The sequence below is a fragment of the Zoogloea sp. genome (assembly GCF_028689785.1).
Classification (GTDB): domain Bacteria; phylum Pseudomonadota; class Gammaproteobacteria; order Burkholderiales; family Rhodocyclaceae; genus Zoogloea.
Genome location: NZ_JAQVCN010000045.1, coordinates 1 through 41,329 on the forward strand (window position 1 = coordinate 1; position 41,329 = coordinate 41,329).

At 63.5% G+C, this 41,329-nt stretch carries 30 protein-coding genes; 4 read left to right on the plus strand and 26 right to left on the minus strand.

Features of this window, described 5'->3' with window-relative positions:
- The first annotated feature begins 368 nt into the window (after positions 1-368).
- Complete coding sequence (gene sugE, locus PHI64_RS16780) at positions 369-683, plus strand: quaternary ammonium compound efflux SMR transporter SugE (protein WP_299885097.1); 315 nt, start codon at positions 369-371, stop codon at positions 681-683.
- Positions 684-721: 38 nt separating this feature from the next.
- Here sugE and PHI64_RS16785 read toward each other — a convergent pair whose 3' ends face one another.
- From PHI64_RS16785 to PHI64_RS16855, 15 genes are all read right to left on the minus strand, one after another.
- Positions 722-1,009 carry a putative quinol monooxygenase gene (locus PHI64_RS16785; RefSeq protein ID WP_299885100.1) on the minus strand — a complete coding sequence of 96 codons (288 nt, stop codon included), beginning with the start codon at positions 1,007-1,009 and terminating at the stop codon, positions 722-724.
- A 39-nt stretch (positions 1,010-1,048) separates the two neighbouring features.
- Entirely contained in the window at positions 1,049-2,407 is a 1,359-nt protein-coding gene (locus tag PHI64_RS16790) for a hypothetical protein (RefSeq protein WP_299885104.1), read from the minus strand.
- 123 nt (positions 2,408-2,530) lie between these two features.
- Positions 2,531-4,489, minus strand: a complete 1,959-nt coding sequence (locus PHI64_RS16795) for an ATP-dependent DNA helicase (RefSeq protein ID WP_299885107.1) — start codon at positions 4,487-4,489, stop codon at positions 2,531-2,533.
- Between the two features lie 22 nt (positions 4,490-4,511).
- Entirely contained in the window at positions 4,512-5,300 is a 789-nt protein-coding gene (locus PHI64_RS16800; protein WP_299885110.1) for a hypothetical protein, read from the minus strand.
- 7 nt (positions 5,301-5,307) lie between these two features.
- A complete protein-coding gene (gene zapE / locus PHI64_RS16805) occupies positions 5,308-6,420 on the minus strand; it encodes a cell division protein ZapE (protein ID WP_299885113.1) in 1,113 nt (370 codons plus the stop codon).
- 109 nt (positions 6,421-6,529) lie between these two features.
- Positions 6,530-7,951 carry a dihydrolipoyl dehydrogenase gene (gene lpdA, locus PHI64_RS16810; RefSeq protein ID WP_299885116.1) on the minus strand — a complete coding sequence of 474 codons (1,422 nt, stop codon included), beginning with the start codon at positions 7,949-7,951 and terminating at the stop codon, positions 6,530-6,532.
- 81 nt (positions 7,952-8,032) lie between these two features.
- A complete protein-coding gene (odhB, locus tag PHI64_RS16815) occupies positions 8,033-9,214 on the minus strand; it encodes a 2-oxoglutarate dehydrogenase complex dihydrolipoyllysine-residue succinyltransferase (RefSeq protein ID WP_299885119.1) in 1,182 nt (393 codons plus the stop codon).
- A gap of 39 nt (positions 9,215-9,253) precedes the next feature.
- Entirely contained in the window at positions 9,254-12,079 is a 2,826-nt protein-coding gene (locus tag PHI64_RS16820) for a 2-oxoglutarate dehydrogenase E1 component (protein WP_299885120.1), read from the minus strand.
- A 160-nt stretch (positions 12,080-12,239) separates the two neighbouring features.
- The gene (gltA, locus tag PHI64_RS16825) at positions 12,240-13,535 is read right to left on the minus strand and encodes a citrate synthase (protein ID WP_299885123.1); all 1,296 of its coding nucleotides are present in this window, start codon (positions 13,533-13,535) and stop codon (positions 12,240-12,242) included.
- Positions 13,536-13,591: 56 nt separating this feature from the next.
- Positions 13,592-13,828: a succinate dehydrogenase assembly factor 2 gene (locus tag PHI64_RS16830; RefSeq protein ID WP_299885125.1), complete on the minus strand. Its 237-nt coding sequence runs from the start codon at positions 13,826-13,828 to the stop codon at positions 13,592-13,594.
- Complete coding sequence (locus tag PHI64_RS16835) at positions 13,825-14,538, minus strand: succinate dehydrogenase iron-sulfur subunit (RefSeq protein WP_299885128.1); 714 nt, start codon at positions 14,536-14,538, stop codon at positions 13,825-13,827. Before PHI64_RS16835 ends, PHI64_RS16830 begins: the two co-directional genes overlap by 4 nt.
- Positions 14,539-14,557: 19 nt before the next feature.
- Positions 14,558-16,351, minus strand: coding sequence for a succinate dehydrogenase flavoprotein subunit (gene sdhA, locus PHI64_RS16840; protein WP_299885131.1), 1,794 nt, complete (start codon positions 16,349-16,351; stop codon positions 14,558-14,560).
- Positions 16,352-16,699 carry a succinate dehydrogenase, hydrophobic membrane anchor protein gene (gene sdhD, locus PHI64_RS16845; protein WP_299885134.1) on the minus strand — a complete coding sequence of 116 codons (348 nt, stop codon included), beginning with the start codon at positions 16,697-16,699 and terminating at the stop codon, positions 16,352-16,354.
- The gene (gene sdhC, locus PHI64_RS16850; protein ID WP_299885136.1) at positions 16,693-17,082 is read right to left on the minus strand and encodes a succinate dehydrogenase, cytochrome b556 subunit; all 390 of its coding nucleotides are present in this window, start codon (positions 17,080-17,082) and stop codon (positions 16,693-16,695) included. Before sdhC ends, sdhD begins: the two co-directional genes overlap by 7 nt.
- 119 nt (positions 17,083-17,201) lie before the next feature.
- A complete protein-coding gene (locus PHI64_RS16855; RefSeq protein WP_299885140.1) occupies positions 17,202-17,930 on the minus strand; it encodes a GntR family transcriptional regulator in 729 nt (242 codons plus the stop codon).
- 230 nt (positions 17,931-18,160) lie between these two features.
- Here PHI64_RS16855 and PHI64_RS16860 point away from each other — a divergent pair, with 230 nt between their 5' ends.
- Both PHI64_RS16860 and PHI64_RS16865 read left to right on the plus strand, forming a co-directional pair.
- Positions 18,161-19,153 (plus strand): malate dehydrogenase, encoded by a 993-nt coding sequence (locus tag PHI64_RS16860; RefSeq protein ID WP_299885143.1) that lies wholly within the window; start codon positions 18,161-18,163, stop codon positions 19,151-19,153.
- A 116-nt stretch (positions 19,154-19,269) separates the two neighbouring features.
- Positions 19,270-20,259: an aldolase/citrate lyase family protein gene (locus PHI64_RS16865; RefSeq protein ID WP_299885146.1), complete on the plus strand. Its 990-nt coding sequence runs from the start codon at positions 19,270-19,272 to the stop codon at positions 20,257-20,259.
- Between the two features lie 76 nt (positions 20,260-20,335).
- Here PHI64_RS16865 and PHI64_RS16870 read toward each other — a convergent pair whose 3' ends face one another.
- The gene (locus PHI64_RS16870) at positions 20,336-21,580 is read right to left on the minus strand and encodes a nitronate monooxygenase (protein ID WP_299885149.1); all 1,245 of its coding nucleotides are present in this window, start codon (positions 21,578-21,580) and stop codon (positions 20,336-20,338) included.
- Between the two features lie 267 nt (positions 21,581-21,847).
- On the opposite strand from PHI64_RS16870, the gene PHI64_RS16875 reads away from it, so the two are divergent.
- Complete coding sequence (locus PHI64_RS16875; RefSeq protein WP_299885152.1) at positions 21,848-22,741, plus strand: adenylate/guanylate cyclase domain-containing protein; 894 nt, start codon at positions 21,848-21,850, stop codon at positions 22,739-22,741.
- A 27-nt stretch (positions 22,742-22,768) separates the two neighbouring features.
- Here the strand turns inward: PHI64_RS16875 and PHI64_RS16880 are convergent, their stop codons facing one another.
- From PHI64_RS16880 to PHI64_RS16925, 10 genes are all read right to left on the minus strand, one after another.
- Positions 22,769-23,722 (minus strand): alpha/beta hydrolase, encoded by a 954-nt coding sequence (locus tag PHI64_RS16880; RefSeq protein WP_299885154.1) that lies wholly within the window; start codon positions 23,720-23,722, stop codon positions 22,769-22,771.
- Between the two features lie 316 nt (positions 23,723-24,038).
- Positions 24,039-27,767 (minus strand): LPD38 domain-containing protein, encoded by a 3,729-nt coding sequence (locus PHI64_RS16885; RefSeq protein ID WP_299885157.1) that lies wholly within the window; start codon positions 27,765-27,767, stop codon positions 24,039-24,041.
- A gap of 134 nt (positions 27,768-27,901) precedes the next feature.
- Positions 27,902-28,390 (minus strand): ferritin-like domain-containing protein, encoded by a 489-nt coding sequence (locus PHI64_RS16890; RefSeq protein WP_299885160.1) that lies wholly within the window; start codon positions 28,388-28,390, stop codon positions 27,902-27,904.
- Between the two features lie 10 nt (positions 28,391-28,400).
- Positions 28,401-32,591, minus strand: a complete 4,191-nt coding sequence (locus PHI64_RS16895) for a hypothetical protein (protein WP_299885163.1) — start codon at positions 32,589-32,591, stop codon at positions 28,401-28,403.
- Positions 32,591-33,766 carry a hypothetical protein gene (locus PHI64_RS16900; RefSeq protein ID WP_299885165.1) on the minus strand — a complete coding sequence of 392 codons (1,176 nt, stop codon included), beginning with the start codon at positions 33,764-33,766 and terminating at the stop codon, positions 32,591-32,593. Before PHI64_RS16900 ends, PHI64_RS16895 begins: the two co-directional genes overlap by 1 nt.
- 56 nt (positions 33,767-33,822) lie before the next feature.
- A complete protein-coding gene (locus PHI64_RS16905) occupies positions 33,823-34,557 on the minus strand; it encodes a BRO family protein (protein ID WP_299885168.1) in 735 nt (244 codons plus the stop codon).
- A gap of 679 nt (positions 34,558-35,236) precedes the next feature.
- The gene (locus PHI64_RS16910) at positions 35,237-37,138 is read right to left on the minus strand and encodes a hypothetical protein (protein WP_299885171.1); all 1,902 of its coding nucleotides are present in this window, start codon (positions 37,136-37,138) and stop codon (positions 35,237-35,239) included.
- 1 nt (position 37,139) lies between these two features.
- A complete protein-coding gene (locus tag PHI64_RS16915) occupies positions 37,140-39,035 on the minus strand; it encodes a hypothetical protein (protein ID WP_299885174.1) in 1,896 nt (631 codons plus the stop codon).
- The gene (locus tag PHI64_RS16920; RefSeq protein ID WP_299885177.1) at positions 39,032-39,370 is read right to left on the minus strand and encodes a hypothetical protein; all 339 of its coding nucleotides are present in this window, start codon (positions 39,368-39,370) and stop codon (positions 39,032-39,034) included. Before PHI64_RS16920 ends, PHI64_RS16915 begins: the two co-directional genes overlap by 4 nt.
- Positions 39,367-41,329: hypothetical protein (locus PHI64_RS16925; RefSeq protein WP_299885179.1), on the minus strand; the 1,963-nt coding region annotated here is incomplete at its 5' end. The genes PHI64_RS16925 and PHI64_RS16920, both read right to left, overlap by 4 nt.

Sequence of the window (41,329 nt, forward strand, 5' to 3'; positions counted from 1 at the left end):
AACAAGCCACCGGGCCATGTCGGCCTTGCGGGCGATCAGCTTGTCGGCAAGTGCCGGGCCTGCCCGGGTTTGCGCTCGATGAGCCGGGAGACCTTCGTCTTGTCCGAGCTCACCCGTTGAGTAGCAATCTGCAGGGGATGGACGTAGCCGGCACGGGCGCCACTCATGGGTTCTCAACTTGAAGTCCTGCTGGACGGCAATGCGCAGATTCTGCCAGATCCCTCCCGTGAGGCGGCCAAGCATGGCCACGACCGAGCTTGCCGCTCACGACAAGCATGGATAGAATCAATGCAGCCATCGCGTGGGGACGACCTCACGTCAGACACATTCTGGTTGGGACGACCCTACCCCCAATGCAGAGGTGCGTCATGGCATGGTTCACTCTTCTTCTCGCTGGCCTGCTCGAAATCGGCTGGGCCATCGGATTCAAATACACGGACGGATTCACAAGGTTCTGGCCCTCGGTGGCAACCTTGTCGTCGATGCTCGTCAGTCTCCTTCTGCTCGCCAGTGCGCTCCGCAGCTTGCCCCTTGGCACGGCCTACGCCATCTGGACGGGCATTGGCGCGGTCGGCACCGTGACCCTCGGAATCATTCTGTTCGGTGAGCCCGCCAGCCTCGGCCGGCTGATCTGCGTGGGCATGATTGTGGCCGGCATCGCCGGGCTCAAGCTGCTGACCTGAAGCAGCGGCCCGGCACACAAGCTCTCGCGGGGCGCAGTTCAGGCGGCCGGGTCCAGGCGCACGATGTCCACGCCCGTCACCTTTCCGTCGATGGCAGCCACCAGCGCAGCGAAGTGCGGAGTGGCCATGTGGCGTTCGAGGGCGGCGTCGTCCTGCCAGCGTTCGATCATCACAAAACTGTCGGGCTTGTCCCGGGTGATGTGCAGTTCGTAGTGCAGGCAGGCGGCCTCGGCACGGCTGGGCGGGATGACCTGATCGAGGGCCCGGCGAACGTCGGCGCGAAACTCGGGTTTGGCAGTGATGGTGGCAACTACGCTGAGGGACATGAAAAAGCTCCAGTGATGGGAATGGAGGAAACGGGTGGCCTAATCGCCCCGCGGCGTGCCACAAGGTACGGCCAACACCGGCGCAAAGCCGCCGCCGGGAGTGCGAAAGTTGGTGGTCTGGCCCTGGTAGAGGCGCGCGGTGACCAGCTGGACCTGACCTCGATAGGCATAGTTGCGCAGATCCATCTTCAGGTCCACCGGCGCGCCCTCCACTTCCAGGCGTCGCTCCGAGGGCGGCACCAGGGCCTGGGCGATGTAATCGCCGACGAGGATCTCTGCAAACACCCGGCGGGTGAGCTTGTCGCCCCGATAAGTGCCCCGGCTGCCAAAGCCCGAGGCCGGCTTGAAGAAGAGCTGGCGCCGCCGGGCCCACAACGCGTCGCTGCGGGCGGCATCCACCGCTTCGGTATGGGGCACCCCCTGCTGCAGGATCGCGATGGTGGCCTCGTCAGCCCCCAGGCGGCGCAGGGCATCCGCGTCTGAGAGCAGGATCAGGTTGCGCTTGTCGGCATACAGGGCATGAGCCCGGGGGTGGGGAGTGATCACGGCGGTGCCGGCCATCCAGGCCTGACGCAGGGCGGCACTGGCCGGCCCGTCCAGGGCGAAGTCGGTGAGGCGGTTATACACAAGATCCACCGGCTCGCCATGCAAGCTCAGACCGGCATCGCCGTGGACCAGCTCGGCCGGATCACAGATGCGGGCGGCGATGCCATGACGCTCGAACAGGCGCTGAAAGAGCAGGAATTCAGGCAGCAAATACTGGCCCTGGGGAGCTTCATCCACGATGGCAATGCTGCGCAGGGGCTGCTCGCCCCGCTCAAGCCGCCATTCGCTACGGAACATCTCCACAAAGGCGCTCTCCAGGTCGGCGTGCGGCTCCGGCACGGCGGCCATGACCCCCGCCACTTCAGGGCAGCACGCCCGCTGGGCGCGCCCCAGGATGGCGTTGAGCAGACCGCCGCCGGCGTTGGTGTTGATCTCGATGAGGCGCGGTCCGCCCTCCCCCAGGTGGAAGTCGTAGCCCAGGAACACACCCGCGGCCCGGGCCGGCTGCCGGGCCGTGGCAGGCGCCCAGGCCAGCACGGCGTCCTGCCAGCCCGGCAGGGCCACGACGCGCTCGATGGCCGCGACGATGCGGGCCATGGCGTCCACGTGTGCAGCGGCCACAAAGGCCATGGAGTCGGCAAACAGATGGGGGCGGGATTCGGCCAGCAAGGCCTGCAGCGCCCCATCGCGGGGGTCGCGGGCCAGCGTATCCAGCAGCACCTGACGGTCGAGGGACACGCACTGGCAGCCCGCGTTGAGCGCCTCGGCCGTATCGGTGCACGTGCCGGAGGACAGGACGCTGGCGAGCCGGGCAAGGGCATCGCTGGAAAGGGAGGGAGTCTGGACAGGCACGGAAGGATCCCCTGAAACGGTGGCAGTGGATTCTAGCAAGCCGGCACCCCATGGCCCTGAACATGGGTCAAGGTCGTGGGGCACCTGCCCCTCAAGGCTTGCCCCAGCCCCGTGGGGTCGAATTCACTCGACCTTCCCGGCCGGCGGAGGCAGCTGCTCAAGAAAGGCCACCACTTCGGCTTCGACCTTGCTCCTGCGCATGGGGGGCAAGCTTTGCCAGACGCGCTTACCGTAGGGCTTGGTGAGCATACGCGGGTCGCAGATGGCGAGCACGCCCTTGTCGCGTTCGGTGCGGATCAGACGACCGGCGCCCTGTTTGACGTTGATGACAGCGCGGGGCAGCTGATACTCCATGAACGGGCTGCGGCCGGATTTCTGCATGTGCTCAATGCGCGCAGCCAGTACCGGATCGTCGGGCGGGGCAAAAGGCAGCTTGTCGATGACCACCACCGACAGGGCATCGCCCGGCACATCCACACCCTCCCAGAAACTCTGGCTGGCCACCAGGATAGCGTTGCCGAGCCGGCGGAAGCGGTCGAGCAGCTCGGTACGGGAACCCTCACCCTGGATCAGCAGGGGCAGTTTGAGCTTTTCCCGCTCAAGCTTGTCGGCGATCACCTCGTGGATGCGGCGCATGGCCCGGAGCGAGGTGCACAGCACAAAGGTGCGCCCGTGGGCAGCACGGATCAGCGGAAAGGCCACCTCGGCCACGGCGTCCGGATACTCCGGGCTGTTGGGCTCGGGCATGTTCTGGGGCGCGTACAGCACCGCCTGCTCGGGATAGTTGAAAGGGCTGCCCCATACGGCGGTGTCGATGGGCGGCTCGACCCAGTGCAGGCCCAGCTCCCGGCAGTAATGGCCAAAATCCCGGCCTACCGCCAGGGTGGCGGAGGTGAAGATCCAGGCCCGGGGGTGGCCATCCATCTGCCGCTTGAAGATGCTTGCGATGGACAGGGGTGTGGCGTGGAGAGCCAGGGACTGGCTGAAGACCTCGACCCAGCGCACCCAGTCGGTGCCTTCCGGGTTCTGCCAGCGGGCCAGGATCTGCTGCAGCTCCTGGGTGCGGCGCAAGCAGTTGGCGAGGCCTTCGGAGCGTTCGGCCTGGGTCTCGACGATGGCGCAGAAGCTGGTCAGTTCGGCATCCAGGGCCTCCACAGCTTCGTGGAAGGGCTTGTTGTCGTCGAGCTGGGCGAAGCCGAAGCGGGCGTTCTCTGCATTAACGCTAAGGCGCAGGTCGCGGGCAGCCTTCTCCAGCTTGCGGGTGGCCTCGATCAGGTCAAGACAATCCCGCGCGGCAGCCACGGTTTCGGAGCGGGTGTCCCGGGCCAGCTCAAGCAACTGGGAGGTGGATACGCTCTCACCGAAGAACAGGCTGGCAGTTTCAGGCAACTGATGGGCTTCGTCGAAGATAACCGCATTGCACGAGGGCAGCAGCTCGCCCATACCCTCATCGCGCAGCATCACGTCGGCAAAGAAGAGGTGGTGATTGACCACCACCACGTCAGCATCCATGGCGGCACGGCGGGCGGCGGCCACGAAGCATTCCTTGATGTTGGGGCACTCCTGGCCCAGGCAGTTGTCCCGGGATGAAGTAGCGAACATCCAGGCGGCGGCATCCTCGGGTACTTCGGGACACTCGGCCTTGTCGCCGCTCTGGGAGATTTCCATGAAGCGCCCGATGGCCCGCAGGTGGGCCGCGTCTTCCGGCGTCGTGAAGCGCCCGTCAATCAGGTTGCGGGCCAGGTGGTAGTGGCACACGTAGTTGGACCGCCCCTTGAGCAGCGCAACCCCCACCGGCACCTTGAGGGCGCCGCGGATGGTGGGTAGATCCCGGTTGAAAAGCTGGTCCTGGAGGGTCTTGGTGCCGGTGGATATGATCACCTTGCCGCCATTGAGCAAGGCCGGCACCAGGTAGGCGTAAGTCTTGCCCGTGCCGGTGCCGGCCTCGGCCACCAGCACACCGCTCTCCTTGAGGGTGGCGGCGATGTGCTCGGCCATCTCGATCTGCTGGGGGCGCGGGTTGAAACCGGGAATGGCGGCGGCCAGGGGTCCGTCAGCGGCGAAGGCTTTTTCTACGTTCATGGATATTCCGGCAATCGGGCGCTCATTCGACGACGTCGACCCGCAACCAGACACCGGCCTGGCTGCTGCGGCTGTCCCGGCCGACACCGACCGTGCCCTGGCTGCCACGGCTGGCGTCAGCCTGAGTGCCACCCAGCGGAATCCACTCACCCAGGCGCCCGCTGACCATCGTTGCCAGGCGGCTGGTTTCGATGACGCCGCTGGCCCCGACACGCTCCATGTCGGGAGCGATCTCGATGCTCACGCGCTCACCAATGAGTTGGGGCGAGGCCAGAAAGCCGCTGCCCACGTCGGTGTAGCGAACGCTCTCGACAGGCTGCCAGCCCCCCGGGCCGGGGCGCCACTCGCGCATGGCCACAGGCAGCGACTGGCCCACGCGGATCAGCGCCCGCCCGCCTTCGACAACCTGCACCTGCTGGCTGACGCCCTCGGCCTGCCGGTACTGCCCTGCCCCCCCTTCGAGGCGGAAACGGCTGTGGCCCGGCTCAAGCCGGCCCGACAGGCCCACACCCCCGCCCTGCCCTTCACTGCTGCGATCCTGGCGCACCGACACCACCAGCCGCCGCAGGGGTGTGTCCAGGGCGTCGAGGGCAGCACGCAACTCGGCCAGATTGGCGGGCGACACTCGCAGCAGGATCTTGTCGTCGAGGGTGCTCAGGGCACCGCCGGGCTCCACCAGGGGGCGCAGGGCGGGCACGATCTGCTCCGCCGGGCGATGCCGCAGGGTGATGATCTCGAGACGGCCCTCGGCGAAGGCAGCCGGAGCGGCCGCCGTCAGGGCGGTGAGGAGACAGGCGGACGACCAGCGCATCGGTGATTCAATCCACCCGGTGGGCTTCGGCCAGATAGTCGCGGGAGCGCATCTCGATCAGACGGCTCACGGTGCGATGGAACTCGCTGGCCTGACGACCTTCCACGTAGAGGTCGTAGGCCTGGCATTCTGCGCTGACCAGCAGCTTCACCCGGTGGTCATAGAGCACGTCGATCAGCCAGGTGAAGCGCCGTGCCTCCGAGGCCATGGCGGCGCTCATCCTGGGCACGCGGGAAAGGATCAGGGTGTGATGTTCTCGGGCAATCTCCAGATAGTCGTTCTGGGAGCGGTTACCGCCGCACAGGGTGTCGAAGTCGAACCAGATGACGCCCGGCGCTTTGCGCTGCACCTTGAGCTTGCGCTCCAACACCTCGATCTCCCCAGCCTCCCCCTTGGTACCGGCGATCTTCTCGAAGTCGCTGGCGAGATGCTTGTCGGCTGCGTCGTCGCCGGGGACCAGAAAGGCGTCCATCTGCTCCAGGGTGCGCAGGCGGTAGTCGGTGCCATGGTCCACCTCGACCACGTCGAAGCGACGCTTGATCATGTCGATGGTCGGCAGGAAGTTGATGCGCTGCAGGCCGTTGGGATACAGGCCATCCGGTGGATAGTTGGATGTCATCACAAAAATGGTCCCTCGGGCGAACAGCGCGTCGAGCAGACGCCCGAGGATCATCGCATCGGCGATGTCGGATACATGAAACTCGTCGAAGCACAGCAAACGGGTCTGGCGGGCGATGCGGTCGGCAACCTTCTGTAGCGGATCAGCCTCATTGTTGAGGTTCTTCAGATCGTTCTGCACTTCCTGCATGAAGGCATGGAAATGCACCCGGCGCTTACGCTGGTAGGGCACGGAGTCATAGAAACAGTCCATCAGGAAGCTCTTGCCGCGCCCTACTCCACCCCAGAAGTACACGCTGCGGGGCTGCTTGGGCCTCGACAGCAGCTTGCGCAGGGTGCCCTTCCGGGCGGCTTTGAAGGCGACCAACTCTGCGTACAGCCCCTGCAGGCGCTGGGCAGCGGCGCGCTGGGCCGGATCGGACTTGAAGCCGCGCGCCTTGAGGGTGGCGTCGTAGGCTTCGAGCATGCCGTTTTCGGCAACCTTGAGGATTCGATGAGGCATCTTGGTGAACGGTTCTTATGGGTACTGCGGATGGAAACGGGGGTGGTGAGGCATTTTACGCCTGACCACCCCCGGCTGACGCAGGGGCCGGCGAACCGGCCCCCGGCGATCAGAAGTGCAGAGGACGCTTGTCCACCGCCAGGGCGGCTTCGTGGACGACTTCCGACAGGGTCGGGTGAGCGTGGCAGATGCGCGCCAGATCTTCGGACGCACCGGCAAACTCCATGGTCACCACGGCCTCGCCGATCAGCTCGGAAGCGTTGGAGCCGATGATGTGCACGCCGAGGATACGGTCGGTGTTGGCATCGGCAATCATCTTCACGAAACCGGCCGGGGTGCCGGCGCCCAGGGCACGGCCATTGGCCATGAAGGGGATCTTGCCGACCTTGTAGGCGGCGCCTTCGGCCTTGAGCTGCTGCTCGGTCTTGCCCACCCAGGCGATTTCCGGGGAGGTGTAGATGACCCAGGGGATGGTGTCGAAGTTGGTGTGGCCCTTCTGGCCGGCCAGGGTTTCGGCCACGGCAACGCCTTCTTCCATGGCCTTGTGGGCCAGCATCGGGCCGCGCACCACGTCGCCCACCGCCCACACGCCGGGCAGGTTGGTGCGGTTGTGGCCGTCCACATCCACGAAACCACGCTCGTCGAGCTTGAGGCCGACGGCTTCGGCATTGAGGCCGGCAGTGTTGGGGACACGACCGACGGACACGATCAGGCGGTCGAACTCGGCCTTCTGGGCGCCGTCCTTGGTTTCGTATTCAACGCTGACCGACTTCTTGCCCACCGTAACCTTGCCGACCTTGACGGACAGCTTGATATCGAGGCCCTGCTTGGTGAACAGCTTGAGGGCTTCCTTGGCCAGATCCTGGTCGGCAGCGCCGAGGAAGCTGTCCATGGCTTCGAGGATGGTGACCTCGGAACCCAGGCGCTTCCAGACCGAGCCCATTTCCAGGCCGATCACACCGGAGCCGATCAGGCCGAGGCGCTTGGGCACGGAGTCGATATCGAGGGCGCCGATGTTGTCGCACACCAGCTTGTTGTCCACGGGGATACCGGGCAGGTGACGGGCGGTGGAACCGGTGGCCACGATCACGTTCTTGGCCTCAACGATCTCTTCACCTACCTTGACCTGCCAACCACCGTCGGTCTTGGCGACGAAAGCACCATGACCTGCCAGGAAGGTGACCTTGTTCTTCTTGAACAGGCCCTTGATGCCGGCGGTGAGCTGCTCGACGATCTTGGACTTGCGGCCGATCATCTTGGCCACATCGATCTTCGGGGTGCCGACGGAGATGCCCTGCTCTTCGAAGGCGTGGCCAGCCTCTTCGAACAGGTGGGAGGTATGCAGCAGCGCCTTGGACGGGATGCAGCCCACATTCAGGCAGGTGCCGCCCAGACGGGGTTCGCCCTTCGGATCGGCATAGGGATTGGATTCGGCGCAGGCCGTGTTGAAACCGAGTTGTGCCGCGCGGATTGCAGCCACATAGCCACCGGGACCACCGCCGATGACCAGAACGTCGAATTGCTTCGCCATGTGTGTTCTTCCTTGTTCGGATTGAAACAAGGCACGGCGGCGGCAGACGCGCTGCCGCGGCCGTGCCTCAAGTCAGAGAGATCAGACGTCCAGGATCAGACGGGCCGGATCTTCCAGGGCTTCCTTCATGGTCACCAGACCGAGGACGGCTTCGCGGCCGTCGATGATGCGGTGATCGTAGGACATGGCGAGGTAGTTGATCGGACGCACCACGACCTGACCATTCTCGACCACGGCACGGTCCTTGGTGGCATGAATGCCAAGGATTGCGGACTGGGGCGGGTTGATGATCGGGGTGGACATCATGGAACCGAACACACCACCGTTGGAGATGGAGAAGGTGCCACCGGTGAGCTCTTCGATGGAGATCTTGCCGTCCTTGGCCTTCTGGCCATACTCGGCGATCTTCTTCTCGATGTCGGCGATGGACATCTGGTCGGCATCACGCAGGATGGGCACCACCAGACCACGGGGGGAGCCGACAGCGATGCCGATGTCGATGTAGCCGTGGTAAACAATGTCGTTCCCATCGACCGACGCGTTCAGGATGGGGAACTTCTTGAGGGCGGCGACGGCAGCCTTCACGAAGAAGCCCATGAAGCCCAGGCGCACGCCGTGAGCCTTCTCGAACTTGTCGGCGTACTGCTTGCGCAGGGCCATCACCGGAGCCATGTTGACTTCGTTGAAGGTCGTCAGGATGGCATTTTCGTTCTTGGACTGGATCAGGCGCTCGGCGATGCGGGCACGCAGACGGGTCATGGGAACGCGCTGCTCAGCACGATCGCCAGTGGCAACCGCCACGGCAGGCGCGGCAGCAGCAGCGGGCTTGGTCTGAGCAGCGACGGCATCTTCCTTGGTCACACGACCACCGCGGCCGGAGCCGGCGACGTCGGAGGCAGCAATACCCTTTTCGTCGAGGATCTTGCGAGCCGACGGGCTGGCGGCGCTGACGGCAGCAGCCGGAGCGGCGGCAGGCGCAGCGGCCGGAGCGGCAGCAGCAGCCGGGGCGCCGGCAGCAGCCTTGGCTTCGGTATCGATAGTGGCGATCACTTCGCCCGAGGTGACGGAGTCGCCGCCGTTCTTGACGATCTTGACCAGCACACCGTCGGCCGGAGCCGGGGTCTCGAGCACGACCTTGTCGGTCTCGATGTCGATGAGGTTTTCATCGCGGGAAACGGCATCGCCTTCCTTCTTGTGCCAGCTCACCAGCGTGGCTTCGGAAACGGACTCGGACAGTTGCGGCACTTTGACTTCGATCAGCATGTTTTCTCCCTCTTGTTCAATTCGGCACGGACATGGGCATCAGGCTTTGATTTCGCCAAACGCATTTTCGATAACTGCCTTTTGTTGCGCATTGTGCTTGGCGTAGTAGCCGACGGCCGGCGAAGCCGCAGCCGGACGGGACACCAGCAGGAACTTGTGCTTGTCGCCAAGCGCGCTGTCCAGATGGTGACGGGAAGCCAGCCAATACCAGACGCCCTGGTTGCGGGGCTCTTCCTGGCACCACACCACCTCCTTGGCGTTGGGGTACTTGTTCACCTCCGCCGCGAAGGCCTCAGCCGGGAACGGATAGAGCTGCTCCAGGCGGACAATGGCGATGTCCTTGATGTCGTTGGCACGGCGATGAGCCAGCAGTTCGTAGTAGATCTTGCCGGAGCAGAGCACGACGCGCTTGACCTTCTTGGCCTCAAGCTCATCCACTTCACCGATGACGGTCTGGAAGGTGCCCTTCGATAGATCGTCCAGCGAGGAGATGGCGTCCTTGTGGCGCAGCAGGGACTTCGGCGTGATGATCACCAGCGGCTTACGGATCTTGCGCAGAGCCTGACGACGCAGCAGGTGGAAGATCTGCGACGGGCCGGAGGGGATGCACACTTCCATGTTCATCTCGGCACACAGCTGCATGTAGCGCTCGATACGGGCAGAAGAGTGCTCCGGCCCCTGACCTTCATAACCGTGCGGCAGCATCATCACCAGACCGCACTGACGGCCCCACTTGGCTTCACCGGAGCTGATAAACTGGTCCATCACCACCTGGGCGCCGTTGGCGAAGTCACCGAACTGGGCTTCCCAGATCACGAGCTGGTTGGGCTCGGCCGTGGCGTAACCGTACTCGAAGGCCAACACAGCTTCTTCAGACAGCACAGAGTCGTAGCAGTAGAACGGGCCCTGACCCTCGCGGATATTCTGCAGCGGGTAGAAGGTGCCGTCATGCCACTGGTCACGGTTCTGGTCGTGCAGCGCAGCGTGACGGTGGAAGAAGGTGCCACGACCCACGTCTTCACCGGAAAGACGAATACCGAAACCCTGCACCACCAGGCTGGCGTAGGCCAGGTTCTCGGCCATGCCCCAGTCAAAGGGCAGCTTGCCGTCACCCATGGCCTTACGGTCATCGATGATCTTCTGGACACGCGGATGCAGCGTGAAGCCATCAGGAGTGGTCGTCAGGGACTTCGACAGACGCACCAGTTCGGCCATCGGAACCGTGGTGTCGCACTTGTCGGTGTATTTCTTGCCGACGTAAGGCCCCCAATCCTGGGAGAACTGGCGCTTGAAGTCGGACAGCACGGGATTGGTCAGCAGTTCGCCCCGATCCAGGGCTGCGCGGTAATCCTTGATGAAGACATCCGGCTCATCGGCCTTGCAGACGCCCAGCTGAACCAGCTTGTCCGCGTAAATCTTGCGGGTGCCGGGATGCTTGGCGATCTTCTTGTACATCAGCGGCTGGGTCACCATCGGCTCGTCGGCCTCATTGTGGCCAAGCTTGCGGTAGCAGACGATGTCCACAACCACGTCCTTCTTGAACTGCTGGCGATATTCCACTGCCAGGCCCATGACGAAGGCCACAGCCTCCGGATCATCACCATTGACGTGGAAGATGGGGGATTCGCCCATCTTGAAGATATCGGTGCAGTACAGGGACGAGCGATAATCCCGGGGATCGGAAGTGGTGAAGCCGATCTGGTTGTTCACCACGATGTGGATCGTGCCACCCGTACCATAGCCACGGGTCTGGGCGAAGTTGAGCATTTCCTGGTTGACGCCCTGACCGGCAACAGCGGCGTCGCCGTGAATCAGGACGGGCACGACCTCGGCCTTGCCATTCACACCACGGCGGGTCTGGCGGGCGTAAACCGAGCCTTCGACCACGGGGTTCACGATTTCCAGGTGGGACGGGTTGAAGGCCAGGGTCAGGTGCACCGGACCGCCGGCAGTCATCACGTCACTGGAGAAACCCATGTGGTACTTCACGTCACCAGCGGAGAGATCGGAAGCAGCCTTGCCCTCAAACTCCGAGAACAGCATGCTCGGGGACTTGCCGAGGGTGTTGACCAGCACGTTCAAACGGCCACGGTGGGCCATGCCGATCACGATTTCCTGGACGCCCTTGCTGCCAGCCACGCGGATCAGCTCGTCCATGGCGACGATGGTGCTCTCGCCCCCTTCAAGGGAGAAGCGCTTCTGACCCACGTACTTGGTATGCAGGTAGCGTTCCATGGTCTCGGCAGCGGTGAGACGCTCGAGAATGCGACGCTGATGCTCGGCGGGGAAGACGGGACGACCTCGGGTCGGCTCGAGACGGGCCTGAATCCAGCGCTTCTCGGCGATGTCCGTCATGTACATGTACTCGGCACCGATGGAGCCGCAGTAGGTTTGACGGACGGCATCGAGAATCTCGCGCAGGGTGGCGTGATCGCCCGGCAGCCCATGGAAGGAGCCTGTGTTGAAGGTCTGGTTGAGATCGGCTTCGGTGAAGCCGTAGTGCGAAAGTTCCAGCTCGTGGATCTCGGGGCGCTCGGTGCGCTTCAGCGGATCGAGCTGAGCCCAGCGGGTACCCAGGAAGCGGTGAGCATTGATGAGCTGGAGCACGCCGACCTGCTTCTGGTCGGAGCCTGCGGCCACCACGGTACGCACCGAACCACGCTTTGCCATGTCGGCAAACGCATTGATGATCGGGTAGTGGGCAACGTCCGGGCCCTTGCCGGGAACGTTCTGCAGCGAATCAAAATACTTCCGCCATTCTTCGGAGACGGAGTCCGGATTGTCGAGATAGTTCTCGTAAAGCTCTTCGATGAACGGCGCATTGGAGCCGAACAGTTGGGAGCTTTCAAAAAGCTGTTTCATCATGGGCGACCACCTGGCTTTTATCTTGTCTTTTTGGATGTACTTGCTGCGGTGGGGAGAAATCCCTGATCGTTTGATACTCGTGGATAAACGAAGCGGGATGACCCTGTGATGGTCACCCCGCGTTCGTGTCTCCTGTTTCCCCCTCCCCCTCCGGGCAAACTTAAGCGCGCTGGTCCAGCGGCTTGACGTCGCGGCGAGCGGCGCCGATGTACAGCTGGCGCGGACGACCGATCTTGTATTCCGGATCGGTGATCATTTCTTCCCACTGCGTCATCCAGCCAACCGTACGGGCCAGCGCGAAGATGCAGGTGAACATTTCCGTCGGGATACCAAGTGCCTTCTGCACGATGCCGGAGTAGAAGTCCACGTTCGGGTAGAGCTTCTTCTCGACGAAGTACGGATCTTCGAGGGCGATCTTCTCAAGCTCCATGGCCAGCTTGAAGAGACGGTCGTTCTCGAGGCCGAGTTCGCCCAGCACTTCGTGGCAGACCTTGCGCATCAGCTTGGCACGGGGATCAAAGTTCTTGTAGACGCGGTGACCAAAGCCCATCAGCTTGAAGCTGTCATTCTTGTCCTTAGCACGGGCGATGTACTCGCCCACGCGGGAAACGTCACCAATCTCTTCCAGCATCTGCAGGCAGGCTTCGTTCGCACCGCCGTGCGCCGGGCCCCACAGGCAGGCGATGCCGGCAGCGATACAGGCGAAGGGGTTGGCGCCGGAAGAGCCGGCCAGGCGCACCGTGGAGGTGGAGGCGTTCTGCTCGTGGTCGGCATGCAGCGTGAAGATCACATCCAGGGCGCGCACCAGCACCGGATTCGGCACGTACTTCTCGCACGGGTTGCCGAACATCATGCGCATGAAGTTCGCGGTGTAGTCCAGATCATTGTCCGGGTACATGAACGGCATGCCGGTGTTGTACTTGTAGGCCATGGCGACGATAGTCGGCATCTTTGCCACAAGGCGGTTGAAGCTGATGTTGCGGTGCTCGACGTCCGAGAAGTCCATGGCGTCGTGGTAGAAGGCGGACAGGGCGCCCACCACACCGGTCATGACGGCCATCGGGTGAGCGTCACGGCGGAAGCCGGAGTAGAACTTGGAGAGCTGCTCGTGGACCATCGTGTGCTTCTTGATGGTGCTTTCAAAGTCGAACTTCTGGGCCGCATTGGGCAGCTCACCGTTCTTCAGAAGGTAGGTGACTTCGAGGAAGTTGCAGTTGTCGGCCAGTTGCTCGATGGGGTAACCGCGATAAAGCAGCTCGCCCTTGTCACCATCGATATAGGTGACCTTGGACTGGCAGCTGGCAGTCGACAGGAAGCCGGAGTCGTACGTGAAATACCCGGTCTTTCCGCCAAGGGTGCGAATGTCGATCACATCGTTGCCGTGCGTCCCCGACATGATCGGAAACTCTACGGACTTGCCATCTACGGTCAGTGCAGCAGTGCGTTGCGTGGTCATGTTTTGGTCCCTTTTCCCTGTTGAAACTCCAGCTCCCTAGCGGCAGAACCGCTCCGTCATTCTGACCGGAGCAATTCAACCATTTCTTTCCAGCGATCATTGGTAACCGGCTGGCTGCCGTTGATCATGGCCCACAGGTCATGATCCTCGACAAGCAAGAGGTCATCCAGATCCGCCAGTTGACCGTCCGTCAGACGGTCAAAGTGCCTTTCGAGGAAACGCGTGAACACCAGATCAAGCTCGAGAAGAGCCCGACGGCACTGCCAGCGCACGCGCCCCCTGTTCAGCGTCATACGGCCCGACGCACCATCATGTCCTTGATCTTGCCGATGGCCTTGGTCGGGTTGAGACCCTTCGGGCAGACATCCACGCAGTTCATGATCGAGTGACAACGGAACAGACGATACGGATCCTCAAGATTGTCGAGACGCTCGCTGGTCGCCTGGTCACGAGTATCCGCGAGGAAGCGGTACGCAGCCAGCAGGCCAGCGGGGCCGACGAACTTGTCGGGGTTCCACCAGAAGGACGGGCAACTGGTGGAACAGCAGGCGCACAGGATGCACTCGTAAAGGCCATTCAGCTCTTCACGGTCTTCCGGGGTCTGCAGACGTTCGCGCTCGGGGGCCGGATCGTTGTTGATCAGGTACGGCTTGATCGAGTGGTACTGCTTGAAGAACTGGGTCATGTCGACAATCACGTCGCGCACGACCGGCAGGCCGGGCAGCGGACGGATGGTAATCGGCTGGGCCAGCTCATCGATGGCGGTCAGGCAGGCCAGACCGTTCTTGCCATTGATGTTCATGGCGTCGGAGCCACACACACCTTCACGGCAGGAACGACGGAAGGACAGGGTGTCATCCTTGGCCTTGAGGCGCACCAGCGCATCCAGGAGCTTCTTGTCGGACTCTTCGAGTTCGACAGAGATGTCCTGCATGTAGGGCTTGTCGTCCTTGTCCGGATCGTAGCGGTAAATCTTGAACTGTACGGTTCGCTTGCTGCTCATGTTCTATTCTCCGGAACGCTCAGTAGGTACGCTTGGCGAGCGCGATCGGCTCGACTTCGGGGGACAGCGGCTGCAGGTTAACCGGCTTGTAATCCAGACGGTTTCCTTCGCTGTACCACAGCGTGTGCTTGAGCCAGTTCTTGTCGTCACGGCCGTTCGGGGTCTCGGCGCAATCGATCGCATCATCACGCACGTGGGCACCGCGGGACTCCTTGCGGGCTTCTGCAGAGATCATGGTGGCTTTGGCCACTTCGATCAGGTTGTCGAGTTCGAGGGCTTCGGTACGGGCAGTGTTCCAGACTTTGGACTTGTCCTTGATCTGGGTCGTCTTGGCACGTTCCGCCACTTCGAGGATGCGGGTAACGCCTTCCTTGAGGCTATCAGCGAAGCGGAACACACCGGCGTGCTTCTGCATGGTGCGCTGCATGGCCAGCCGGACTTCATGAACATCCTCGCCGTTGGTCTGGGACTCCAGACGGGCGATACGGGCCAGCGACACGTCGGCTGCATTCTCGGGAAGCGGCCTGAGGGTCAGCTGGCCGGATTTAAAGTCATTGACCACGGTCTCGCCCGCCGCCTTACCGAACACCAGCAGGTCAAGCAACGAGTTGGTGCCGAGGCGATTGGCGCCATGAACGGACGCGCAGGCACACTCGCCAGCAGCATAGAAACCGGCTACAGGCACATTGCTATTGCCGTCCTTCGGCACCACGACCTGACCCTTGTAGTTGGTCGGAATACCGCCCATCTGGTAGTGGCAGGTCGGCACGACCGGAATCGGTGCCTTGATCGGGTCGACGCCGGCGAACTGGATCGAAATCTCACGGATGCCGGGCAGACGCTTGTTGATGGTCTCGGGTGACAGGTGGGTGATGTCGAGGAGCACGTGATCCTTGTCGGAACCACAGCCACGGCCCTCGTTGATCTCGGTGACCATGGAACGGGACACAACGTCACGGGAGGCCAGATCCTTCAGGTTCGGGGCATACCGTTCCATGAAGCGCTCGCCGGAAGAGTTCCGCAGGATACCGCCTTCACCGCGCACGCCCTCAGTGATCAACACGCCAGCGCCAGCCACGCCGGTGGGGTGGAACTGCCAGAACTCCATGTCTTCCAGCGGAATGCCGGCCCGGGCTGCCATACCGACACCGTCACCGGTATTGATGAAAGCATTAGTGGAGCTGTAGTAGATCCGGCCGGCGCCGCCGGTCGCAAAAATCGTGGCCTTGGCATGGAAGATGGAGACTTCGCCGGTTTCCATTTCCATCGCGGTCACGCCGAGCACGTCGCCTTCCGCGTTGCGGATCAGGTCCATGGCCATCCACTCAACGAAAAACTGGGTGTTGGCGCGGACGTTGCGCTGGTACAGGGCATGCAGCATGGCGTGGCCGGTCCGGTCAGCCGCGGCACAGGAGCGGGACACCGGGGTCTGGCCGTAGTTCTGGGAGTGGCCACCGAAGGGACGCTGGTAGATCTTGCCGTTGTCGGTACGATCGAAGGGCATGCCGTAGTGCTCAAGCTCGACCACGACTTCATTGGCCTTCTTGACCATGAACTCGATCGCATCCTGATCGCCCAGCCAATCCGACCCCTTGACGGTGTCGTACATATGCCAGTGCCAGTTATCCTCGGTTGAATTACCCAGAGAGGCAGCCACCCCCCCCTGCGCCGCCACGGTGTGGGAGCGAGTCGGGAAGACCTTGGTCAGGACAGCGGTTTTCATCCCCGCTTCGGAAAGCTGGAGAGCCGCACGCAAGCCAGCGCCGCCGGCGCCGACAATTACTGCATCAAAGGTATGCTTTGCGACTTTCACTTACAGCCTCCACAGAATCTGAGCAGCCCAACCGGCGTAGCCGATGAGCAGAAGAGCAACGACCGAATGAAGCGTCAGGCGAATGCCGACCGGCTTGATGTAGTCCATGAAAATGTCCCGCACACCGATCCAGGCATGAAAGAACAGCGACATGAAGAACAGGAAGGTTGCAAACTTCATGAAACCACCGCTGAACACACCGCGCCAGCTCTCGAAGGAGCCATCGGGCATGGTCAGCGCACAGACCGCAAACACGAGGGTATAAAGCGCCATGACAACGGCGGTGATGCGCTGCAGGAGCCAGTCACGAAAACCGTAGTGAGCGCCAACGATGACGGGCTTTACCATAGTTTGGCCACCAGAAGGAAAGTGAGGGTAAGGCTGACGATCAGGACCATGCGGGCGCTATTGACCGCGGACTGCTTGTCGATGCCCACATGGGCATCCAGCAGAAGGAAGCGGATACCGGCACAGAAGTGGTGCAAGTAGGCCCACAGCAGGCCAACCAGGAGGAGCTTGACGAAAATATTGCCCACGACGTCTTTGTAGGCAGCATACGATTCAGGAGAGCCCACACTGCTCCCAAAGAGGGCCAGCAGGACCGGCAGCATCAGAAATAGGCCCGCACCGCTGACCCGGTGCAGAATCGAGACTTTCCCGGGCAACGGGAGCCTGATCTCGTTCAGCGCCAGATGCTTCGGGCGCTGCTTCTTCAAAATCACCTCTGTCATAGATATTCCCTCTAGCAAATTGCGACCAAAAGGCCGCACTCTTCCCACACGACAAAAATTATAAGTATATACCCTTACCAACCACTGACAGGCCGGGCACCCCTGCCAACTCAAAGCAATCAATTAAGCTCGTTCAGATAATAGTGATCGGCCGTTGAATAAAGACCACGCCGCCACTCGACCGGCCTGTCACCATATGTGTAAGTGACACGCTCTACCGACAGCAAGGGCACACCTTCCGCGACACCCAGCGTTTCACTGGTCATCCGGTCGGCGGCCACAGCGCGGATGCGCTCTTCGGCGCGAATCATGCGCACCCCGAAACGGGTCTCAAAAAGGCTGTACAAGGAACCGTGCGCGCCCTGCAAGACCTCCATCGTCAAACCATGGAAAATTTCGCCCGGCAGATAGATCTCATCAATTACAACTGGCCTACCAGAAAATTTGAGCAATCGCCGCAGAATCGTTACAGGAGCACCCAGTTCGACGCCCAGCATGCGCGCAGCTTCATTTCCCGCCTTGGCTTTCCAGCAATCAAGGGGCACACTCAGGGGGTGAGCGAGATCGCCATCCACCGGCACGAGGCGAAGAAAACGAAAAAGCGCACGGGGATCATTATGGGAAGCCACGTATGTTCCCTTGCCCTGCTTGCGGACCAGCAGATTTTCTGCCGCCATTTCATCAATGGCCTTGCGAACGGTACCCTGGCTCACATTGAAACGCAGGGCGAGCTCCTGCTCACTGGGAATGGCTTGCCCCGGCCGCCACTCGGCGGACTCCAAAGCGTTCAGCATCAGATTCTTGATCTGACGGTACAGGGGGCTAAAGGTGGGCGATTCGGGTCGCATTCATGTATTGAATCACACTTTTTCAGAGCAGTCCATGGGATGTCTTTTATCTTATATAAGACATCAGACATGGAATTGACAGTATTCAAAAATGCCCATACGATTCGTCTGTTGACCGGTCAGATGCTGATCGAGCGTTCAACCACCATCGCGGCAGCTGGAAGGCGGCGCGAAACAGTTGTAAGCAGTATCGAATCGATAACACTTCTTTCCTTGAGGGAGTATCAACAATGGCAAAAGCCCCCGTTCGTGTCGCAGTCACCGGCGCCGCCGGCCAGATCGGTTACAGCCTCCTGTTCCGCATCGCCAGCGGTGAAATGCTGGGCAAGGATCAGCCCGTCATCCTTCAGCTCCTCGATCTCCCGCAAGCCCAGAAGGCCGTCAAGGGCGTGATGATGGAACTCGAAGACTGTGCCTTCCCGCTGCTGGCCGGCATGGTCGCCACTGACGACCCCAACGTCGCCTTCAAGGACGCTCAGGTTTGCCTGCTCGTCGGCGCCCGCCCCCGCGGCCCCGGCATGGAGCGCAAGGATCTGCTGACCGAAAACGCCAAGATCTTCACGGTCCAGGGTGCCGCCATTGGTCAGCACGCTGCTCCGGATGTCAAGGTGCTGGTGGTGGGCAACCCCTGCAACACCAACGCTTATATTGCCAAGGAAATCGCCGTCAAGTACGGCCGCGTCAATGCCAAGAACTTCACCGGCATGCTGCGCCTGGACCACAACCGCGCCCTGTCCCAGCTCGCTGGCAAGACCGGCCGTGAAGTTTCCAGCCTGAAGAATCTGGTCGTCTGGGGCAACCACTCCCCCACGATGTACGCCGACTACCGCTTCACCACCTCCAACGGCGACAAGGTGCCGGCGCTGGTGAACGATGAAGCCTGGAACCGCGACGTGTTCCTGCCCACCGTCGGCAAGCGTGGTGCTGCCATCATCGAAGCCCGCGGTCTGTCCTCCGCCGCTTCTGCCGCCAACGCCGCAATCGATCACATCCGTGACTGGGTGCTCGGCTCCAACGGGGAATGGGTCACCATGGGCATCCCCTCCGATGGCTCCTACGGCATCCCCGAAGGCATCATCTACGGCTTCCCGGTCACCACCGAGAACGGTGAGTACAAGATCGTTCAGGGCCTGGAAATCGACCAGTTCTCCCGCGAGCGCATGACCCACACTCTCAACGAACTTCTCGAAGAGCGTGACGGCGTCAAGGATCTGCTGGGCTGATCACGCCTGACAGCATCCTGCCGCAGGATCAGACGCGGGGGCGGAAACGCCCCCGCGTTTTTTTGTTGGCGGGTTTTTGCTAATCTCCGCCCATCTGCCCCCTGTCCAGTTCACCTATGTCCTCCCTGCCCCATCCCGAGCACGTCCTATTTCAGGGTGAAAAGCCCTTCCCCATCCTCCCCGCCGTCGATCACTATGCCGGCAGCGAGAAGCTGATGCGCAAAGCGCTGGCACTGCAGCAGGAGCTCGGCCCCGTCTTCGACATCACCTGCGACTGCGAGGATGGTGCCCATGCCGGCGCCGAGGCCGCACATGCCGAGATGGCAGCGGCGCTGGTTATGTCCGACGAGAATCGGTTCGGCCGGGTCGGCGCACGCATTCACGACATCACCCACCCCCACTGGGCGCAGGATGTAGACATTCTTGTCAGCCAGGCCGGCCGTCGCCTGGCCTTTCTGACCATTCCCAAGCCGCGCAGTGTCGTCGACGCCGCGCGCCAGATCGAGAGCATTCGCAGTGCTGAAGAACGGCATGGAATCGAACGCGAAATTCCCGTCCACGTCCTGATCGAAACCCACGGCGCCTTGCGGGACGCGTGGGACATTGCCGCACTCGACCGGGTCGAATCCCTCGATTTCGGCCTGATGGATTTCGTCAGCGGCCACCATGGTGCCATCCCCGGCAGCGCCATGCGCAGCCCCGGGCAATTCGACCACCCCCTGGTGGCCCGCGCCAAGTGCGACATCGCTGCGGCCTCACTGGCCAACGGGGTGGTGCCTTCCCACAACGTGACGACGGAACTGAAGGACCTGGACTACATCCGCCGCGATGCCGAAAGGGCTCGTCGGGAGTTCGGCTACCTGCGCATGTGGAGCATCCACCCCAATCAGATCGTTCCCATCGTTGAGGCCATGCGCCCGGACTTTTCAGAGGTCGAGGACGCCTCAGCCATCCTGATCGCAGCCCAGGATGGTGGCTGGGGTCCGATACAGCACGCCGGGAAGCTGCACGACCGGGCTTCCTATCGCTATTACTGGGAGCTCCTGAAACGTGCCCGCGCAACCGGCATGAATTTGCCCGCTGAGGCGGCAGCCCGCTTCTTCTGAGTCGGCGCACCACGCCCACGACAACAAAAAGCCCGGTCAGATACCGGGCTTTTTGTTTTTCAGGACCGGACGGAAATCAATCCGGCAATGCGACCGTATTATCGGTGCTGAACTGGTAGTCCTTGAAGACGTGCTCGGCGGAGAGAATCTGGTAATTGCCATCTTCCCCCTTGCGGGAGGTGTCCTTCAGGCGGTAGGTGTAGTGCCCGCAGGTCCACAAGTCGAAATTGCGCATATGGGTGCACATGCAGGTCTTCTCCATGACCGAAATCTTCTTTACGCCCGGATGCAGTTCCACCTGCCGGTTATAGGCATCAATGTAAGAACAGTTTCCGGTGCTGTCGAGGAGGTAGCCATAAGCTTCGCAATTGGGGCGAATGCCGGAGCCGATTGCCGGGCTCCCGGTGAGCATTCGCATGGGGTAGCCGGTGGGCGAGATCTGGTTCACCACGATCTCGTCTTCACTCGCCTTGAAGTAGTGCTGCTGCACATCTTCAGGCAGGCCGCACTCTCGAGTCACCGTAAAACGTGTGGCAACCTGAACGGCACCGGCACCTTTTTCCAGGAAAGACACCGCGTCGCTACCGGTAAAGATGCCGCCGGCCGGGATCAAGGGAATATCGAGTTTCTCTGCCAGCAGCCAGGCCTGGATCTCTGCAACGATGGTGGCTAGATCGTACTTGGCCCAGTCCATGCCGAATCCCAGGTGCCCCCCCGCCAGCGGGCCTTCAACCACCACGTAGTCAGGCATGCGATTGGTGCGGGCGCTCTTGCGGAGGAACAACTGCAGCGCACGGAGGGAGGAGACGATGATCCCGAGCTTCGCGTCGCGGAAGCGCGGATGATCCTCGATCAACGCAAAGGAGCCGAGATGCAGACCCGCGGCCAGGGTAATGCCGTCAGCCCCGGCATCAAGCGCGGACGCCAGGCGCACGCGAAGGGTTTCCTTCGGTGCATTCATGGTCAGCTTTTCCATACAGTTCACGAAGACCATGCCCGAACCACGCTTGGCCTCCATGGTGCGGCCCACATGAAGGCTGGTCGCTTCGGCAAGCTGGCCGAGATCAAACTGGACAACAGACTTGTCCGAGTTGGCGACGTTATACTTGTACTGCTTCAGCTTGTCTTTGACGTACTTGGTATTGAAGCGACGATCGGCGACCGTCTTGACCATTGCATCCGAGATGTGACCGATCCCGCCCAGGCGAGCAGCCTCCAGTGCCAGATCTGCAGTGGAGATATCCACCCCCATACCGCCGATCACGATTGGCACCAACTCCTGCTTGCCGAAGCGCAAACGGAAATCATCAACTCGTTTCATGAAACCCCTTCCAGACAGACGTGAAGTGCCACATTGGCGACAGGCCGGCTGCGACCTAACGCAGTATTATCTCATCGCCCCCGCTCATCCGTTGCGTCTTGGATCAAGGAAAAGCACCGGAAGTTGCGCAAAATCATCGAATTCCGGCTCTCATCAGTGGGTCGAACAGGATACCCCCATGGGACGACGCAAATTTGTTACGTTCGCGAGCGCGGATAAAGTCACGAAGTCCGCTAAAATCATGCCTTCGACGCCACCTGCTGCCTGATGTCCCAAGCCACGCCCCCCTCTCATGAATGCGCTGTGCTGTTTGCCGATCTTGTTGGCAGCACACAGCTATATCAGCGCGTGGGCGACAAGCCGGCCTTCGAGGTCGTGGACAAGAGCATCCGTGCCATGCGCATCGCCGTCGAGACCAAGGGCGGTCGCGTCGTCAAGCACACCGGTGATGGCCTGATGGCAGTATTCCGGGATTCGGACAGCGCAGCCGATGCCACCCTCGCCATCCACCAGACCATAAAAGATCTCCCAGCAGCACCGGAGCAGCGCCTTGCCGTACGGATCGGCTTCCACTTCGGCGCCGTCGTCGCCAGCGGCACTGACGTCTTCGGCGACACCGTCAATTTTGCCGCCCGACTGGCCGAGCTGGCCTCACCGGGCAAGGCCATCACCGCCGCCGAAACCGCCCGTCGCCTGGGCCCCGAGTGGCGGTCCGTGCTGCACACCCTGCCGCCACGAGTAATCCGTGGCGTCACCAGGCCTGTCGAGCTATGTGAATTGATGTGTGAAGCGGTAGGCGAGTTGACCATCGTCCAGAGCGACCACTTCCTGCTTGAGACCGAGCCCGAACTGCGGCTTTATCTTGATGCCATGGCCCTTACACTCAACGCCACCAAACCCAGCGCACGCATCGGCCGGGACCCGGCAGCCGACCTGGTGATCGCGGACACCCAGTCATCCCGGCGACACGCGGAGATTGAACTGCGCGGCGACAAGTTCGTACTGATTGATCGCAGCAGCAACGGCACCTTTGTCCAGATCGACGGGGAACGGGAGTTCCTGCTATCCCGCGAGGAAGTCGTACTCAGGGGGCGCGGGCATTTCTCCCTCGGCCGCAGCTGCGCCAACAGCCCTCAGGTCGTCAGCTTCGTCTGTATCTGAGCACTCCGCCGTCGCGGAAAGCATCCATCACCCCCGGAGCGCTTCACCCAGCGCCCTCCCCCCCACGGCAACCGCGTCGTTCGACTGAGGGAAGAACTTTCCGAGGGTGAAAAAGCCGTGCACCATGCCCTCGAACTCGTGCACCTTCACCTCCACCCCAGCCTCGCGCAGCGCGTCTGCATAGGCCTTGCCGTCGTCGGTCAGCGGATCGCAGCCCGCAAGAATGAAGGTGGCCGGCGGCAGCGCGTCAAAACGCCCAGCCAATAGCGGCGACGCACGCCAGTCCTGCCAATCATCCTGATTCGGTAGATACTTCTCGAAGAACCAGGCAAGACTCTCGGTATCCAGAAAGAAGCCGTTCGCGTAAGTCCGCCGCGACGGACGCTGGCTGAGGATGTCGGTGCAAGGATAGATCAGCAGCTGCAGCGCCGCCTGGGGCCCGCCCCGATTACGCATCTGCAGGGCCGTCACGGCACTCAGGGTGCCCCCCGCACTATCACCCGCCAGGGCAAAGCGCCCCGGATCGACTCCCAGCAACGCCGCGTTGGCGAGCGACCAATCCACCGCCCTCTGGGCGTCATCCACTGGTGCCGGAAAAGGATGCTCGGGGGCCAGGCAATAATCAACGGACAGAACTGCGCATCCACTGTGGTTGGCGAGCTCACGGCACAGCACGTCGTAGCTGGGAATATTGCCAACGCACCAGCCACCACCATGAAAGTAGAAGGTGATCGGGAGAAGCTCATCAGACCGGGAATGAAGCGGGCGGTACAAGCGGGCCATGATCGCCCCGTCGCGGGCATGAAGCCGGGGAATCGGCACATCGGTCACCGAAGCCACGGCCGGCGCCTCCGGGCGCAGGGTGAACTGGAGCTTCTCGAAGGAGTGGCGTGCCTGGTGCACATCCAGTTCGTGAAAACGGGGGGCGCCGACGCGGTAAACCATGTCGAGCAGGGCCTTGGCTTGAGGATCGAGGGCCATGGGGGCAATCCGGAGTGAAACGAAAATCGGAAACCTGGCCCTCGGCCGCAGGACCACCGGACACAGAACACGCCGCATTTGCGGCGAGGCGCCCGGCCCGCTACCATGCGCGACTTTCCGAAGAACAGCGTCGCGCGGCGAGAGCCTGAAGAAAACTGGTGCCGAGAGTGGGACTCGAAAGCCTAGTAACGACGCAGGGGTTTTAGGGGGTTTTGTCCAAATTTAGTCCACCGAGGGGCGCCTCTTAAAGGGGCAGGGGTCTGCGTAGGCGGATTATACCGTGGATGTGGCACCCCCATCTCTGCCGCCCTTCTGGTCACGGCAGCCCCTCCAATCGCTCGTTGAACTGCCTCATCAACATCGTGATGCGCGCATCAATCATCTGCACCCGGCCGGGCTGCACTTTCTCGAGGGCGTCGCGCTTCGCCTCCCGCAGCTTGCGTACCTCATTTTCTACCCGCAACAGCCCACCCAGGGCAAACCGGGCCGTTGGATTCTCGTTCAGATACTCCGCCACATCGCCGCCGTCTTTCCGCCGCCCTTCGATTTCGGCTTTGTGCAGATGGAGCTCTTTCAAGTTGGCGTAGTACCGAGTGCCCTCACTCGACTGCCCCTGCGTGTCGCCATAGAAGCGCCCCAACAGCGGGATTTTATAGGTGGGTAGCTCCTCGCCGGAGAAGAGGCTCGACACCGTCTGCTCGCCCTTCAGGTACTCGCGCCCTACCCCGCCGGTGATCTGGCCGATCAGGTAGTCAAGCTGGTCCGGCGTGGGCGAGACCAACCCGGGCTTGTAGTTGGTGCCACCGCTGCCCAGGTTGGCCCAGTACGCAATCGCCTTGCTGAGCCCGCTGGCGGTGTCCTTCGCCCGGGTATGGCCCGGGGTCGGGCTCAAGCCGTTGAAGTCCTGCTGTGCGATGGGCTTGCTGGTGTAATCCCGGTTCTCGGCCAGTGCCACCAGCGGGTCCACGGCCGTGGGGGCGATGGTCTGCACCGAGATCCCGGCATTGCCGATTGGGTTGAAGGTATCGGCCAGCAGGCCCAGGATGTCGCCGAAGCGCTTCGCCGTGTCCTTGAATCCGCTCAGGGCCCATTCCGTCGTGATCCGGCTGAAGCTCGGGATCACGTGGTAGCCGAGGGGCATCGGGATGGAGGCGTACTTGCCATCCGCCAGCGGGATGACGATGGAGCGCTCCCGGACGAACTCGGGCGGGTCATCGTCACCGAAGCCTGCGGCAGCCAGCATCAAGGCCTGCAGCACGCCCAGCGCCAGCCCACCGCCAATGATTTTCCGGCCCACTGGGCCCTTCAGCGTCTGCCACAACCGGGCGGAGCCCTGCATGGAGGCATTGAAGAAGGCATACAGGGCGCCAGCCTGGGTGGCCACCTGGCCCTTGCGATTGAAGTTCACCGTCAGGTTCTTGGCGATGCTCGCCGCCTGCTGCTTCGACATACCCCGATCCCGGGCGGCCTTGTAGGCCGACAGGCGGAAGCCGTTCTCCATCATGTCGTTGTAGTCGGACAGCCAACCGAAGAGCCCGGCCGCCTGCTGCTGCGCGACACCCAGCGGCACGCGTAGCGCGCCATCCACCTTGAAGATCTTCGCAAGCGGCCCATCCGCCCAGGCCATGGGGTCGAGCTCCCGGCGCAGGGCGTCCGCCCGAGCCTGGCTGTTCGAGAACTGATCCCTGAAGCCTGTCTGCCCGCCGTTCTGCTGGAAGTCCTCCCACAGCGCCGACCAGTCGCCAGCCGGGGCTGCGTTCCCGGCCCGCTCGGCACGTAGGGCGGCATAGATGCCCTTCATCGCCGGTACCGCGCCGGCCAGCACCTTCGCTTCATCACCCCGGATGGCCGTCGTCGAGAGCTGCAGCAAGGCCGACTGACCATCCCGCAGCGCATTGACGATACCGAAGATGGGGTTGTACTGGGTGTTCACCGCGGCGAACCAGCGGGTGACCTTTGCCGACGCCTGAAGCATGCGGCCCAGCTGGTCGGCGTCCAGATTCTTGAGGGCGCCGGCCATGCGCTGCGCGCGCTCGTCCCACTGGTTGAAGAACACGAAGCGGTCCTTGCCATCGACCCGCACGGCCAGCACGTTGTCCCGGTTGCGCAGCGTCGGGTTGATCCGCTCCGCCACCAGGCCGGTGGCCGGATTCACGTAGCGCTCCACCGGCTCCTTCACGAAGTTCTGGGCGTCAGCAGGGTCCAGCCCCAGCGCCACCAATTCGCTGGCGATCTTCTGCCGCTCGGCCGGCTTCATGGCCTTGGCCTCGTCCGGGTTGATCGGCATCCAGAAATCAGGGTTCGGGGCCTTGAGCGACAAGACATAGAGCGCCTGGGCAACCCGGTTCTTCTCGGCCCGCACGATGGTCCGCTCGCGCTGCATCGCGATGTTGGCCAGGATGTCCACCACTGCCCGGGTGCTGCCCGTGCGCCGCTTTGCCGCCGACCCACGCACGGAAAAGCCCTGCCTGATGCCGAGGCCGCCGCTTTCCGCATCCTCGCGCTGCAGCGGCACATAATGCTTGTAGGCCGCCTCCCAGGCATTCACCGTTTCGGCCGTCTCCAGCCCCGACTCCACCAGCAGCTTGCGGGTGTTCCCGTTGATCGCATCGACATGGGCGGCCAGCGCATCCATCATCTGGCGGCGCTCCGGCGACAGGGCGGCCATGATGTCCCGGGCCTCCTGGTTCGTCATGCCTGACCCGCCATCCTGCAGATCCGGGGCGTCCGGGTTGATCCTGGCGATGTGGTCGTTCGCCTCCTTGGCGTGCCGGGCGTGGAGGAAGCGCTCGAACTCCTCCATCCCTACCCCGCCCTCGCGCATCCGGTTCAGGAGGGGGCGCATCTCCTTTGTGAGGAAGTCCTTCACCCCCTTGGCGCTGCGGCCGTGGAAGAGCTCTTCCTGCAGGTACGGATTCCAGGCGTCGGCGATCTGGCCGATCTTCGCGGTGATGGCGTCCACCACCCGCTTCATGTCGATCTGCTTGTTCTGCAGGGTGTAGATCAGGGAGTCCTTGTCAATCCGGCCGCCGAAGAGCTTGGAGGGCTCAGGGGCCTCCCATGCGGCGGTGATCGATGTAGCCGTCCGGGCCTGCCAGCGGTCGGCGAAGGTCTTGGGGGCGCCCAGCACTCGGTCGGCGGCGGCTTCTTGACCCGGGGACAGGTCGGCGATGGTGCGGCGCCGGCTGTACCGAACCTCGGTCAGAGACCGTACGAGTTCGGTCCGACCCTCACCATCCGCAAGCAGTACTCCCACCCGCCCTTCAGGATCTTCTTCCTGAACCAGGGACCGGTATAGTGCCGCGAGACGAAGAGTTCCACTGCCCGGCGCTCCTGTGGCGTCAGCACCGAGGCGCCCTCGGAGTTCACCTGCCATGCCCTCGAAATCGTCTCTTCCAAGGTCAGCTCCGGCACGCCGGAAACGTCCGGTATCCAAACTGAAGTCGACATCTTTGATCTCCGGGTAGATCCTGCGGACGAAGTTATAGCTCGCTTGGAGCATCGGCAGCAGGTTGTCCTCGCTCTTGAAGTCCCACACCAAACGGTTCCAGCCCCGCATTGCATCGTGCGGTGCGAGAAACTTGGTGTTGCCGTACTTCAGGGCCAGACTGATCATGTTCTCGAGGCGTCGGCGCTTGCCGGCCTCGGTGATTCCATCCGGGTCTCCGATGAGCCGGAGCCCGTTGTTGTGGGCGTAGGTCCCTGCAATCTGATAGACCCGACCGCCTTGGTCGCCAGTCTCCAGGGCGCCCACGTTGACCCAGACCATCCCGTAGTCGTTTTCGAGGATGTAGGCATCCCGGTGGTAGCGACGGCCGCCCTTCTCCCCTTGCACTCGAAGTGTCCAGGCTTTCGTAGCCCGGCGGTCAACCTCCGGCGACGGGAATACCTGTAGCTCCCCTTGCCCGATTTCGCCGGCAATCTCGAGCATGTCAGTTGCGGAGCTGGTCGGCAGGCGGAAGAAGTCTTCCGCGGTCTCCCGTGCCACCTGCCTGATGGCTTCTGCCGCCCGCTTCGCCGAGAGCTTACCGGAAAACTTTACCATGGATTGTGAGCTTTGCTCACTTTTCAACCCGAAAAACTCTAGCCCCCCGTCGGCCAGAAAGGCTTTCATCGCCGCGAGACCCTGCACAACCACAGGCTTTCCGCCCTCGCCGACGAACCGATATGTGCAGTCGCTCATGCGCCGAGCTCCTGGTCGAAGGTGAGCATTGCTCCCTTATCAGTCCCGCAACGCTCCAGCCGCGAGATCAAATCGCTGATCTCACCGACGGATGTGCGCTGCTCCTCGAGATACGACAGCAGGAACTGCCGGGTGGTCGGGCAGCGGCACTCCTCGTGCCAGGCCTCGTAGTCCTGGCCCAGCTGCACCTCCGTGTCGTACGCAACCTGGAGCGCATCCCCCAGAGAGCCGACAGTTTCGTCGATAGCCGGCACGGCGGGTACCGGCAGCCAGCTGCCGCGCTGGTTCGCAAAATCGACGAGGCGCTGGTAGTGCCCCCGCTCCGAGGAGGACTCCGCGAGGAAGAACTTCTGGGCTCCGAACCAGCCTTGGAACTGCATCTGGTTCCCGATGTGCTGGTAGAGGTGCGCCGCGTAGAGCTCTGCGGCAGCGGCTTGAGCCAGCATCGTCTCGATGGGCTTCGTGAGCAGGTTCTTGATCGGCATGGGGAGTCCTTCAGCAGTTGATGGCCACCACCCCGGAGGACTCCAGGGTGTCGAGGATGTCGAGGATATTTTCCTGGACGTACCGGATCTGGTCCGCCCTGGGGTGCGTTTCGAGGGATTCGTTTGCGCGAATGCGTTTCAGGCCTCGGGCATCGAGGCCTTCGAAAATCACCGCCAAGCCTTGCACCTGGCGGGGTGCAGCTGCTACTTGAGGGGCTGCTTGTCGGCGGGCTTCGCTTCGTCGGCGGCGGCTGAAGCGGACTTTGCCCCATCCGTAGCGGTCGGCGAAGTCTTGGTTAACCCGCTCGACCCGGGGACGGAGCTCACTTTCAACCCACTCTTGTAGATCGGGTCGTTCGGACCCGCGTGGTCCCAGCTGATTACCGGCATGGATAGCCTCCTTGTACTGTGCGCCGTCCGGGTGTGCTTCCCAGTCGTTGCCGATGTAGTCGCCCTCCGAGCGGAACGTGCGGCCGCGGAGGTCGATGCCAATGCGCGCAGCCGCCTCACGGATCTGGGCGTGGAACTCGGGGTTCGGGACATCACTGAAGTTCAGGACCCGCACGCCTACGCCCGGGACGTAGGCAGGAGCCCAGTCGTCCCGCCCGCTCACTTCGAAGATGCTCTGGTAGAGCTTCGCAACCTCGTCGTGAGTGGGATCCCGTCCGAAGTCCAGCTGAACTCCGTTGGCATTCTCAACTACGGCATCGAAGATCGGATAGTGCCACACCACTGCCTCTTGGGCGAGTACATACCCCCGGATCGCCGAGTAGGTGTTCAGCCGTTCACGCACCTCGGCCGGCAGCGCACCGTCCGACACCTGGATTTGGACCTCGGTCTGTGCCCCCGCGCCGACGTTCATCTGCCAGGCCGACGGGCCAAAGGCAGTGCCCTGCACCGGCAAGCCGATCTCCTGAGCGATCAGGTCTTGCCCACCCTCGTCCTGGAGCGCCTTGTCGATAGCCGCCAGGTATTCCGCCTGCTCCTCCTGAGAGGCGCCAAAGATCCCCGGGAGCACGCCCGATGTCTTACCAGGCATGGCCTCCCAGCTAACCTGCCCAATACGCCCCTCGGATTGTTGCAACAGGCTGCCGGCCCGGGCCGCCTTGGCGTAGGCCACGAAGCCATCCTTCACGGCGGCACGGACTTGCTCCAGCTGCCCTTCCAGTCGGCTGTCGGCGCCAAAGGTGTTGCCCTTGATCACCTGGAGCAGCTGGTTGATGGCGTTGCTGATCGCCATCCGGAGCCGAGCCACAATGCCTTGGGCTGCCTCGGTTCCCTGGGCACTCTCGATCTCCGAGAAGACCTGGGACCAGAACGAAGCCTCGGCGAATCGGTTGCCGGCAAGGTCCGCCATCCACTCCTCGGCCAGGAAGTCGCGAAGGGTCTGCCCATTCGTCCCCTTCGCCGGCTTGTCGAGGTCCTGGGCCAGCTCGGTACCGAAGTAGTCCTTGTGCTGGGCCGCCAGCTGCTCGTCGGTGAGCAGGTTGGCCAGGGCCTTGCGCATCGCCTCGAAAGCCTCCGGCGCCTGGACACGCATGGCGTGGACAAGCTCGTGGCCGAGCACGCGAAGCTGGGCCACGGAGCTCGAGACGTTCAAGTAGATGACGTCGCCGTCGGTACGCCACGCACCATCAGCAGCCTTGCCCGAGGCAGACCGGTAGAAAACCACCTTCTTTTTGAAGAGGCGGGCCACCTGCCGGATGAAGTCGGCGCTCTGCTTGGATACCTCCCCCGCTGCCGCTTTGTCGGCACCCGGCATCTCGGTCACTACCGAGGCGTCGCGGACCCCGACCAGCTGGTTAACCGTGGCTTCGTGCTCAGCCTTCGTGCGGAGCTCGGGCGCATCGGCCCGCTGCTTCTTGCGGGCGTTGGACTCCTCGGCCTTCTGCCGGAGGCGCGCGTCCGGGTCGCCGCGTTTGGTCGACAGCCGGCCTCCTGACGCCCGGATTTCCTCCTGCGCGGCTTCCGCTTCGACTGCCGGCTGGTCGCCGAACTTCGTGGACGACGCCGGACGGGTCGTGTCTGACTTCGACAGCCACTGCTTAAACACCGGCAGAGTCATTTGCGTGACGGCCCCGCGCCGCTTCGGACCGGTCTTGTCCCCGAAGTGCGCATCGTAGGCTTTCGCCGCCTCCGCCTGGCTTCCGTAGCCCACCAGAACTTTGTGCTCGTCAAAAGACCCCGTGCCTGGGTCGTACTGGTCGACGACGAAAACAGGCCCGCCATGGTTCGTCGAGGTCCCCGGCTTCACGTAGACGTCGACTTGATCGCCGTCCGCACCCTTCGTGCGCTTCACGTAGCCGTAGTGGGCCTTCATCTTCGTGACCCACTTCTTGCCCCTCTCCACCCCGGAGCGGCTGGTCCCCGCCGGGTTTTCCACAGCGATCTGCAGCCCGCCGACTGAGATGTGCCCCTTCGCGTAGTTGCCGGCGTCCTTCTGCTTATCGGTCGGCGTCGGGTTGGCGGCTGCCGCCGCGGCATCGACGGAGGCCTCCTCTTCCTGCGCAACCTGCTCCTGCCGGGCCTGTGCCGCCTGGTTCGCCTGCTGGGCTTGGGCCTGCTCCTGCTCCAGCCTGCGTGCTGCAGCTACCTGCGCCGCCGGCATCGTGGCCACCGGCTGTACTGCCGCAGGGGCCACCTCGTCCTGGGCAGCGTCAGCAACAGCAGCCTGGTTCACAGCCACAGGATCCGGAGCCGCCCGCGACTGGCGCTCGACCTTGCTGGCCTGGTGGATGCGCTCCGCCTCGGCTCGCATCTCAGCAGCCTGCCCCCGGATGGCCGCCGCTTCGGCGGGTGGCGTGCTTTCGCCGATGGACTTCTCGAGAGCGGCAGCATTGCGGTTCAGCTCGACGACCGTCTTGAACGCGGCCTGATCGCGGGCAGAAGCCTCCTCTTCCTGCGCGACCTGCTCCTGCCGCACTTGTGCCGCCTGATTCGCCTGCTGGGCTTGGGCCTGCTCCTGCTGTGCCTGCTGGATCTGCGCAATCTCACCGGCCGGCTTGCGCACGACCGCATAGCCGGACTGAGCACGCGGGTGCGGCACCACGGACAGGAAAGCAGCATCCGGTCGTTGCTCCAGCTCGGCCTGGGCGTCCTCCGGGGTTGCGTACGCGCGCAAGAGCTGGGACGTCAGGTCGGCAGGGGCCTGCCCGGCAACGTGTGCCGCGGCGGCCAGGGTACCGTCGGGAGGGGGAGGAGGCATCGGGATGCCGCGATCCGGCAACAAACCTGCGACGCCCCCTTCCAGGTATTGGTCCGCAGCGCCTCGCAACTCCAGATTGGCCGCATCCATCTCGGCATTCGTGGGGGCTGGCGCCGGCGCAGGCGGGGGCGTCGGCTTACCGCTGATGGCGTTGAAGCCACCCCCCATTGCAATGCCCGCCAGCATCCCTTGAGCACCCGCCTCCGGGACGCCTTCCAGCAGCGGCTTGTCGAGGGCCACATTCTGCCATGCCTGCTCCTGCATGGACTGCGGGAGTTCTTCCAGGATGCCTTCCGACAGCGCCCCTTCCACCACCCGGCGCGGCAAGCCCTTCGTACTGGTGCCCAGCGAACCGCGCGCCAGTGCGACGTCCAGGTCGTCCACCCCGAGACGCCGGCCGATGGCACCCCCCAAGCCTCCGAGCAGGCCCGTGCCGATGCCGCCCAGCGCAGCGGCACCAGACTGCAGCGCCGTGAGCTCCTGGTCAGCGGTCTCCTGTCGAATTCCCTCCGCAAGGGAGCCCGCACCGATGGCCCCCTCGCCCAGCATGGCCTTCGCGATGGCGCCCCCCTTGGGGAGCAGAGCACGCCCAAATGCGGCCCCGCCCAGGGTACTCGGCAACGACTCCACTACTGTGTGGCCGATCGTGCTGGGGTTCTCGAGCATGGCGCCCAGCGTGCCCCCGAATCCTTCCGCGTCCGCGACCTTGCGGTTGGCCTCTTGCTGCGCTGCGGAATAGCCCTCGTCGAAGAACTGCTTCGTGGCCTTGGGGTCGTAGCCCGTCAGCTCATTCAGCGCTTTGCCTGCCTTTCCCCCAGACGCCAGATCTGCCAAGCCGACAGCCGCTTCCCCCGCTCCGACGATGCCCTTGGCCAGCGAGATCGGAACATCCCCCAGGCGTCGCAGCAGGGAAGTCGGCTTCGCAGCCGGTTCCGGCCCCAGGAACTCATCCGCCCGCATGCCGGGGGTGCTGTCCAGAAACTCATCCGCCCGCATCACTGCATCCCCAGTTTCTTCAGCGCCGCAGTGGCCTGTTCTCGGCTGATCGTGCCGGCCTGATACTGGGCCCGGATCGCGTCAGCGCCAGCCGGGGCGGACCCGGCGGACCGCCCCGGCCCTGCGCCGGCCAGCTCCAGCCCCTTGCGCACGTATTCGTCGATGGGCATCGGCTTGCCATCGGCACCCGCCGGCGGACTGGATGATGCGCTATAGGCCTTGAACAGCTCGCCCAGCAGCGCGGTCCGGCTTTTCTGGAGCTCAACGTCTCCGCGCGGGTCCTTCCCCTGCATGACCAGGATCTTGCGGGCAATCTCTGCCTGCGCGGCGGGGTCCTTGGCGTCCGCGTAGGCCTGGAAGAGGCCTTGCTGCGTGGTGAGCTGATCCGCCTGCGCCTGGGTCAGAGCCGCCTGCGCCCCGGTCTGCGCGCGCGTTGCCTGCGCCGTAGCCTCCCCGGTCAGGAAACTCGAGAGGAGAGACGCCTGATTCTTGGAGAGCCGGGACCGCCCTTCTGCCGGCGTGGCCAACGACGCCAGCAGTGTCGAGCGCGCACCGTCGCCCGCTTTCTCACCGAGCCAAGTGCCGCCACCCTTCTGGTAGTGGTTCTGGATTGCCGCCCAGTCGCCCCGCTCTGCCGCCGCCTGCAGTGCCGCGGACACCGCCCCCGAGCCCCCGCCCCCAAACGGGTTCACGCCGGCCGGCACGATGCCCAGGGGGTTGCCCTTCATCTCCGCCACGGCAGCAGCGGGCTCCAGGTTGGTGAACAGCGGCGCCTGTCCCTTCTGGTCAATGCGCTTGATCGCAGGGGCGCTGGTATCCTTGGTCGTGAAGTCAGGGGTTCGGGCAGGGGCTTTCTCTGCCCCTGCGACAGGCTTGGGTGCGACGGCAGTAGCCGGCGGGGTTGCGGAGGGCGTAGGGGTGGCGGCCGGCTCGGCCACCAGGCCCTCCCGATTCTTGGCCCGAATATCCTCCGCTCGGGCGTCGAAGTTAGGCAGGAGATATTCCAAAACACCCTTGTAGGCAGCTCCCGGGCTGCCGACGGTTACCGGAGCGGGCTGCGGCGCCAAGTTAGCAAAAGCGGGGCCTCCGATGGTGCCGGCGCCTACGCGTCCTGAGTCTTGGTAGGGCAGGTCAACCACGGTGGCCGTGCGCTGCGAGTTGGGGTAGTCGGGCATGGTAGCCTCCAGGTGAATCACCCCTGGACGCTACCGCAGCCCCGCCAGCCAGCAGGTTACAGCGGACGCGGGAACCAAGAGCCGGCGTCAATCACCACCGGCGGCAGCGTTCCCGCGTCTGGCAGCGTCAAGCGCCCCGGCTGGAAGAACCACAGCCAGTACCGATACTGCAGCGCCTGCTGATCGGTCTTCATGTCGATGGCCTTGTTGCGCAAGTCGTTGACGAAGCTCCGTGCGTACAGCAACTCTGCCGGGCCACCTTCGCTCCAACCCCGGAGGCCGCAGTCAATCAAGATGCGATGTTCGGCATCGGTCACGAAGCGCGACACCCGCTCGGGCGCTATCGCGGTGGCAATCTCCCGGAGCTGCTTGCGAAGGCGCTGCACATCCGCCCGGGAAACGCCTGGCGGGGTAGGCTTGGGTGTTGGGGCTTGCACCGGCGCGCCGACTTCGCGGTCAAGGATGTCGAGCACCCAGCGCCGGAACTCTGCAGCGACCGGCGTGCGGGCAAACATGGCGACGAGGTGCGCGCCTCGGAGGGAGAAGATGCGGACCTCCTTCTCGCTGTTGCCGCTGCCGAAGCCCTTGACCGTCAATTTGACGGTCAAGGTCATGGAGGCGGAAAACTCCTCCGCATTACGTTCATAGACACGGGTTACGAGGTCTGTTCGAGCGTAACCGAGGGCGCCGGCAAGCTCGGCTGCGGTTAGCCAGATTTGGCCATTACGGGAGACAGGGTTGAACGTGGTGTCGCGAAATGCGAGTGCAGGTGCGCGAGTGGTCGCAAGCATGGTGGGGCTCCTGATTAGGTAGGAAACCCGCTTCCCATCGCCAGATGGGGTGAGCGGGACCGTGCAGGCTGGCGAACCGGAATCAGGACCGGCAGGGCCGAAGCCCTCCCACACGGCCCGCCCATTGAGCGTGACCATGCTACGGACGTGAAAAAGCCGCTTTCGGGGCGGCTGTCCGCCTGATTGTGCCCAGGTCGCCAGACCTGTACCGCTGTTGTCTCAGCGGCCCATGCACTCTAGGCGGAACTGCGCAACCTCGTCAACGGGAGTATTGCTCCCCTTTTTCCCCAATAAAACACCGAGATGCTGCTCTACCGACCGGGTTTGTTCAGGCTAGTTTTCAGGCACGGGGGCGGCAGGCTTGTCATACAGCCACCTACACGCACCCGCGATTACCCAAACCGCCCGGCTGCTTTGCGTTGACTTCGACTTGTGAAGAATGCACTCAGAGCTCGACGAGTACCGGGAGAATACCCCCCTTCCAGCCCCCTGGACGCCGCTGTAAATCTTCGCGCCGTGGCGCTCGATGCACAGTTGAATCGCCGCCGCAGCCGCTACGTCGTTCTGAATCCCCGGCAGGGTATCCAGAGCACACGTCTCAAAGCTGCCGGCAGCTACCGCCGGAGCGAACAGCAATAGGACTGCAGCGCGAAGAATCATGTCCTCAGTATACCGCTGCTCATACCGTTTGGTTCTCTACAGAGGCAGCCAGCGCATTCATTCCCGACAACGCGCTGCTTGCCATCTTCCCGAACACCTCGGCGCCGGCCACCCCCACGCGGGACATGTCGTTCATCCGCTTGTAGTTCATGTCCATGTTCGCCAGCACGATGTGGGAGTTCTGCTGGTAGGCCGAGATGGTCGCTTGGGCATTCGCCTGGTTGTTGGCGATCTTGACGCGAGCCTCCGACTCCTTCGCTTGCACGCCGGCGGTCCAGCCACGCAGGGTGCTTTCGAAGGACTTGATCTCGGCCTCGACGACGCTGCTTCGGCCCTGCACAAGCGCGCTGTAGGCGCTGACCGCCGCCTGGTAGGTGCGCGCCGCCGCCTCGTTGGCCGTGGAGGCGGCCTGGATGGCAGTGGACTGGGCCTGCACCTGAGCCTTGTAGGCGTCCACCTCCTGCCCGTAGGCCTGGACCTCCTTGCCGTAGGCGTCGATGCGGATGGTCTCGCCTTCGAGCTGCGCCCGGAAGCCCTGCCACTCCGCCGTCTTGGCCTGCACCTGCGCCTGGAAGGCATTCACCTCGGCGCCGAAGGCATCCACCTTGAGCTTCTCGATCTGGGCCCGCGTGGCCAGCCCGTCGATGACCGCCTTGTAGGCGTTGGCGAGGGCTGCGTAGCCGTCGGCCTGCGCCTGGAAGGCTTGCACCCGGGCGGCATCCACGCCTACCTGGGCCTTGAGACCTTCAATGTGCGCCTGGTAGGCGTCATAGACGGCCAGGGCGGCCTTGAGGCGGTGCTGGTAGACCTCCGCCTCGGCCTGGTAGAGCTGCACCCGGATCTGCACCGTCTTGGCCCGGATCTCGTACAGCTCGATGGCGGCCTGCAGCACACCCTTCGCAAACTCCAAGGCCTGGCCGTTGATCTGCACCAGGTTGCCCGCCCACGACTGGGTCGCCTGGAGCGCCACCTGTCGCAGGCTGGCCGACTGGGTGACGGCGAACTGCAGGTTGGCCTGTTCGAGCTCCGCCTGCTTGATCGCGATGTCCATGGCCGCCCGAGCGCTGGCGTCGGCGGCCGCCTGGCGGGACTGCATCAGCGTGGAGTGGAGCGCACCGGTGGGCAGCGTGAAGCCCCGGCGGGCCGCGTCGTCATAGGCGGCATCCCGGGCCCGGCGGAACTCACCGTCGATCTTGTCGTTGGCCCGGTTCCAGATCGCGTTCTCGACGGCTGGCGTGAAGCCGGTGCCGCCGGCCAGGTAGCGGGCCAGCCGGTCTTCAATGGCGGCCATCTGGCTGTGGAACTGCGGGTTGATCTTGGCCAGGTAGGCGTCGAGCTCGCCTTCCAGCACCCGGGCCATGCTGCCGGCCTGGTCGCGGAAGTCCTGCCGGAACTGGGCCTCCAGGTTGCCCGGCTCCTGGAGCGAGGTGTCCGGGCGGACAGCGTCGAACTCCGGGATCTGGACGATGGGGGCGCCCGGCACGGTGATGTCGGTCAGCGTGGGCGGGGTGAGCAGCGCCAGATTCTGAAGGGCAGCTGGAGCGGCCGGAACAGAGATACCCGACAGCGTGGGCGCCTGCTTGTTGAACTGAGCCAGCTGGCTCGGGGTCTGTGGCGTGCGGATGACCGGCTTCTGCGCCGTGTTGACTGGCAGCGCCGGCAGAATCAGCTCCGGCACCTCGCGCAGAGACGGCGCCGCGCCAGGGGACTCCGGCTCGACGAATGCGGAGCCTTGGTACTGCGGGACCGCGCCGAGGTTGAAGTCGACGTCGGTAAGCGCCAGGGTGAGATTGACCGGGCCGATCTCGTAGCGGGTGTCGAATGCCAGCTGCGCCTTGCGGGTGAGGTCTCCGGCCTGGTCCGCCAGCTCCTTTGCAGTGTCCTGCGCCGAGGAGATGATGCCTTGTACGTCGGTTGCCATGTCAGTAGGTCCTTGTCGTCACGTCGACCAGCGCCTCAGCGCGCTCGATCTCAAAATCTTCCCCGCCGGGGTTCGTGATCCGGAATGCAAAAGCATTGCCCCGGATGCCCTGTGCCACCTTCGCCCGCACCGCTTGAACTCCAGCTCTCGGGGCCTGCCCCGTGGGGAATGTGTACTCGGGCCCCTCGTCGGCCCGCACACCCACCTCGAGGGTGCCTTCGGTGCGGCCGACCAGGTAGACGTAAGGGACGCGCTTCAGGTTGGACGTCCGGAACATCGTCGGGAACGTGACGGCGGAGGCCAGGATGGGGTTGCCATTGTCGGTGCCCCCCGTCAGCTCGTAGATCCCGTCCGGTCGCACGCCGAAGTGCTTGTTGCCGAAGCGCAGGATCTGATCGAAGGGGAACTCGGTGTAGCGGGAGACGGCACCGGTGGCCAAGTTGACCGAGTAGGCTTCGTACTCGATCGGCACGTCCAGATGGGCCACGCCCTGCACGACTGCGCTTGGGCCGACTATCGCGCCGCGCGCCACCGGCACCGCAACCAAGCCCGGGCCGACAATCGCGCCGCGCGCCACAATACCCACGGTGGCCCGACCCTGGATCACGTAATAGCCGGGGCCCTGGATAGCGCCGGCGGCACGCTCCACCAGCACGGCATGCCCGCTTATGGCGTAGGTGCCTGAAACCATCCGTCCGACAGCGCCCCCGTAGCCGGAGACCGCGTAGCCGCTCTCCCACTCGATAGCGCTGCGTGCGGTTTCGGAGGCCGTCGCGGCGCCCTCGACCTGAGCAGCCGGCCCGACAATCGCACCGCGCGCCACTACCGGGATGGTGATCGATGCGGAGATGATCGACCGAGGGCCGGTTATGCGGCCGACGGCGCCTCCGTAGCCCGACACCACGCCGCGCGGGCCGACCAGGCTGCCGCCACTGCGCGGCAGTTGGCGCCCAAATCCGGAAATCTGGTATCCGCCCCTGTAGATAATCGCCCCGCCCCGCAGCGCGACACCCTCTGCGCCCCATGCGAACAGCGGCGCCAGCTCGTTGTAGGCCTGCGCAATGGGGCGGTCCGAGCCGAGGGCCAGGAGCTTGGTGGTAATCAGGCCGGCGCCGATCCCGCCGGGGATCATCCGGCCGATTTGCTGCACCGGACCGACGACCGAGGATCCGGTGGCGAAGCCCGGAGCGATGAGGCCGGACTCCCCCTGGGCGGTCAGCGGCGGCAGCCTCGCGCGCCCATCGGCGATCAGGCGATCCGAGCCCCATGCCATGAGACCCCCGAGGCTGGCCGTGCCCCAGCCGTGGCCATCCACCGACGCCGTCCCGGTCAGCGGCGCCAGCTCGGCCACGCCCCAGTTCGCCGGGGCGGTTTCGAAGGCGTAGGCGGCGAGCGGCCGGAGCAGAGCTACGCCTTCCCCGCTGGTCGGGATCGCCCCGACGCCTACCACCTCCGCATCGACGACCTTGTCGCCGGTCAGGTACTGGGTGGATGCAAGACGGAACGTGCCCGACAGGCGACTCGGCCGGTCGAACTCCTTGACGCCGTTGCGCAGGAACCACACCCGGCCGGCCTGACGGATGAGGGTGAACTCGTCGCTCGAGACGTAGCTGCCGAGAGTGGCGAGCCTCTGACCGCTCTCGTAGACATCGACCACGCCTCTGCTGAAGTAGAGCGCGTGCTGGATGCCGAAGTAGCCCGTGCCCGGGTAGCCGGTGGCCAGGCCGACGAAGACACCAACGACCGAAGCGGGGATCTGGAACTTGTAGCCGCCATCCCCCGGCGTGAGCGGAATGCTCACCGAGCCGGACGACCAGCTAGGACCGTTGAGCTCGAGATAGCGAGCCGGGGTGCCTGGCACCGCAGGGGTGCCGGGGAAATAGACTTCGATGATCATAGCCGCACCACCTTGATTGAGCCGTCAGCGCCAGTGATGACGGCGTATTCACCTTTCGTTCCGTTGTAGCTCTGCACCTGCTGTGCGCCGGGGAGCGGCGGGTATGAGTTCCCGCCCTCCGTGTTCGGGCTACCTTGCATGACCACGGTGCCTTGTTTGCCGAACACGGTACTCACGGGTATGCCGACGCCGTAGTTGCCGAAGCCGCCGAACGTCAGTGTTGTGGGGCTGGGCGGGTCCGGTACTTCAACGAGCTTGCTGTATCCCGGCGTTGCCGGCTTCCCGGGTGTTCCGGGGATGAGAGTCATGGATCCGATGCGACGCAGGATGGTCATGGTGTTTCCTCGAATCTGGGGTTCAGCTCGACGCTCAGTACGGACTTCCCCGGCTTGAGTTTGATGTTCCACCAGATGCCGAGCCTCATCAGCACAGGCATCTGGGCGGCGTCGTCTGCGATGTTGTCGTAGAGGTTCGTTGTGAATTCGGCCTGGGTGTATTTGGTGCCCCACGCCTTCTGGAACGCTGCCATGTGAGAGAGCACGACCTGCTCTTCCCCGAGGTTGTCCTTGAGGACTTTCCGGTATCGAATGTCGTCGAACATTCTCGTCGGGCCGGACCGCACCGATTGCACCGTGACGTGTGCAAAGTGCCCGTCCGGGTGAGAGGCGTACTTCCCAGCTTCTGTGGTCAGGCTCTGCGCCCGGTGCCTGGTCAGCTTCTGAGCCTCCCGGTGCAGCCCAAGAGAGAACGCCGTGCTGATGTCGGTCGCCGGGAGGGAGAGGAAGGGGCCGAACAGCATGCTGATCTTCATCGGCGCGGTGAACGTGGCCGGGAGCAGCGTGTTTGCCATCTCGGCTTCGGAAATCGGCGTGGTTACCAACCCCTTCACGTTCGCGTCAGCCTGCACCTCCTGCCCGAAGACGATGCGATACGCACCCAGCTCATCCCCAGCGTCACCCACGTAGCGACCGGCGAACACCCACGACAGAGAACGCAGATCCTCGACGTCCAAGCCGGTCCATTCGGGGTTCGGTTCGCCAAACACCTGCGCCCGGATCCTGCGGTAGCGCCAGAACACATATGGCGGTCGGGTCGGCAGAGGGGGATACCAATCCTGGAGCGTGCCGTAGGGCCCGTACATCAGAGACTCGTGGCCCGGGAACTGGTCTTGGATCTGCAGCGGGGCTTTCACGTACTCGCCGTGGAACGCCATTGCCATGTTCTTCATCAAGCAAAACCGATACAGGGTGGTGTCCGTCCTGGTGTTCTTGACGATGCGAAAAGCGTACTGAGCCCGCTCGCTCTGAGCCTGCGTGATGCTCGAAGGGCTGCCGGTGTAGGACATGCTGTACGTCTTGGAGAAGTACGGGGGCTCCTTGTCGGTGTAGAGCACGAGCTCTGACGTGATGAGATCGTCGAGCTCAACGCCCTTGTCCACGAGCCGCTCATCCCGGAACGCATAGTCGACATTCGTGAACCACTTCGGCCCGTCGAACCTTGTGATGGTCGTCGATGCCTCGAAGTCGTCCTCGTCGGGTCCGGTGATGTTGATGTTGATGTCGAGCTCGACCAGGGCGCGCTTGTAGATCTTCGCGCCGGACACCCCGCCCCATTCTGAGAGTTTCCCGGCAAACGCAGTCTGCGTCCCGACCGGGACATGCACGTTGGCTCCACACTGGGCGATCCTGCGCAGCGGCGTGCTTGCCGGCGTCGTCCCGAACTGCTTGTCTGAGACCGTAACATCCGGGATCGTCAGATCGCTGTGGTTGTTGTTGGCGTCGATGTCGATGATCGCCGCCATCTTCGTGCCCGTGCTGTTGAACACCCACACATAGTCGTGTTTCTGGAACTGACGATCTCGAGAGAACCCGGGCACCGACGGGATGCCCGAGTCGGGAACGGGATGCGCCTCGTCTTCCCAGATCTGGTTCCCCTGTGGAGAGTCGTCAATAAACACCCAGTTGTCGTTAATCACCCCAGGGGAGACTTCAACCTCGCCGATGAGCCGAGTGGGTCGAACCATTGTGGCCATGGACGGGATGGCGGCCCCGACTGGCAGCATCGCAGTCACAGAGATGAAACGCCCCTTGTCCGCCGGGAACATGCACTTCTGCGGATCAGTCAGGTAGCTGGCCGGGATCACGCGGACGTTGCTCTGCATGTCCGTCATCACAACGAACGTCCTGCCTCCTCGGGTGGTCATGCACCCACGACGCCACCAGTTCGGCTCCACCGGCGCCGGCACGGCCGCCTGGGGCGCAGCGTCGTCCTCGTATTTGGCGTAGAGCACGTCG

What these genes read in the sequence shown, in the direction of transcription:
- sugE (WP_299885097.1), top strand. Translation starts at nt 369, where the DNA reads ATGGCATGGTTCACTCTTCTTCTCGCTGGCCTGCTCGAAATCGGCTGG.
- PHI64_RS16785 (WP_299885100.1), bottom strand. Translation starts at nt 1,009, where the DNA reads ATGTCCCTCAGCGTAGTTGCCACCATCACTGCCAAACCCGAGTTTCGC.
- PHI64_RS16795 (WP_299885107.1), bottom strand. Translation starts at nt 4,489, where the DNA reads ATGAACGTAGAAAAAGCCTTCGCCGCTGACGGACCCCTGGCCGCCGCC.
- PHI64_RS16800 (WP_299885110.1), bottom strand. Translation starts at nt 5,300, where the DNA reads ATGCGCTGGTCGTCCGCCTGTCTCCTCACCGCCCTGACGGCGGCCGCT.
- zapE (WP_299885113.1), bottom strand. Translation starts at nt 6,420, where the DNA reads ATGCCTCATCGAATCCTCAAGGTTGCCGAAAACGGCATGCTCGAAGCC.
- lpdA (WP_299885116.1), bottom strand. Translation starts at nt 7,951, where the DNA reads ATGGCGAAGCAATTCGACGTTCTGGTCATCGGCGGTGGTCCCGGTGGC.
- odhB (WP_299885119.1), bottom strand. Translation starts at nt 9,214, where the DNA reads ATGCTGATCGAAGTCAAAGTGCCGCAACTGTCCGAGTCCGTTTCCGAA.
- PHI64_RS16820 (WP_299885120.1), bottom strand. Translation starts at nt 12,079, where the DNA reads ATGATGAAACAGCTTTTTGAAAGCTCCCAACTGTTCGGCTCCAATGCG.
- gltA (WP_299885123.1), bottom strand. Translation starts at nt 13,535, where the DNA reads ATGACCACGCAACGCACTGCTGCACTGACCGTAGATGGCAAGTCCGTA.
- PHI64_RS16830 (WP_299885125.1), bottom strand. Translation starts at nt 13,828, where the DNA reads ATGACGCTGAACAGGGGGCGCGTGCGCTGGCAGTGCCGTCGGGCTCTT.
- PHI64_RS16835 (WP_299885128.1), bottom strand. Translation starts at nt 14,538, where the DNA reads ATGAGCAGCAAGCGAACCGTACAGTTCAAGATTTACCGCTACGATCCG.
- sdhD (WP_299885134.1), bottom strand. Translation starts at nt 16,699, where the DNA reads ATGGTAAAGCCCGTCATCGTTGGCGCTCACTACGGTTTTCGTGACTGG.
- sdhC (WP_299885136.1), bottom strand. Translation starts at nt 17,082, where the DNA reads ATGACAGAGGTGATTTTGAAGAAGCAGCGCCCGAAGCATCTGGCGCTG.
- PHI64_RS16855 (WP_299885140.1), bottom strand. Translation starts at nt 17,930, where the DNA reads ATGCGACCCGAATCGCCCACCTTTAGCCCCCTGTACCGTCAGATCAAG.
- PHI64_RS16860 (WP_299885143.1), top strand. Translation starts at nt 18,161, where the DNA reads ATGGCAAAAGCCCCCGTTCGTGTCGCAGTCACCGGCGCCGCCGGCCAG.
- PHI64_RS16865 (WP_299885146.1), top strand. Translation starts at nt 19,270, where the DNA reads ATGTCCTCCCTGCCCCATCCCGAGCACGTCCTATTTCAGGGTGAAAAG.
- PHI64_RS16870 (WP_299885149.1), bottom strand. Translation starts at nt 21,580, where the DNA reads ATGAAACGAGTTGATGATTTCCGTTTGCGCTTCGGCAAGCAGGAGTTG.
- PHI64_RS16875 (WP_299885152.1), top strand. Translation starts at nt 21,848, where the DNA reads ATGTCCCAAGCCACGCCCCCCTCTCATGAATGCGCTGTGCTGTTTGCC.
- PHI64_RS16880 (WP_299885154.1), bottom strand. Translation starts at nt 23,722, where the DNA reads ATGGCCCTCGATCCTCAAGCCAAGGCCCTGCTCGACATGGTTTACCGC.
- PHI64_RS16885 (WP_299885157.1), bottom strand. Translation starts at nt 27,767, where the DNA reads ATGGTAAAGTTTTCCGGTAAGCTCTCGGCGAAGCGGGCGGCAGAAGCC.
- PHI64_RS16890 (WP_299885160.1), bottom strand. Translation starts at nt 28,390, where the DNA reads ATGCCGATCAAGAACCTGCTCACGAAGCCCATCGAGACGATGCTGGCT.
- PHI64_RS16895 (WP_299885163.1), bottom strand. Translation starts at nt 32,591, where the DNA reads ATGCGGGCGGATGAGTTTCTGGACAGCACCCCCGGCATGCGGGCGGAT.
- PHI64_RS16900 (WP_299885165.1), bottom strand. Translation starts at nt 33,766, where the DNA reads ATGCCCGACTACCCCAACTCGCAGCGCACGGCCACCGTGGTTGACCTG.
- PHI64_RS16905 (WP_299885168.1), bottom strand. Translation starts at nt 34,557, where the DNA reads ATGCTTGCGACCACTCGCGCACCTGCACTCGCATTTCGCGACACCACG.
- PHI64_RS16910 (WP_299885171.1), bottom strand. Translation starts at nt 37,138, where the DNA reads ATGGCAACCGACGTACAAGGCATCATCTCCTCGGCGCAGGACACTGCA.
- PHI64_RS16915 (WP_299885174.1), bottom strand. Translation starts at nt 39,035, where the DNA reads ATGATCATCGAAGTCTATTTCCCCGGCACCCCTGCGGTGCCAGGCACC.
- PHI64_RS16920 (WP_299885177.1), bottom strand. Translation starts at nt 39,370, where the DNA reads ATGACCATCCTGCGTCGCATCGGATCCATGACTCTCATCCCCGGAACA.